At 31.2% G+C, this 57,671-nt stretch carries 64 protein-coding genes and 2 tRNA genes (1 of these 66 running past the window's edge); 58 read left to right on the top strand and 8 right to left on the bottom strand.

The genetic code is table 11. From position 1 onward, the window contains the following. The 29 genes from J2Z44_RS12705 to J2Z44_RS12570 all read left to right on the top strand — a co-directional run. A protein-coding gene (locus J2Z44_RS12705) for an MBL fold metallo-hydrolase (RefSeq protein ID WP_161624470.1) crosses the window boundary here: on the top strand, positions 1 to 11 show its final stretch. It extends 838 nt beyond the left edge of the window; 11 of the gene's 849 nt are visible here — the last part of the coding sequence; the start codon falls outside the window, past its left edge; the stop codon is at positions 9 to 11. Between the two features lie 148 nt (positions 12 to 159). Continuing rightward, positions 160 to 612 (top strand): NUDIX domain-containing protein, encoded by a 453-nt coding sequence (locus J2Z44_RS12700; protein WP_209649626.1) that lies wholly within the window; start codon positions 160 to 162, stop codon positions 610 to 612. 100 nt (positions 613 to 712) lie between these two features. Then, on the top strand, positions 713 to 1,150 hold the full coding sequence (locus J2Z44_RS12695) for a cytidine deaminase (protein WP_021283660.1): 438 nt from the start codon (positions 713 to 715) through the stop codon (positions 1,148 to 1,150). Between the two features lie 159 nt (positions 1,151 to 1,309). Further along, a complete protein-coding gene (locus tag J2Z44_RS12690; protein WP_021283661.1) occupies positions 1,310 to 2,488 on the top strand; it encodes a nuclear transport factor 2 family protein in 1,179 nt (392 codons plus the stop codon). A 154-nt stretch (positions 2,489 to 2,642) separates the two neighbouring features. Next, positions 2,643 to 3,530, top strand: coding sequence for a GNAT family N-acetyltransferase (locus J2Z44_RS12685; protein WP_021283663.1), 888 nt, complete (start codon positions 2,643 to 2,645; stop codon positions 3,528 to 3,530). Between the two features lie 120 nt (positions 3,531 to 3,650). Next, positions 3,651 to 4,115, top strand: coding sequence for a GNAT family N-acetyltransferase (locus J2Z44_RS12680; RefSeq protein ID WP_021283664.1), 465 nt, complete (start codon positions 3,651 to 3,653; stop codon positions 4,113 to 4,115). 89 nt (positions 4,116 to 4,204) lie between these two features. After that, positions 4,205 to 4,474: a GNAT family N-acetyltransferase gene (locus J2Z44_RS21975; protein WP_021283666.1), complete on the top strand. Its 270-nt coding sequence runs from the start codon at positions 4,205 to 4,207 to the stop codon at positions 4,472 to 4,474. A 33-nt stretch (positions 4,475 to 4,507) separates the two neighbouring features. Then, positions 4,508 to 4,636 carry a hypothetical protein gene (locus J2Z44_RS21970; RefSeq protein ID WP_021283667.1) on the top strand — a complete coding sequence of 43 codons (129 nt, stop codon included), beginning with the start codon at positions 4,508 to 4,510 and terminating at the stop codon, positions 4,634 to 4,636. 49 nt (positions 4,637 to 4,685) lie between these two features. Then, positions 4,686 to 5,216 (top strand): GNAT family N-acetyltransferase, encoded by a 531-nt coding sequence (locus J2Z44_RS12670; RefSeq protein WP_021283668.1) that lies wholly within the window; start codon positions 4,686 to 4,688, stop codon positions 5,214 to 5,216. Between the two features lie 22 nt (positions 5,217 to 5,238). After that, positions 5,239 to 6,474 (top strand): nuclear transport factor 2 family protein, encoded by a 1,236-nt coding sequence (locus tag J2Z44_RS12665; protein WP_021283669.1) that lies wholly within the window; start codon positions 5,239 to 5,241, stop codon positions 6,472 to 6,474. A 285-nt stretch (positions 6,475 to 6,759) separates the two neighbouring features. After that, entirely contained in the window at positions 6,760 to 7,302 is a 543-nt protein-coding gene (locus J2Z44_RS12660; RefSeq protein WP_021283670.1) for a GNAT family N-acetyltransferase, read from the top strand. 198 nt (positions 7,303 to 7,500) lie between these two features. After that, positions 7,501 to 7,959, top strand: a complete 459-nt coding sequence (locus J2Z44_RS12655; protein ID WP_021283671.1) for a GNAT family N-acetyltransferase — start codon at positions 7,501 to 7,503, stop codon at positions 7,957 to 7,959. Positions 7,960 to 8,049: 90 nt separating this feature from the next. Then, on the top strand, positions 8,050 to 9,216 hold the full coding sequence (locus J2Z44_RS12650; RefSeq protein ID WP_209649624.1) for an alpha/beta hydrolase family protein: 1,167 nt from the start codon (positions 8,050 to 8,052) through the stop codon (positions 9,214 to 9,216). A gap of 16 nt (positions 9,217 to 9,232) precedes the next feature. Further along, the gene (locus J2Z44_RS12645; protein WP_021283674.1) at positions 9,233 to 10,312 is read left to right on the top strand and encodes a GNAT family N-acetyltransferase; all 1,080 of its coding nucleotides are present in this window, start codon (positions 9,233 to 9,235) and stop codon (positions 10,310 to 10,312) included. Between the two features lie 27 nt (positions 10,313 to 10,339). Beyond that, complete coding sequence (locus tag J2Z44_RS12640; protein WP_021283675.1) at positions 10,340 to 11,263, top strand: GNAT family N-acetyltransferase; 924 nt, start codon at positions 10,340 to 10,342, stop codon at positions 11,261 to 11,263. Positions 11,264 to 11,394: 131 nt separating this feature from the next. After that, positions 11,395 to 11,793 carry a tetratricopeptide repeat protein gene (locus tag J2Z44_RS12635; RefSeq protein ID WP_021283676.1) on the top strand — a complete coding sequence of 133 codons (399 nt, stop codon included), beginning with the start codon at positions 11,395 to 11,397 and terminating at the stop codon, positions 11,791 to 11,793. A gap of 290 nt (positions 11,794 to 12,083) precedes the next feature. Then, positions 12,084 to 12,485, top strand: coding sequence for a GNAT family N-acetyltransferase (locus tag J2Z44_RS12630; protein ID WP_021283677.1), 402 nt, complete (start codon positions 12,084 to 12,086; stop codon positions 12,483 to 12,485). A 41-nt stretch (positions 12,486 to 12,526) separates the two neighbouring features. Further along, a complete protein-coding gene (locus J2Z44_RS12625) occupies positions 12,527 to 12,775 on the top strand; it encodes a hypothetical protein (RefSeq protein WP_021283678.1) in 249 nt (82 codons plus the stop codon). A gap of 62 nt (positions 12,776 to 12,837) precedes the next feature. Next, positions 12,838 to 13,053, top strand: coding sequence for a hypothetical protein (locus J2Z44_RS12620; RefSeq protein ID WP_021283679.1), 216 nt, complete (start codon positions 12,838 to 12,840; stop codon positions 13,051 to 13,053). Between the two features lie 29 nt (positions 13,054 to 13,082). Then, positions 13,083 to 14,036 carry an alpha/beta hydrolase gene (locus tag J2Z44_RS12615; RefSeq protein ID WP_209649622.1) on the top strand — a complete coding sequence of 318 codons (954 nt, stop codon included), beginning with the start codon at positions 13,083 to 13,085 and terminating at the stop codon, positions 14,034 to 14,036. A 63-nt stretch (positions 14,037 to 14,099) separates the two neighbouring features. Continuing rightward, positions 14,100 to 14,537 (top strand): GNAT family N-acetyltransferase, encoded by a 438-nt coding sequence (locus J2Z44_RS12610; protein ID WP_021282663.1) that lies wholly within the window; start codon positions 14,100 to 14,102, stop codon positions 14,535 to 14,537. Positions 14,538 to 14,596: 59 nt separating this feature from the next. Next, on the top strand, positions 14,597 to 15,040 hold the full coding sequence (locus tag J2Z44_RS12605; protein ID WP_021282664.1) for an NUDIX hydrolase: 444 nt from the start codon (positions 14,597 to 14,599) through the stop codon (positions 15,038 to 15,040). 83 nt (positions 15,041 to 15,123) lie between these two features. Further along, positions 15,124 to 15,996, top strand: a complete 873-nt coding sequence (locus tag J2Z44_RS12600; RefSeq protein WP_209649620.1) for a 5'-methylthioadenosine/S-adenosylhomocysteine nucleosidase — start codon at positions 15,124 to 15,126, stop codon at positions 15,994 to 15,996. Between the two features lie 91 nt (positions 15,997 to 16,087). Then, positions 16,088 to 17,059, top strand: a complete 972-nt coding sequence (locus J2Z44_RS12595) for a hypothetical protein (RefSeq protein ID WP_021282667.1) — start codon at positions 16,088 to 16,090, stop codon at positions 17,057 to 17,059. Then, entirely contained in the window at positions 17,056 to 17,886 is an 831-nt protein-coding gene (locus tag J2Z44_RS12590; protein WP_021282668.1) for a class I SAM-dependent methyltransferase, read from the top strand. The genes J2Z44_RS12595 and J2Z44_RS12590 overlap by 4 nt, the downstream gene beginning before the upstream one ends. 42 nt (positions 17,887 to 17,928) lie before the next feature. Continuing rightward, positions 17,929 to 18,630 carry an Ntn hydrolase family protein gene (locus J2Z44_RS12585; protein ID WP_021282669.1) on the top strand — a complete coding sequence of 234 codons (702 nt, stop codon included), beginning with the start codon at positions 17,929 to 17,931 and terminating at the stop codon, positions 18,628 to 18,630. Between the two features lie 133 nt (positions 18,631 to 18,763). After that, a complete protein-coding gene (locus J2Z44_RS12580; RefSeq protein ID WP_021282670.1) occupies positions 18,764 to 19,327 on the top strand; it encodes a YdcF family protein in 564 nt (187 codons plus the stop codon). Positions 19,328 to 19,469: 142 nt separating this feature from the next. Continuing rightward, entirely contained in the window at positions 19,470 to 19,937 is a 468-nt protein-coding gene (locus J2Z44_RS12575) for a low molecular weight protein-tyrosine-phosphatase (RefSeq protein WP_021282671.1), read from the top strand. 226 nt (positions 19,938 to 20,163) lie between these two features. Next, positions 20,164 to 20,925: a CPBP family intramembrane glutamic endopeptidase gene (locus J2Z44_RS12570; RefSeq protein WP_021282672.1), complete on the top strand. Its 762-nt coding sequence runs from the start codon at positions 20,164 to 20,166 to the stop codon at positions 20,923 to 20,925. A gap of 58 nt (positions 20,926 to 20,983) precedes the next feature. Here J2Z44_RS12570 and J2Z44_RS12565 read toward each other — a convergent pair whose 3' ends face one another. Beyond that, positions 20,984 to 22,438, bottom strand: coding sequence for a UDP-N-acetylmuramoyl-L-alanyl-D-glutamate--2,6-diaminopimelate ligase (locus J2Z44_RS12565; protein ID WP_021282673.1), 1,455 nt, complete (start codon positions 22,436 to 22,438; stop codon positions 20,984 to 20,986). Positions 22,439 to 23,092: 654 nt separating this feature from the next. Between J2Z44_RS12565 and J2Z44_RS21840 the strand changes: the two genes are divergently transcribed. The 21 genes from J2Z44_RS21840 to J2Z44_RS12460 all read left to right on the top strand — a co-directional run bounded on the left by J2Z44_RS21840 (position 23,093) and on the right by J2Z44_RS12460 (position 43,492). After that, the gene (locus J2Z44_RS21840; RefSeq protein ID WP_021282674.1) at positions 23,093 to 23,932 is read left to right on the top strand and encodes a M15 family metallopeptidase; all 840 of its coding nucleotides are present in this window, start codon (positions 23,093 to 23,095) and stop codon (positions 23,930 to 23,932) included. Between the two features lie 250 nt (positions 23,933 to 24,182). Then, positions 24,183 to 24,671, top strand: coding sequence for a DUF4342 domain-containing protein (locus J2Z44_RS12555; protein WP_209649618.1), 489 nt, complete (start codon positions 24,183 to 24,185; stop codon positions 24,669 to 24,671). 213 nt (positions 24,672 to 24,884) lie between these two features. Beyond that, a complete protein-coding gene (locus J2Z44_RS12550) occupies positions 24,885 to 25,598 on the top strand; it encodes a GNAT family N-acetyltransferase (RefSeq protein ID WP_021283471.1) in 714 nt (237 codons plus the stop codon). A 283-nt stretch (positions 25,599 to 25,881) separates the two neighbouring features. Further along, entirely contained in the window at positions 25,882 to 27,228 is a 1,347-nt protein-coding gene (locus J2Z44_RS12545) for a M20/M25/M40 family metallo-hydrolase (protein WP_209649616.1), read from the top strand. Positions 27,229 to 27,449: 221 nt separating this feature from the next. Further along, the gene (locus tag J2Z44_RS12540) at positions 27,450 to 27,938 is read left to right on the top strand and encodes a DUF4342 domain-containing protein (protein WP_021283475.1); all 489 of its coding nucleotides are present in this window, start codon (positions 27,450 to 27,452) and stop codon (positions 27,936 to 27,938) included. Positions 27,939 to 28,147: 209 nt separating this feature from the next. Further along, complete coding sequence (locus J2Z44_RS12535) at positions 28,148 to 28,837, top strand: response regulator transcription factor (protein WP_021283476.1); 690 nt, start codon at positions 28,148 to 28,150, stop codon at positions 28,835 to 28,837. Further along, complete coding sequence (locus J2Z44_RS12530; RefSeq protein WP_021283477.1) at positions 28,824 to 30,077, top strand: sensor histidine kinase; 1,254 nt, start codon at positions 28,824 to 28,826, stop codon at positions 30,075 to 30,077. The genes J2Z44_RS12535 and J2Z44_RS12530 overlap by 14 nt, the downstream gene beginning before the upstream one ends. 100 nt (positions 30,078 to 30,177) lie before the next feature. Beyond that, positions 30,178 to 30,381, top strand: a complete 204-nt coding sequence (locus J2Z44_RS12525; RefSeq protein ID WP_021283478.1) for a heavy-metal-associated domain-containing protein — start codon at positions 30,178 to 30,180, stop codon at positions 30,379 to 30,381. A 344-nt stretch (positions 30,382 to 30,725) separates the two neighbouring features. After that, positions 30,726 to 31,337 (top strand): glycerol-3-phosphate acyltransferase, encoded by a 612-nt coding sequence (locus tag J2Z44_RS12520; RefSeq protein ID WP_021283479.1) that lies wholly within the window; start codon positions 30,726 to 30,728, stop codon positions 31,335 to 31,337. A 289-nt stretch (positions 31,338 to 31,626) separates the two neighbouring features. Further along, positions 31,627 to 32,655, top strand: a complete 1,029-nt coding sequence (locus J2Z44_RS12515) for a DUF362 domain-containing protein (RefSeq protein WP_021283480.1) — start codon at positions 31,627 to 31,629, stop codon at positions 32,653 to 32,655. Positions 32,656 to 33,052: 397 nt separating this feature from the next. Then, the gene (locus J2Z44_RS12510; protein WP_021283481.1) at positions 33,053 to 33,496 is read left to right on the top strand and encodes a MarR family winged helix-turn-helix transcriptional regulator; all 444 of its coding nucleotides are present in this window, start codon (positions 33,053 to 33,055) and stop codon (positions 33,494 to 33,496) included. A 17-nt stretch (positions 33,497 to 33,513) separates the two neighbouring features. Beyond that, positions 33,514 to 34,689 carry an efflux RND transporter periplasmic adaptor subunit gene (locus J2Z44_RS12505; protein WP_021283482.1) on the top strand — a complete coding sequence of 392 codons (1,176 nt, stop codon included), beginning with the start codon at positions 33,514 to 33,516 and terminating at the stop codon, positions 34,687 to 34,689. A gap of 2 nt (positions 34,690 to 34,691) precedes the next feature. Then, positions 34,692 to 35,384: an ABC transporter ATP-binding protein gene (locus J2Z44_RS12500; protein ID WP_021283483.1), complete on the top strand. Its 693-nt coding sequence runs from the start codon at positions 34,692 to 34,694 to the stop codon at positions 35,382 to 35,384. A gap of 12 nt (positions 35,385 to 35,396) precedes the next feature. Next, positions 35,397 to 36,605, top strand: coding sequence for an ABC transporter permease (locus J2Z44_RS12495; protein ID WP_021283484.1), 1,209 nt, complete (start codon positions 35,397 to 35,399; stop codon positions 36,603 to 36,605). Between the two features lie 255 nt (positions 36,606 to 36,860). Continuing rightward, a tRNA-Lys gene (locus J2Z44_RS12490) sits at positions 36,861 to 36,936 on the top strand. 7 nt (positions 36,937 to 36,943) lie between these two features. Next, positions 36,944 to 37,019 (top strand) — tRNA-Lys (locus J2Z44_RS12485). A 398-nt stretch (positions 37,020 to 37,417) separates the two neighbouring features. After that, the gene (locus J2Z44_RS12480) at positions 37,418 to 38,059 is read left to right on the top strand and encodes an undecaprenyl diphosphate synthase family protein (RefSeq protein WP_021283485.1); all 642 of its coding nucleotides are present in this window, start codon (positions 37,418 to 37,420) and stop codon (positions 38,057 to 38,059) included. Positions 38,060 to 38,236: 177 nt separating this feature from the next. After that, the gene (gene gdhA, locus J2Z44_RS12475) at positions 38,237 to 39,583 is read left to right on the top strand and encodes an NADP-specific glutamate dehydrogenase (RefSeq protein ID WP_035319500.1); all 1,347 of its coding nucleotides are present in this window, start codon (positions 38,237 to 38,239) and stop codon (positions 39,581 to 39,583) included. A gap of 353 nt (positions 39,584 to 39,936) precedes the next feature. After that, positions 39,937 to 42,045, top strand: a complete 2,109-nt coding sequence (locus J2Z44_RS12470; RefSeq protein ID WP_021283487.1) for a methyl-accepting chemotaxis protein — start codon at positions 39,937 to 39,939, stop codon at positions 42,043 to 42,045. Positions 42,046 to 42,470: 425 nt separating this feature from the next. Next, positions 42,471 to 42,626, top strand: a complete 156-nt coding sequence (locus tag J2Z44_RS12465; protein ID WP_021283488.1) for a hypothetical protein — start codon at positions 42,471 to 42,473, stop codon at positions 42,624 to 42,626. A gap of 50 nt (positions 42,627 to 42,676) precedes the next feature. Next, positions 42,677 to 43,492: a VanW family protein gene (locus J2Z44_RS12460; RefSeq protein ID WP_021283489.1), complete on the top strand. Its 816-nt coding sequence runs from the start codon at positions 42,677 to 42,679 to the stop codon at positions 43,490 to 43,492. Positions 43,493 to 43,700: 208 nt separating this feature from the next. On the opposite strand, the gene J2Z44_RS12455 is transcribed toward J2Z44_RS12460, so the two are convergent. The 3 genes from J2Z44_RS12455 to J2Z44_RS12445 all read right to left on the bottom strand — a co-directional run bounded on the left by J2Z44_RS12455 (position 43,701) and on the right by J2Z44_RS12445 (position 45,745). Further along, positions 43,701 to 44,222: a hypothetical protein gene (locus tag J2Z44_RS12455; protein WP_209649614.1), complete on the bottom strand. Its 522-nt coding sequence runs from the start codon at positions 44,220 to 44,222 to the stop codon at positions 43,701 to 43,703. Between the two features lie 555 nt (positions 44,223 to 44,777). Next, a complete protein-coding gene (locus J2Z44_RS12450) occupies positions 44,778 to 44,981 on the bottom strand; it encodes a cold-shock protein (protein ID WP_021283491.1) in 204 nt (67 codons plus the stop codon). A 194-nt stretch (positions 44,982 to 45,175) separates the two neighbouring features. Then, the gene (locus tag J2Z44_RS12445) at positions 45,176 to 45,745 is read right to left on the bottom strand and encodes a nitroreductase family protein (protein WP_021283492.1); all 570 of its coding nucleotides are present in this window, start codon (positions 45,743 to 45,745) and stop codon (positions 45,176 to 45,178) included. A 397-nt stretch (positions 45,746 to 46,142) separates the two neighbouring features. Here J2Z44_RS12445 and J2Z44_RS12440 point away from each other — a divergent pair, with 397 nt between their 5' ends. The 4 genes from J2Z44_RS12440 (at position 46,143) to J2Z44_RS12425 (ending at position 49,808) form a co-directional block, all read left to right on the top strand. Next, positions 46,143 to 46,685, top strand: coding sequence for a nitroreductase family protein (locus J2Z44_RS12440; protein ID WP_021283493.1), 543 nt, complete (start codon positions 46,143 to 46,145; stop codon positions 46,683 to 46,685). 143 nt (positions 46,686 to 46,828) lie between these two features. Continuing rightward, entirely contained in the window at positions 46,829 to 48,322 is a 1,494-nt protein-coding gene (locus J2Z44_RS12435; RefSeq protein ID WP_021283494.1) for a flotillin family protein, read from the top strand. 119 nt (positions 48,323 to 48,441) lie between these two features. Then, positions 48,442 to 48,807, top strand: a complete 366-nt coding sequence (locus J2Z44_RS12430) for a DUF2500 domain-containing protein (protein ID WP_021283495.1) — start codon at positions 48,442 to 48,444, stop codon at positions 48,805 to 48,807. Between the two features lie 104 nt (positions 48,808 to 48,911). Then, positions 48,912 to 49,808: a class I SAM-dependent methyltransferase gene (locus J2Z44_RS12425; protein WP_021283496.1), complete on the top strand. Its 897-nt coding sequence runs from the start codon at positions 48,912 to 48,914 to the stop codon at positions 49,806 to 49,808. Positions 49,809 to 49,932: 124 nt separating this feature from the next. Here the strand turns inward: J2Z44_RS12425 and J2Z44_RS12420 are convergent, their stop codons facing one another. After that, entirely contained in the window at positions 49,933 to 50,391 is a 459-nt protein-coding gene (locus J2Z44_RS12420; protein WP_342591516.1) for a putative ABC transporter permease, read from the bottom strand. 501 nt (positions 50,392 to 50,892) lie between these two features. On the opposite strand from J2Z44_RS12420, the gene J2Z44_RS12415 reads away from it, so the two are divergent. The 4 genes from J2Z44_RS12415 (at position 50,893) to J2Z44_RS12400 (ending at position 55,030) form a co-directional block, all read left to right on the top strand. Continuing rightward, on the top strand, positions 50,893 to 51,468 hold the full coding sequence (locus J2Z44_RS12415; protein WP_242833416.1) for an RNA polymerase sigma factor: 576 nt from the start codon (positions 50,893 to 50,895) through the stop codon (positions 51,466 to 51,468). Then, positions 51,458 to 52,276: a zf-HC2 domain-containing protein gene (locus J2Z44_RS12410; RefSeq protein WP_021283499.1), complete on the top strand. Its 819-nt coding sequence runs from the start codon at positions 51,458 to 51,460 to the stop codon at positions 52,274 to 52,276. The genes J2Z44_RS12415 and J2Z44_RS12410 overlap by 11 nt, the downstream gene beginning before the upstream one ends. 442 nt (positions 52,277 to 52,718) lie before the next feature. Then, complete coding sequence (locus J2Z44_RS12405; RefSeq protein WP_021283500.1) at positions 52,719 to 53,948, top strand: S8 family serine peptidase; 1,230 nt, start codon at positions 52,719 to 52,721, stop codon at positions 53,946 to 53,948. Positions 53,949 to 54,253: 305 nt separating this feature from the next. Beyond that, a complete protein-coding gene (locus tag J2Z44_RS12400) occupies positions 54,254 to 55,030 on the top strand; it encodes a DUF1287 domain-containing protein (protein ID WP_021283501.1) in 777 nt (258 codons plus the stop codon). Positions 55,031 to 55,260: 230 nt separating this feature from the next. On the opposite strand, the gene J2Z44_RS12395 is transcribed toward J2Z44_RS12400, so the two are convergent. The 3 genes from J2Z44_RS12395 to J2Z44_RS12385 all read right to left on the bottom strand — a co-directional run bounded on the left by J2Z44_RS12395 (position 55,261) and on the right by J2Z44_RS12385 (position 57,229). Then, the gene (locus J2Z44_RS12395) at positions 55,261 to 55,800 is read right to left on the bottom strand and encodes a hypothetical protein (protein ID WP_021282910.1); all 540 of its coding nucleotides are present in this window, start codon (positions 55,798 to 55,800) and stop codon (positions 55,261 to 55,263) included. A gap of 271 nt (positions 55,801 to 56,071) precedes the next feature. Next, positions 56,072 to 56,611 (bottom strand): hypothetical protein, encoded by a 540-nt coding sequence (locus J2Z44_RS12390; protein ID WP_209649612.1) that lies wholly within the window; start codon positions 56,609 to 56,611, stop codon positions 56,072 to 56,074. Positions 56,612 to 56,764: 153 nt separating this feature from the next. Then, positions 56,765 to 57,229, bottom strand: coding sequence for a hypothetical protein (locus tag J2Z44_RS12385; protein WP_021282913.1), 465 nt, complete (start codon positions 57,227 to 57,229; stop codon positions 56,765 to 56,767). Positions 57,230 to 57,671 lie beyond the last annotated feature (442 nt).

Below are 57,671 nucleotides of genomic sequence, written 5' to 3'. Positions count from 1 at the left end.
TAAATTTATAAATTTTCTTTTATGTTAATTAAAAGTAATTGCATACACAAACCTAATAACTAGGGAAGTTAGAGGGTATAGGTACATGGAAATTTAAAAAATTATTAGGGATCATTAAATAGGTTATTATACCATAAGTAAAATTATGTGGAGGAAACTATGATTATTAAATTTAAAAATAAAATAATCTTTGGTGAAAAGATTGATGGTATAAATTATATTCGGAGGGAAGGAGTATATGGGGTAGCATTTAATGATGCTGGGCAGGTAGCAGTACTTAAAAATGAATATGGTTATTTTTTGCCCGGGGGAGGATTGGAAGATGGAGAAAAACTAGAAGAATGCCTAGTAAGAGAGTTCAATGAAGAATTAGGATGTAGTATATTTATTGATAAATTTATTGGAGAAGCATCCAAATATTATTTTTCTGAAGCATTCAATCAATATAGACATCCTGTTGGATTTTTCTTCAAAGTAATTATTAAGAATGATGATTTAGAATCAATGGAAAAAGATCAAGTCTTAATTTGGATGTACCCACATGAGTGTATAGAACTTTTACATGAACACCAAGGTTGGGCAGTATCAGAAGTAACAAAGCAAATAAATTAATTTTGAATCTTATTAATTAGAGATTAAACTGTGAAAGGCTTTTGGAAAAGAATAATAAAAAAAGCAGAAACAAAATAAGCAAATATTTTAGGGGGATAACATGGAACAGGAAAAAATAATACAACAGGAAATGTATAAAAGAGCCACTGAACTTATTTTAAAAAGATATCCAAAGGGCTGGGGTGGAGCAGCAGTAATTCATTCAGAGGATGGACAATATTTTACTAGTGTTTCAATTGAAACAGCAAATAGCAGCGTAGATTTATGCATTGAAGTAGGATCAATGTGTGAAGCTCATAAATATAACGTCCGTGTGACTCATTGCTTATGTGTTGTGAGAGATGATGAAAACAGTCAATTTAAGGTACTTTCTCCTTGTGGAGTTTGCCAAGAGCGGTTACGTTTTTGGGGAACAGATGTTAAGGTCGGAGTTACTACTCCAGACAATACTCTGAAGTTTGTATCATTAAATGAATTGCAGCCATACCATTGGACAAATGCATATCAACCAGAAGAATTAGAGCATTTTCAAGATTAGATATAAAGAAACAGTCAAGTTAATATCTGATTTTGAATGGGAAATAATCCAGCATTGAAAATTTATGAACACATAGGATTTATTAAAAATAAAACAATCAACGATATGTATTTAATTAATGACTAAAGTGCAAAAATAAATTATATGGGGGAATTAATCATGGAAAGATATAAAAATATAAATTCAATTGAAGAAGTAAAGAAAGTTCTTGGAGATTTTCAAGAGCTATACAAATGTAAAGATATTAAAAAGGTTGATAATTATGTAGACGAAGAATTTTCTTCAAGGGAGGATCTTGCAGTACTTGGTAGTAGCATGGGGCAGTGGTGTTTTAATACTGAGGATATAAAAACGCTTATAAAATCTCATCTGGCTAATGAAAATAACTATTGGAAGGATGTAAATTTCAAATTTCAAGAGGCTAAAATTTTTGCAGATGAAAATGTAGCATGGGTAGTTTCTCTTGGGGTTATTAGAAACACAATAACTGAGGATGAATATATTGAAAATACAATTAAGAAAGTAAAAGAACTATTAGACAGGGAAGATAGAAGCAAGGTAGATGCCCTTAAAGCAGCAAGTCAAATGGCTAATACATTAAGACAGATAGAAAAAGGTGAAAATTATATATGGCCTGTTAGGTTTACTTGTGTGCTTATAAAGGAAAATCAAGCTTGGAAGTTCCATCAGATGCAGTTTTCCTTTGATTCTGAGACATGGCCAGATAGATTAGATGATGAAACTTATATTAAAAGTATATTTGAAATGCCTGAAGTAAATTCAAAGGCTAAGTATGAAGAAGTAAGAAATACCATTCAAATACTTCAAGATGGATATATAAAAAGAGATGTAAATTATGTTGATGAATATATGAAGGAAGTTTTCCTGCTCAATGAAGACTTAATAGTAATAGGTACAGATGCAGATGAGCTTTGCCTTGGGGTTGAGGCAGCTAGAGGAATTGTTGAATCTGATTGGAAGTACTGGGGAGACTTTAAGTTTAATGTAGAAAATGCCTTGATTTCAGTTAATGGGGATGTTGCTTATTTTACTACAAAAGCATTTTTAGAAAGAAATATAACCGCTAAAACAATGCTTGGCTGGGTCAATTCCTCAAATAAATATACATTTAGCTCTGAGGAGGCACCTAAACATAAATTGTTGGAAGCTCTTAATGATACTATCGGGTATATGTACGAGATGCAGAAAGGTGAGACCTTTATTGTACCAATGAGGTTTTCGGGAGTATTGGTGAGAAAAGATGGTAAATGGCTTGTTCAACATCTTCAGTATTCGGACTACAATGAGGGCATGCCAGAAGTAAGAAAGTTTGAATAATGGAGTCATCCCTCATTGTAAATCTTAAGTCTTTTGTAATTTATGGTGAACTAGAGGGATTTTAAATATATTATATGGTAAAAGTAATGAAAGAGATTTCTATTAATAAAGATGATATTAAGGGTAGAATCCATGAGTGGGGAGAGATGATTATATGGATATAAAATTTAAAAATTATTGTAAAGATGATTATTTTAAGGTTAGTGAGCTTCTTATAAAAATATCAAAGCAGAGTGAACAGCACATTAATTGGAATTGGGCTAGATGGGGATGGATGATTCATCATGCTGAATTTGATAATAGTATATCAGATAAAATAGGAATGTGGTTTGATGAGAATGAATTAATTGGAATAGCTACCTATGACCATCTTTTAGGTGAATCAATTTTTCTTGCAGATGAAAGGTATAAATTTCTAGAAGAATACATGCTGAAATATTGTATTGAGAATTATATGGATGAAAATGGCCTTGGAATAGCAATTAATGATGCAGATAAAGAATCAATTGAATTATTAAAAAGAAATAGTTTCGAAGTAAATGAAAATGAAGAGAATATATTACAAGTAAATCTAGAAACAGTTGATCTTAAATATGCTATTCCTGAAAATATAAAGATTAGTAATGTTAAGAGCTTAGATGATGTTTTTAACTATAATAAAGTACTATGGCATGGTTTTGATCATGAAGGTGATGCACCTGAAGATGAAGAAACCATAGCAAAGTTTAGAAAAATGCTTTCAGCACCTCAAAACAACTTTTATTTAAATGTGGTTGCTAAGGACGGAGATAATTGGGTTGCCTTCTGTGCTTGCTGGTATGATAAAAGTACGGATTATGCATATGTGGAACCTGTATGTACTGTAAATGAATATAGAAGAAAAGGAATTGGACAAGCAGTTGTATTAGAAAGTTTAAAAAGATGTAAAGAATTAGGGGCTAAAAAAGCTTATGTAATATCAACGGATGAGTTTTATAAAAACTTAGGATTTCAGCAACATTCACATTACACTTTTTATTGGTATAAAGAATGTAAGAATTAGAGCATTACCAAAGGTAGTTGAGAGAACATGCAACTTAGCAATATGGTTTTTATCAAGGTGAATTGTATGAAAATTATATTATAAAAAGATTAGTAACATTCTAAAGGGGGCTGGGAGAAAATGAGTGAAGTTATAGTTCATGAAATGAAATATTATGGTGGGGAAGTAAGTTCTGATGTCAGCTTAGTTAATTATTGTGATGATTACTATGAGGATTATCGCAAAATTTGTTGTGATTGTTTTCGTAGTTTAAGTTTAGCTACAAATTTAGACCCTGATGAATTTTACACAAGAGAAGACATGATAAAAAAGAAGGATACAGTTTATCTTATGTTCATTAAGGAAGAAATGGTAGGCTCTGTGGAGATACATGATAATATAATAGATCATCTCTTTGTAAATGAAAAGTATCAAAAAAGAGGATATGGGAAGACGCTTTTACTCTTTGGGATTAACTATTTACAACAACTTGGAGTTAAGGACATTATCTTGTATGTGGCAGATATAAATAAAGAGGCTGTTCAACTTTATTTGAATAATGGGTTTAAAATTACAAAAACAACAAAAGAACATTGGGGGAATTGATTTTTGTACAACCCTACTTTTGAAATTATGCCTCCTGAAAGAGATAGATTTGAGAAGCTTAGAGAAGAATTTGGAATTAGTTTGGAGATGTGAAAAATGAAAACTTTGTTATTGAAGAAGGTACGAGAGAAGAGATAATTTTAGTTAATAATAGTTTGGTTGATTATAACTTATCCAAGGTTCCGCCAATAAGAGAACCTTACTTTACACCAATAAATAGAGTCATAAAGGGTGAAAGTGGAGAAGTATTAGCAGGACTTATAAGTATGATATACGGATGGGATTATCTCCATATAGATATTTTATGGGTTAAAGAGGACTGTAGAACTAGTGGTTATGGTTCTGAACTTTTAAAATAAGCAGAAAAGGCAGCAAAGGAAATGGGGTGCAAAATGATAACCTTAGAAACTTTTGAATTTCAAGCAAAGGATTTTTATCTTAAAAATGGATATGAGATTTTCGGAGTATTAGAGAATTGTCCCTTTGAATATAACACTTATTATATGAAGAAGAATATTTAGCGGTATGGGTGTAAGAAAATCAATATTATATTTTTAGAAGGAATTTGTTATGTTAATTAAAGAAAATGATTTAATTATTAGAAATGCAACCTTAAAGGATGCAGCAATTCTAGGAAAATGGTGGCGTGATGGTAAGGTTATGGCCCATGCAGGATTTCCAAAGGGGATTTCTATATCTGATGAAGAAATAGCTAAAAAACTTTCAAAAGATACAGATGAAGGTAGTCGCACATTAATTTGTGAGTATGAAAATGTGCCAATTGGTGGAATGAATTATCGAAATAAAGGTAATGGCATAGTAGAAATAGGAATTAAAATTTGTGATGTGAATAAGCAAGAGAAAGGCCTTGGAACACGGCTATTAAAAATGCTTATTACTTCATTATTTGAAGACTTTGGCTACTCAAAGGTAATATTAGATACAAACCTAAATAATAAAAGGGCACAGCATGTTTATGAAAAACTAGGTTTTCGTAAGGTTAGAGTTAATTATAATTCTTGGAAAAATCAACTTGATGAATTACAATCGTCAGTTGATTATGAGCTGACAAAGAATGTTTTTAGCAAGTCTATAAGGTGATTCATAAAAGGGGGAATTAATCATGAAAAAAGTTGGAATCAATTTATTAGATAGAGATATAAATGAGGAATTAGAGAAAATGGAAAAGTGTAATAATGGCAATGATGCACATATAGAAATAAGACAAGTCCTTGAAAAGTTTCAACAGGGATATACTGAGAGAAATTTAGAAAAGGTGGAAACCTTTGTAGAAGAGCTTTTTATTAAGGGAGAAGATACTTGTGTTTTAGGCACTGCAACTGGGGAATTATTTTTAGGTAGTGAAGAAGTTAAGGAGTTGATTAAAGGTGATTGGGAGTATTGGGGAAATGTGAACATTAACTGGGAAGATGCCCATATTTCTATGAAAAATCAAGCTGCTTGGTTTTCAACTACTGGTACTGTAAGTTATTCCTTTGAGCACACTCCAGAAAGATATGATGGCTATGTTGATTTTATTAAAAATATTGCTGAAGATAGCAAGATTACACCAAAGCAAAGGGTGGCTTTTATTAACCAAGTTTTAACCTTAACTTACCATCAACGTGAAGGAAAGAAGAGAGAATATCTATGGCCAATGGGATTAAGTGGAGTACTTTTAAAAGATGGGGGTAAGTGGAAAATCTCTCACCTACAGTTTTCACTTTCAAAATCTAATTTCCCAGATGAACGTTTTGAAAGTTCAGAGGAGTTTATAGAGAATTACAATAATCAAAATAACAAGGTTAAGGAATATAAAAATAATCAGATTACAGGAGAGTTAAAAGCTTTTTTGAGAACCTTAGAAACTGAACTTATAGGACAAAGTGAAGTTTCACAGGAAGTAGTGAAAAAATATTTTGCAAAATATAATGTACCTTCAATTATAGGCACTGAAAACAACCAACACTTTGGAGTTAATAGTATAAGTGAATTTTTCTCTCAGCAAGGTGACTTAACTCTTTCATTAGACTTAGACCATGCAATTGCTCAAAACAATAAGGAACTTATTTGGGTTGAAGCTACTGGATTATTAAAGAAAAATATAAGTGAAGATAATCTGGCAGAACTTACTTTAAAGGATCTAGGCAATTTATTTAGTAGTGATGTTGAATCTAAGGAAAAAATATTTGCTGCACACAAAGCTGTAGCCTGCTCTTTAAGGGAAGGGGCTTCAGGTGAAGCTTACACTTCTCCATTAAGACTTACAGCAGTAGTATCAAAGGAAGATAAAAATTTAGTATTTGAAAATATACATTTTTCATTCCCATCTTATTGGATATTTGAAGGGAAACTATAATATAGAGTCATCTTTAGATTCTAATGATTAGCTAGAGTTTGCAAAGATAAAAGCTAATGATCAATAGTATAATATTATAAATTTGGCAGTCTAATGAAAAATATGGTAAAATTAAGGAAGATAATTTACTAAGCAATTAAGTAATCAAGGCAGAATTCTAAATCCTAGTACTGTTTTTACTATAAGTTAGTGAAAGTAGAATACTAACAAAGGATTTAATTCTGCCTTGAGTTTTATTCAAATGAATGCTTTTAACTTGTATTCAATAAATTATAGAGGTGTAAAATGGAAATAGTTACAGAAAGATTATTTTTAAGGGAACTTAAAGAAAGTGATTATGAGTTTTTTTCAACATTAGAAACTAATGAACTCTGTCTTAAGTATGAATCAGATATAATGCCTTCAAAGGAGTATATAGATAAAAAATTCAGAGATAATCTTCAAGATAAATATAAAACATCAAGGGATAGGTACAGATTTATGGTGGTAAAGCTATCTTCTGGTGAACTTATAGGAAGGATTATCCTTTGGAAAATAGATGAATCTATCAATGAGTGGGAAATTGGATGGGATGTACATCCAGACTATTGGGGTAAGGGATATGCTCCAGAAGCAACAAGAGAAGTATTAAAATTTGCATTTACTGAATTAGGGGTTCATAGGGTACAAGCTCTTTGTAATGATGCAAATAGTAGTTCAGAGAAAGTTATGATAAAAGTAGGAATGAAAAAAGAAGGTACTATAAGAGGTGTGAGAAAACTTAACAACAGTTGGTATGGGAGTCATATATATGCTTTGCTAGAAAGTGATTTTATGAATAATAATTAAGAGTTTAAAAGGTTTATAAAAATTTGAAACTACATTGTCGAACATTAACTCAATGATTTGTGTTCACCTTTACTAAAGAAAGTTAGATTAACTTTTGCAGTGAAAATTTTAATTTTTAAGAGACAAGTAAGCAGTAGGTAGTAAATAGTGATTATTTATAAATTTTAAATGGAAAAAAGCATTTAAGGGGGAATAGTTATGTACCAATATTATAAAGGCATGATTATTAGAGAGGGTGCCAATGGATTAAAAGGCGACGATATAAAGAAAATGTATGTGGAAGCTGGTTGGGCAAGCAATAGTCAACCTCAATGGCAAGATGAAAAGTATGAAATTTGCTTTAAAAACTCAATGTGGGTTTTCACTGTGTGGCATAAGGAAGATATCATAGGCATGGTAAGAGTAGTGTCAGATGGAGTTATGACTGCTACAATACAAGACTTAGTAGTTAAAAAAGAATATCGTGGGAAAGGTATAGGAAAAAAACTTGTAGAGTTATGCCTACAAAAATTGCCTCATGGAAATTGGTGGGCGCATACAACTCCCAATAACTATGATTTCTATAAAAACTGTGGCTTTGAAATTCCACAGATATCTGCAGGAGCAACAATGACCTATATGGGGTTTGCTAAGGCTAAGCTAGATGGTCATAGGTAAGCAGGCTAACTTTTAAACTTTTCTAGTTTGTATGATTAAATAAAATTTAAAATGAGCTTTAAGATTAGAGGATAACGGGGAGAGACGTTTATGAGAATTGGAAGAATGGTAAAGGTACTATCAGATTCAAATAGAAAAGAAGTTGTTAGTAATAGTGAGGAAAAACGAAAAATAATTATAAGTGTATTTTATCCAGTAGATGATAATTGGAATATAGATAGACAGGCTTTTTATATAGATTTATACAATCCACAGGAGCAAAGGTTTATTGATGAATGGAAAAACTCAGGGGTAGATGAAGGTTACATAAGAAGCATAGAAACTAATATTTATACAGATGCTCCGATGAAAAAGGGAAATTACTCATATCCTGTAGTAATTTATTCACCTGGATTTACTTGTGATAGAGATTCATCAATATTTACTATAAAAAAACTGGTTGAGGAAGGATATATAGTAATTACTTTAGGGCATATCTACGAAACTGAATTTACAGTTATGCCAAGTGGAGAAATTGTAGAGATGTCAAATGAATTAAGGGATTTTAATTCACCTAATATGTGGAGGAACCTAATAAGCATAAGGAAACAAGATATAATTTTTTTAATGGATGAACTTAACTATATTAATAAAGAAGATGAAGTTTTTAAGAGTAAGTTGGATATTTCTAGTATTGGAGTTATTGGATTTTCTTTAGGCTCACAGGCATGTTTTGAAGCTGCTGCTGATGACTCAAGAATAAAAGCCGTAGCTTTATTTGAAGGATGTTTGCATAATACCAGGGTGTCTGAAAGAGTGGCTGCTGGTGAAAATTCTTATACTCCACATTTACTAATAAAAAGACATGCATCTTCTCAAAAATTAAGAATTGATGAATGTCATAGCTGGTATGAGGATATGGAAGACAGAGAAGAGGCCGAAAAAAGAATTAAGGAATCAATTGAACAAGCATCTATAATAACGAAAACACAGAAAGATTTATATGAATATGTAAAAGGTTATAAGTCCTTCGTAAAGCTAAGTCATTCTGAGCATATGACTTTTTCAGATATGCCAGTCTTAGAAAATAGAGAGTATGAAGAATGCTTAGGAGGACGATTGTCTATAGACAGGGCACACAATATTATTAGTGAAGTTACTGTGAGATTTTTTAATGAGTTTCTGCATGGAAACACAAAGGAATATGAAAACTTTATAAATATGGAAACCGGTTATTCAGAGCTAAGTGTTATTAATGCAGATGGAGAAGTAATATAAGAATTGGGGGCATGGAATGATTAAATTAAATAATAATGAGTTCAAGAAAATTACACAGCTTGTTAAATTACAAGATGAATTATCAGTATTTTCTGTCATAAGTGGCGAAAATCCAGGGGATATATATGTAAATAATGCTGATAATCCAACGGTAGCGTTAATAAAGACTAGTGAGTGCAATTTAATTGCTGGTAGTGTAGATGATGAAGTTTTTAATTCAGAGATAGCCTCTGAATTGGATTTTTGGGAACCCTTAACTCCAGATTCTAATGAATGGTTGGACAAGATACCAACTGTTCATAAGAATTCTTTTGTTAAGAAATATAAGAGAAGGCATTATGTTTTAACTAAAAATGAGTTTATAGAGTGTAAATACACCTTAGGACAGGGATATATTTTAGAAAAAGTGAATTTATCTTTATTAAGGAAAAGTACCTTTGAAAATCTAGAACATGTATTAGAATGGGCAGAGAATTTTGGGGATGATGAAAACTTTGAAAAGTATGGCTCAGGATATATGATACACAATGATAAGACAATTGTAAGCTGGTCAATGAGTGATTGTAGATTTAAGAAGGAAATTGCAATTGGAATACACACCGATGATAGATATAGAAAGAATGGTTTTGCAAAGATAGTAGTGGCTGCAACAGTTAAAGAATGCTTTAACAAAGGCTATGATAAAATTCATTGGCTTTGTGTGGACTCAAATAAAGGATCAAGAGCAATAGCGGAAAAATTGGGCTTTAAATTTGTTAATCATTACTATTCCTTTACTTCATTTCCTCCAATTGAAAATTTAAAAGATTTATCAGAGTCTGAATGGCATCAGTGGGGAGAGTATTTAGAAGCTGCATCAAAGACAGAAGAGAGTTTAATATGGCAGTGTCTTTTTTGCTATATAAAGGGTAATGATGTTGAGAAGACCATTGAAACTATGACCATTATGACACATAAGGAAATTGAAATAGATTATTTAAGAATGAGAAACTGGGTTGATGAGCTTCAAAGCTACGGTATGTGTTCTAATTTTAATAAAGAAAGTTGGATTGATTTTTGTAGTGAAAATTTTAGGTCTAAGGAAGCAGCTATTTAGTAGTTGTTAAAATAGGAGGGGCACACCATGGAGAGAGTTTGGTCAAGGAATTTGAAAGAATATGATTTGAAGGATGGGTACAGTATTGAAAAGGCTCAGTGGGAGGAGTTTTCAGTATATTTTGCTGTATATGAAATATTTAAAGTAAATGTTTGGTTTAGGCAGAGCTTTGATGCTTATTGTTCAGTTTTAAAAGACTGTGATATATGTTTTTGGATTAAGAAAGATAATTTTAGAATTGGTGGGGTACTACTAGATCTTAATTATATGAACTGTTTATTTCTTCAACCACCACATAATGAATATGACATTATAATAGGCAAGTTAAAAAAATTATTATTAACTTACTCAGATAATAGCAAACTAATTTATGTTGGGGCAGTGAAACCAGATAAAGTTAAATACTATCAAAGGGCAGGTTTTAAGATTGGAGAGTCTAGAAGATGCATGATTAGACCTACTGAGGAGTTTCATGTAACTTGGGATTGTGATTATGAAATTGTTTCAGTAACAGAGGATAAGAAAAGTGATATAGCAAAGCTATTTGCTGAAGCCTTTAGTAATGAAAGTAAAGATGGAACAAGTTTTGAAAAAGAGAATGAATCTGTTGAGTTTTATTTTACTAAAAACCTGAAAAATACCTTGGTAAACAAAGCGTCTACACTGATTTATGAAAAGAAAACTAATGAACTAGTAGGCGCATGTTTAATTTCCATTTGGGAAGATTGGCCAAATGTGTATGATATAGCTGTAAAGCCATCCTTTGAAAAAAGAGGACTAGCTAGAAACATGCTAAAAAGGGCATTAACTGTATTAAAAGAAGGCTACCCTACACTAAGACTATTTGTAACATTAGGTAATGATGCAGAAATGTTTTATCATCAAATGGGATTTTTAGCTGGTACTGAAACAACAGAAATGATTTTACCTGTAAGAGAAAGCCATAAATAATCAATAAAAATAAGAAGTTTGGTTGGTTTTATATTATAAGTAAGGACGAATTAAGTTGCAGTGGTAAATAATTGCGACGTACAAATTGCTATTTAAAAAATCAGTAAATCGTAATTGAGGGGAGAAATAATATGTCACAAAATTATTACAAACCATGTAAAGAATTTGATGAGTGCAATGAACTGATTCAGAAATATTTTTTGACAAAACAGTATGAAAAATGCTTTGAAGGTCATCTGAAACTTGCTAAAAATGGTTATCCACTGGCTGAATGTCAAGTTGGATATTTCTATTATGACGGACTTGGTGTTGAGAGGGACTTAGAAAAATCTTTCTATTGGACAGAACGTGCTGCAAAACATGGCGATAGAGATGCTCAGAATAATCTCGCAGAGTTATTTTATGCTGAAGGCGTTGTTGTTGAAAAGGATACTGAAAAAGTCAAAGAATGGTACAAAAAGGCTGCAATTAACGGACACGCAGAAGCTTTGGAGAAGTGCCGAACATTAGGGATTGAAGTAGACCTATAAATTTCAATTTATAAATCATATGAGCCTAAGTATAGCTACGTCTTTTTCATATATAATCAGTTACCAACTAATATGTTATATAGAGAAAATAGTATAAAGGGAAAAGAGGTGAGTCTTAGTGAGAGTTTAGTATTCGTTATACACTCTCTCGCTAAAGATAATTTATGTTTTTTACAAATTTAGAGACAGAGAGATTAATATTAAAAAATATAGATGCTAGTGATCGAGAATTTATATTGGATATGTTTTCAGATGAAGTAGTAAATAAATACTAATTCGATGCAGAGCCATTGACAGATATTAGTGGTGCTGATGAAATTATTGAATTTTATCTTGAACCTGAACCACGATTACAACATAGATGGATTATTATACGAAAGTCAGATGGTGTAAAAATGGGCACTAGTGGATTTCATTGTTGGAATACTTCAAATTCCACTGTTGATGTGGGCTATGATCTAAAGGAACAGTTTTGGGGAAATGGATATATGCAAGAGGCAATTAAAGAAATTGTTGGATTTGCTAAAGATAAGATGAAGATTGAAGTTATAGGTGCTTCTATTTATATAGAAAATAAAAGATCTGTGAAACTTGCAGAGAGTCTTGGGTTTACTAGGTCGGGTTATTCTACAGAATTATTTAGAGGAAAAGAATATCAGCATTATAGATATTGTCTTAGCTTTAATAAATAAAAGACACTGCTAATAATCAATTATAAGAAAGGGTGGAATATGTGAAAGAGAGTGAAGTGGACAAGCGAAATATTCTTGATGGGGAACCATTTTCATATAAGGTGACTAAAGATAAGAAGGTTTTTATTTACTGGCATGGTAAACAAGTAACCATATTAAAAGGGAAAAAAAGTGAAGAATTTTTGGCGAAAATACAAAACGCAGATACAAAAGAAGCTCAACTAGTTATGGCAAAGGTAACTGGCAACTTTAAACATGGTAATGAAAAGGATAATAAGACTAAATGTTAATTACTTATAAGTGAACATATATACAATACTTAATATGAGGGGTTATAGAAAAGAGGAATTAAATGAAAAGATATACAGAACTAGAATTAAAAAAGGCACTAGATACAATAGAAGAAGGCAGCACTTTTTCAGAAGTATCAAGGGAAACGGGACTTAATAAAAGCATACTGGCAAGAGAAATGAGAAAGAGAAAAAATGAAAAGGCTAATATTAATTTAGCTAGAGATAGGGCAAGAATAACTGAAGAAATTATAGATGCATATGAAAAAAATATTTAAGTGGTGCACTTTAATTTGGAGGAAATGTTATGAGATATGAAAAGTACTGGATTATGGAGAGTGAAGTGAATACTCTTTATAATCAAAGTAGATATAAAGAGGCATTAACTATACTAGAAAAGTCATCAGAATATCTTATACAGGATGAATACGAAAAATATGAATTTAATATAAGGACTTCCAAAGCTATTTTTTATTGTTTGGAGAAAAGGTTTGAAGAAGCATTAAACATTATGGAATCACTGGTTAGTGAAGGATTAGCTTGTGATAATGATATTTTTGAAATGCTTCCAATGAAAGAAAATATAAGGTATGTAAAATTAAAAGAAAAAAACAACATAAATTTAGAAAAGGCTGGGAAAGAGGCAAAGTCTAAGTTTATTGTTCATACTCCAAAGGATTATACTTCAGAAAAGAAGTACCCATTGGTTATAGCTTTACACGGAGATCCAGGAAGCATAGATGAATTTAGTCAGTACTGGAAGCCAGAAGAATTTTTAAACAATGATTTTATTTTTGCTTATATTCAATCTTCGCAACTACTAATACAACTTGGGTATGGTTGGACTGGTAACCTTTTAATTTCGAGAAATGAAATTAAAGAGTGTTATAAAGTAATATCAGAGCAGTATTCAATAGACCATGGTTGTGTGGTAATTGGAGGATTTTCTGGTGGGGCTATTGCTGCTATGGAGGTTACTATGAATAATGATATACCTATAAAGGGGTTTATTGCTCTTGGTCCAGGCTTAACAGAGTCATTCAATAAAGAAAGTGTTAGATTAGCTTCTAAAAGAGGGGTAAAAGCTGTCCTTATGGAAGGGGAAGTAATAGTGAACTCATCAGAACTAGAGGATATGATGAATACTTTTGAGGAAAGTGATCTCTTATATAAATTCATAGTAAATGAAGGTATAGGACATGCAGTTCCTAGGGATTTGTCTTGTAAATTAAGTGAAGCAATTAAATTTATATGTAATTGACGATTCTAAGGTAATGGTGAATTATAGATATTTTATTTTCAATAGTTAAAAGGGGTGGTTTTTATGGGGATTTTACTAAAACAAGTAACAAAAGAAAATTGGTATGAATGTAACAGTTTAGAAGTTTATAAAGAACAAGAAGGAATTGTAGCACCGAACTATAATTCAATCATTATAAGCTTATTATATGATAACTGGCATTCGAAATGTATTTATGAAGATAATGTACTGATAGGATTTCTTTTATATGGGATTGAAGAAGATACGGGTAAACCAATGTTACTTAGATACATGGTTGATAAAAAGTTTCAAGAAAAGGGTTTAGGAAAAAAGGCACTTTTGAAATTACTTGACTTGATAAAAATTGAATATGGAAATATAAAGTTTTATACAACAGTTTCACCCAAAAATGTATCTGCAGAGAAGCTATATGAAAGTGTGGGCTTTGAAAAAAATGGGGAAATAATGTGGGATGAAAATGTAATGGTAATACAACTATAAGATACATTAATATTAAAAGTTTACCAGGTTAAGCTTTGATGAAATAAAAGGAGAGATTTATGGATAATACATCGTACATTGTAAATGTAGAGGCAGCCATATATGAAGATGATAAATGGCTGATTATAAAAAGAAGTGAAGAAGAAGAACATTCTCCAGGGCTTTTATCTATGGTTGGTGGGAAAGTTGAAATAAAAACTTCTGAAGCTAATGTTTTAGAAGAGACTTTGAAGAGAGAAATTATGGAGGAAGTTGGAATTCAAGTTACAAATGAAATGCATTATTTAGAGAGCAAATCATTTATATCAGACAAAGGACAAGTGATAATTGATATAGTTTTTTTATGCAAGTATGAAACTGGAGAAGCGAAATGCAAGTCAATTCATGAGGTTAGTGAAATATATTGGATGCCTAGCAGGGATATATTAGAAAATAAAAGCGCTCCTATATGGTTAAAGGAAAGTATTAAAAAGGCAGAGAAGCTTAGATTAAAGATGAAATAACAGTTTATAAGTTTATGCAATTAATTAGTATGAGGGGTTATAGAAAAGGGGAATTAAATGTAATTTAATTTAAAGGAAATGTTATGAGATATGAAAAGCACTGGGTCATGGAGAGTGAAATACATACTCTTTATAATCAAAGTAAATATAAAGAGGCAAAGTCTAAATTCATTATTCATGCTCAAAAGGATTATATCTCAGAAAAGAATTATGGTTGGGAGGATTATGTGGTGGGTTTATTTTCAAGAATAGCTATTATTTGTCCTTGTAGAATTGAATATGATAAGTGTAAAGACATTTTAAACTTAGGCAATGAAATAATTTTGAATGGAAGAACTATTTGCTCTAGAAAATATAATGAAAGTGAAGTGTTTTCTATATTTGCGGGACCAGGAAAAATACAGTGTACATCTGCAACACAACTTCTTATTGATAAGTTAGGTTGCGACCTAGCAATTGATGTTGGTGGTGCAGGGTCATTGTGTGATGAATTTAATTACAATGATATTATTATTGCAAGAGAAATATATGAATTTGACATTTGTGAAATTGAGGATTTTGAAAATCTAAAAGATGATTTAACCAGCAATACTATCTTTAATAATGTGTTAAGTGAGCAAATTGAGTATCATAATAAATTTATAAATTGTTTGAAAGATATTGATAATCAAAGAATTAAGTTTGGAAATATTGCGAGTGGCGAAAAAACAATAAAGGATATAAAAACTAGAACCATGTTAAATAGTAAGTTAGGAGCACATGCATGTAATTGGGAAACAGCTTCTGTAATTAAAACTGCGAACCTAAACAGTATTCCAGGAATTTCAATTAGAGTTATTACTGATAATGCTGATGAAAACATGGAGAGAGAATTTCATACTAATTGGAGTGATTCACTAGTAAATTTGTATTCGGTATTAAATGACATATTGAAAAAAATTTTACTTGGGTTGTAACTTTTACTAGTGGAATATGTATTTATTTACTTTATAGGCAAAGTAAAAAAGAGAGCATAGCAGCATAAGTAAGCAAAAGGGGGACTTAAGGGTGCTAAAAGTGGATGAGGTTTTAAAATATGATTTAGATCCAATACCTAAATATCTTTTAATGCGTGATGTAATGAAATTTAATAGCAAAAGTAAAGATTTAATAAAGGCTAAGGAAGCAGTACTACAATCAAAGTGGGTTAAGGATATCGTAAAGCTTCAATGGGAAGATGGGTCCTGGGGAGAGTTTCATAGCCTGAGTCAGTCTGCTAAATCACTAATTACCACTGAACAAGCATTAAGAAGATTGTTAGTGCTTGGACTAGATAAGAATGATGAAGTTATTCAAAAAGCACTTGTTTATATGGAGAAATACTTACGTGGAGAACTAGATTTGAGAGATAGGAAGGAAAAAAAGCATGATTGGAATGTGGTGACAAAACTATTTGTGGCAACCTGGATATTAATATTTGATCCTTCCAATAATTTAGCAAAGGGATTAGCTGAGGATTGGGCAAAAGTTATTACTCATGGTTTTTCAGGAGGGGAATATAACCACAATGCATATAAGGAAGCCTATTATGAAGTTCATAAAGCATCAAAAGAAAAGCATATGCTGGGATTTCAAAGTTTTTACCTTGTTTCTATACTTAGAGGCATGTTATCCTCACAAATTGAATCAAAGTTTTTAGATTACATAATAAACTCTGAAAAAGGAATATATTACATCTACGAAAAAAGCCTCATAATACCTCCTAGTGAGTTTCATTCAAAAATTACAAGTAGGTATGTGGATGCCCATGAACTGCTAAGCAGTTATACCAGTGCTAAAACTAAGCTTCAGTATTTTAAAACTTGGATAAATAATAATGTATCAGAGGATGGATTTTGGGATATGGGAAATTTAGTTAAAGATAAAATTTATTTTCCACTATCTGATTCATGGAGAAAACCTATTAACAGAAAAATTGATTGCACTATTAAGATACAAAGGATATTAGAAAATCTAAAGGTTGAAGGTGAGAAAAAATGAGTGAAGAAAACAAAAGTGGCACTAATCTATGGGATAAAGTCGCATTAGACTTTGGAAAAGTAGGACCAAAGTATTGGGATAGCTTTGGATTAAGGTTAGTGGAACTATCAACCATTGGAAGTGGAGCAAAAGTGTTAGATATTGGAATGGGGAGAGGTGCTTCATTATTTCCAGCAATAGATAAAGTGGGTAAAACTGGACAAGTTGTTGGTATTGATAATTCAGAGGCAATGGTTAGAGAAACTTATAAAGATATTATAAGCAAGAATATCAGTAATGCAGATGTTAAGGTAGTGAATGCTGAACATTTAGAGTTTCAAGAAGATTACTTTGATAATGTTTTCTGTGGTTTTGGGTTTGGATACCTTATGTTAAGTGAAGATAAACTACAAGGTGTAAAAAGGGTTTTAAAAACTGGTGGGCAGGCTGGCTTTAGTATATGGGGAGTGCAAGAAGAACAAAAATGGTTGACTAAAATCATTGGTAACTATATTAATAATGATAACAAAAACATTAGTAGCAATACAAAAAAATCTGTACCCAAATTTAGTACGGTGGAGACAGTATTAAAGATATTAAGAGATGAAGGCTTTAAAAACATCAATATTTATGAAGAGAATAATGTTGTTATTTATGAAAGTAAAGAACAGTGGTGGATGGAGATGTGGGCTAATGCTGTAAGAGGGATTTTTGAACAAATAAAAGCTTTAGGCTTAGATAAGCTTGCTGAGTTTAAAAATGATGTATTTAATGAACTTGAGAACTTTCAGAAAGAGGATGGGATATGCTTTAATATGCCAGTTATGTATGCTTACGGAGAAAAGTAAATTTATTATTATAAACAGTTAACATACGAGGAGATGATATTTATGTGTACAAGCTTTATTTATAGAGGAGAAGACACAATTATAGGAATGAATTTTGATAACAATGGAATGAATTATGCAATAGATACTAAGAATCCTAAGTGGTTCACAGTACTTGTTGATGGTGGACGTGGAAAATATCCTTCCTTTGGGGTAGATAGCAGTGGCAGGTTTTTCAATAGCCTTGTTGTAGATTCAAACGGTAAAGGTTTATATAGAAGACCAAGCAAAAAAGTTACTCATACAACTAAGCTCATTACAGATATTATAAATGAAGTTATTAGTCCTGAGAACTTAGGTGAATATTTAGCTAATATTGAAGTTGTTAACACACCAGACTGGAGCTGTCATAATATGATTTGTGATGCAAATGCAAATGTTTGGGTAGTGGAACCTGGACGTGGAAATATAAATAATACAGTAAATGATTCACCATTTTTTGTTATGACAAACTTTTCTTTATGGGACCATTTACATGAAAATGTTGAAAGTAATTGCCCTCGTTACCAAGAAGTTTCTAATGAATTATCAAATGTAGAGGAATTAGATATTAACAAAGCATTTAATATACTAAATTCTGTGAGTCAAAGAAATGAGGAATGGGTTACAACATTTTCGCTAGTATACTCAAAAAAAGCACATACTGTATATTACTGTTTTCATGGCAATTTCAGCGAAATATCTGAGTATAAGTTTCCTATTTAGCAGTAATGGCTTAGGATAAAGCTATTCATTTAGACAAGCTTTAATTATGATGTTAAGCTAAGTTTTACTAAGCATTTAATCAGTAAAAATTTAAAATGTTATATGAAATAGCTAAGGAAATGGAGGTTTTAAAATGAATTATCCCTTTGATTGTATAACGGATTTAGTTTTTGTAAAAACGGAAATCAAACCAGCAGATATAATTTTAGTGCCAGGGGGAAGTCATCCCCAATTGATGGAGAGGGCAGCAGAATTATATAACCAGGGGTTAGCACCATATATATTGCCAAGTGGTCACTATAATCCTAAAATACCAGATTATAACTCAGAGTGGGAATTTTTAAAATCCATAGGGGTAAAATTAGGTGTACCAGAACAGCGAATACTAAAGGAAGATCAAGCATCACATACCTTTGAAAATGCAGAGTTCTCTTGGAAGGTTATAAAGAAAAACAATATAACTGTAAAAAAAGCTATATTAGTTTGTAAGGCATATCATTCAAGACGTGCATTATTAACCTATCAATCAGTATTTCCAAAGGATATAGAATTTTATGTTGCATATGTTCCAGATAAGAAGGATATTCAAGAAAGTAATTGGTTCTTAGAGGAAGAAAAAATCAGCACTGTTATGGGTGAAGTTGTAAAAATAGGAACGTATTTTGAGCCTTATATTAAAAAGCTGCAAGAAAAATAAGGCTGATACTAAGTTATCGCACTTTCATCCTTTTAAAAGTTTAAGAGCTATTGTAGAATTTAACTTAAGTTAGAAAGTTGTTTAGCCACATTAACAAATGTTTCAGTGGTTAATCACTCTAGATAAGGAGTTTTAGAAAAATATGATAAAAGTAATGTTTGTATGTCATGGTAATATTTGTAGAAGTCCTATGTCAGAATTTGTGTTTCGCCATATGGTAAAAGAAAAAAAGTTTTTAGACAAGTTTCATATAGCCTCATCTGCTACTAGTAGAGAAGAAATAGGAAATGATGTTCACTTAGGAACGAGAAAAAAGCTAAGAGAAGTCGGAGTTTCTTGTGAAAGAAGGACGGCAGTTCAACTTACTAAAAAAGATTATGAAGAGTATGATTATATTCTTTGCATGGAGAGCTATAATATAAAGAATGCACTGCGTATTGTGGGTGAGGACAAGGATAAAAAGATTGGAAGGTTGCTTGATTTTTCTAGTAATCCAAGAGACATTGCTGATCCTTGGTATACAGGGAATTTTCATGAAACCTATGAGGATATTGTAGAAGGCTGTGAAGCACTACTAGAATATATTTTGGAGAATGGAATTACTAAGTAAAAAGCTTTTCTAGAATAAATAATGGAATATTGTAGACAAGCAACTTCACAATATAACTTTAATTAAAGGAAGGTGTTCTCATGGACTTTCCTAGAGAAACTTTATTTTATTAATGTTAAAAAGTTTTAAGGAAACTGAGGTACGTACAATAAGTAAGTTATGTCTTAATTTTAGTTTCTTTATAGTTATGGTTTATTAATATATGGGGATTTAAGGGGGAATTTTTATGGCGACTAATGGTATAGCAACTGCTATTGTTAATTTTATGTTGTTTGGTATTATTCTAATCATAAGAAAATCTACAAGAGATGAAGGATTAAGATCTTTTCTAATTCATTTTGATAAGAGAGGCATGAAGCTATTCTTAGAAGGGCTGATTTTAGGGATTGTACTTATTGGAATGTATTCAGTTTTAGTTGTTACATTAGGTTATGGGGAAGTGACTTTTAGTGGGGCTAAATTAGGACACACAATAAAGCTTGCAATACCAGTAGGAATTGGTTTCCTTGCTGTAGCATTATTTGAGGAAGCTTTATTTAGAGGATATATATTTTTAAAGCTAGAAAAGAAATATTCCACAGTTATTGCTTTAATAGTTTCATCAGTGATATTTGGAGGAGTACATTTTGGTACTTATTCAGGAAGTGAAGGTATGTGGGTAGGACTTATTAATGCAGGAATAATTGGAGCCTTACTTTGCTTAATAGTTCATAAAAGCAACTCTTTGATGATGGCTATAGGTTATCACTTAACCTGGAATTTAACTCAGGAGATATTAATGAGCAAGGAAGAAGTGGCAATAAACTTAGTGCTAAATGAAAGCGTTGCTTCACCATATATTGGAAATCTTGAAACTGAATTATTAACCACAGGAATTCTATTTATAATGGCAATATATATTTTTATAAGATTTAGGGGCACTAATAAAATTAAGCTTGAGAGTATGGATAATGAAGTGAGTACAAATATAGATTATATGGACAAGTAAAAAGAAGAAAATAAGCATAATAAGAATTAAAGGAAGCAATTATTGCTTCCTTTAATTCTTATCTACTGAAGTATTCTATAACTACTTTCTTATCATCAAAATGTATAGTAGTGTCTCCAAGGATTTGATAGGTTTCGTGACCTTTTCCTGCAATGATTACTACATCACCTGAATTAGCTTTATCTAAAGCAGTAAATATAGCTTCTTTTCTATCTTCAACTTTTAAGTAAGCACAGTTTGTTTTTAATGTGCCTAGTTCAATTTCATCAATAATTGTTACTGGATCTTCTTTTCTAGGATTATCTGAAGTTATTACAACAAAGTCAGAAAGCTTTCCAGCTATTTCTCCCATTATAGGACGTTTTGTTTTATCTCTATTACCGCCACAACCAAATACTGTGATTATTTTCCCCTTAGAAATTTCCCTCATAGCTTTTATTATATTTTCAAGACTGTCAGGAGAGTGGGCATAATCAACAACAGTTAATATACCTTTATTATTTGGTACTTTTTCTATTCTTCCAGGAACCCCTGTAATACTTTTTAAGCCCTGAATTATTGTATCAAGATCAAGGCCAGATAAATAACATATTCCAATAGTTGCTAGAGCATTGTACACGCTAAACTTACCAGGTATATTAAATCTAACTCTTTTTACTTCATCTTTAAAGCTTAAGGTGAACTCTACAAAATTCAAATCATAAATTATATCTGAAGCTTTGAAGTTTGCGTCCTTTTCTATACCATAGGTATAAACTTCACCAGTTGATATTGATTTTATTTCTTCAGCAACTGATTCATCATTATTAATTAAAGCCCTCTTGCACATCTTAAAGAGTTTAAGCTTTGCATTTTTATAATTTTCCATGGTGCCGTGTTCTTCAAGATGATCTTGGGTAAGATTTGTAAAAGCGCCAATATGAAATTCACATTGATGAACTCTTTCTTTATCAAGGGCTGAAGAGGTAACCTCCATAACCACATGGGAGGCTCCAGCCTCTGCTATTTCTTTAAAGGACTTTTGCAGTTCAATAGAGTCCGGAGTAGTGGGATTCAGTTTTTCAGTTTTAAGAACATTACCACCAACTGTATTTTCAATTGTTCCAATTATTCCAGTTAACCTGCCAGCACTTTCTAAAACCTTTGAAACGAAATAAGTAACTGAGGTTTTTCCGTTAGTACCAGTTACACCAATGAGGCTAAACCTCTTAGATGGTTCACCAAAAAAAATACTTGCAATACTAGCCATTGCCTTCTTAGAATCAGAAACTTTAATAACTGTAATATCTTCAGGAATATTCTCTATATCATGTTCAATAACTAATGCAGTAGACCCTTTTTCAATTGCTAAGGTTGCAAATTCATGCCTATCAACATTTTTATTTTTAACACATATAAATAAGGAATTTGACGCCACATTTCTTGAATCCCAACCTATACTTTCTATTTCTATATTTTCATTACCTTGAATAATCCTATAATTCAAGTTCTTTAATAAATTCTTTAGTATCATACTTTCGCCTCCAAATATCATCATCCTAAGTGTATTTTATATATAGATCTAATGAAATAAAAATATATTTTGTTAAATTACTATATTTATAGTGTATCCCCAATAAAGCTAATTGTTATTGCTAATAGTGGGTAATTCATTGCAAAAAGTGCTATAAAATATGAAACAATTAAAAGGCATAAGGCTATCATAGCTTATGAAGAAAATGTACATATTTTTATTTAAGGGATGCTTTAAAACAAACAGATATAATTCAAATTTACATTAGTGAAAAGAGGATTTAATGAAAAATAATAAGAACTACTTAAATGTTTTTTATAGGATTAATTATTTGTTAATGTATAAAAGTTATAAATTAGAATAATGTGTATATGGAAAAGCAGGTTACATGAGAAGGAAAAAAATACAATTTTTAGGTTTCAATTAGTGGGCTTGAAGTAGTTAAATAGTATAGCATTAAAGTTTTTTTTAATATTGACCATAAATTATTAAATTATCCTTAAAGTGTTATTGCGTATACCCTTCAAAATGTAGTATGATGTGTTACAGATAAACATTGTTTTCAACTGAAAGTAAAGTTTTGTTAACTTTTATTGAGGTATTAAAATTCCAAAATAAGCTACATATAACCCGTAGCTAGAAGGGGGATATGCTGTGAGAGATGAAAGATATACTTGGCAACAGCAAATTTTTTCTAAAGATAAAGGGATAAAAAGACCAACAAATTTTATAATGCTCTTAATGTTGTGTACTGTCATATTGCTTGGTGCAATGGCCACAATCAAAATAAGCAAAGGTCAAAACACTGTATTACCTTATTTAAATCAGTACTTTGATTTAAAAAAATCCAATACAAGTGCAGATATTGAAGCAAGAAAAAACACTTCAGCTCATAGTGATGCCCTGCCAAAGGATTCCACAAATGAAAGTAATGAAGAGTGGAAGTTATTACTTGTAAATAGAAATAATCCAGTTCCAGCAGGATATACAGTTAATTTAGTAAGTTTAAGTAACGGACATGCTATTGATGAAAGGGTATATCCTGACTTGCAGCATATGATGAATGATGCACGAGCAGCAGGATTATCACCTTACATTTGTGCTTCCTATAGAACTCAGGAAGATCAGATAAAGCTTTTCGATATTGATGTTAACAAGTATAAAGCTGAGGGACATTCTGAAGAAGAAGCAAGGGCAAAAGCAGCTAATTGGGTTGCGGTACCAGGTACCAGTGAACATCAGCTAGGATTAGCGGTGGATATTGTATCTTCAAAAAATCAAAACTTAGACAAAAATCAAGAAACTACACCAGAGCAAATTTGGCTTATGGAGAATAGTTATAAGTATGGATTTATACTTAGATATCCTTCTAATAAAAGTGAAATAACTGGAATTGGTTATGAACCTTGGCATTATAGGTATGTAGGAAAAGAAGCAGCTGAGGAAATAACTAAACGTGGTGTTTGTCTTGAAGAATATCTAGGAAGAGATTAGTAGTAAAAGAAATATATCATGTTATGGGTCATATGCTCTAATGACATGTTTTATATCTTTAGTACTAAATCCATAAAGAAGTTAAAACATAATAGGAAATGTTGAAAGTTAAGTTTGCTGGTTTATTTAGCAAACTTTTTTTATTTTCTAATCAAATTCTAATCTTTCATTAATTTTACCTTAATCTTACTCTCCTATAATAGGATTATAAGGTTGAGACAAATCAATAAATTATTTGGAGGAATGAAAAATGACAGTAAGATTAGAAAATATTGATGAGGTAAGAAGAAGAGCTAATGTAAGCTATGAGGATGCAAAAGCAGCACTTGAAATGTGTAATGATGACTTAGTTGAAGCGCTAGTATACTTAGAAAGACAAAAAAAAATTAAAACTAATACTTGTTATGGAGAAGAAACTTCTTTTGGAACAAAGGTTAAAGAACTTATAAAAAAGGGGAATAACACAAAGTTTATGGTAAAAAAGAAAGAAGATGTGGTACTTAGTATGCCAGTAACTGGAGCAACTATTATAACAGTTATTGCTCCTTATGTAACTGTGGGAGGTCTATTAGTGGCTTTCTTTACAGGTCACAGAGTTAAGTTTCAAGGTAAAAATGGAGAGTGTACAGGAGTAAATAGTGTTTTTGACAAAGTAGCAAATACTGTTGATAACGTTAAAAAGGATTTTACAGAGGAAAAAAGTCATAGAGAAGAAACTAATAAGGAAAATATTATTTAAGGATATTTTAGAGGGATAATTTCCACATTTTTTTTATGAGGGGGATTATCCATCAGAATTTTCAAATGAAACATAATTGTTCATTACTTAATTGAAATGGCTCACATGAAAAATGTGAGCCATTTTTATGCCCACAATAAAACTTTTGTTTTATAATTATAATATATAAGAGATTATTAAAAAAATAAGGATTAATATTAGGGGGATAAATTGATGAACAATAAGAAGGAAATATTAGACTATTTAAAAAAGAGTCAATATGATAATTTAAATATTATTAATTTTATAGAAAGTTATTCTATTCACCATTTTGAAAGAGTTGGTGACTCTGTTTTTATTAAAGGGACAAGTGATAGAAAGTGGAGTTATATTAGCAGTAAATCTAAAAATGAACTTCAGCTAATAAAAGGTAAATTGACAAAAGAAGATAAGTGTTTCGCCATAATTGAGGATTGGATGCTTCCGATTTTGACAGAAGAAGCTAAAGTAAAATGGAAATTATCAACTACAAGATTGATATTAACAAGGGATGTAGATTTGCCTAAATCTACATGTAAAACTGAAAATTTAACATTAGAAGATAGCAAGTTTATCTATGATAACTCTGATTACAAGGAGTTATTGTCCATTGATTATATAAAAGAACGCATAACAAACGGAATAAGTTCCTGTGTACGTATAAACGGAAATCCTGTAGCTTGGGGAATGACACAGGATGATGGAGCAATAGGTTTTTTACATACTTTGCCTGAGTATAGGAAAAATGGATATGCAAAAGCAGTAACTTTAGACTTAATAAAAAAAGTTAAAAGTGCACAAAAAATACCTTTTGTTCACATAGAAGAAAGTAATGAAAATTCAATGAAGCTAGCTATGGGGTTAGGGTTTCAGAAAGATAGAATGGTACATTGGTTAGAGATAGAATAGAAATTTCATAGGAAATTCAAATTGTTTACAATATGTAACATTTAGAACATATAAAGGAATATTCTTAAGAAATGTAGAATATATAAAATAAATTAAGGAATTGACTATAAAGGAAAATACAAAGCTTAATAAGGTGGAAAAAGAAGGGGGGATAAATGGGGTAGTTAAAAGGTGGAGAATAGATGAATTAAATACAACTAGAGATATGGATATAAATTGATATACAAAGTATATTATGTAAAGGAAGTTGGATAATAGAGTAATTATTTTGAGGGGGAGTAAAATGAAAAAGAGTAAAAGACTCGTTGCTATGACATGTGCACTATTTTTTACTTTATCATTTACGGCTTGCAAGGGGAAAGTAGAGAAAAGTATTTCAGAGGCCGTAGTTAATTTTGATTCCATTACTTTTACTGATTTTACACAAAAAATATCATCAGATGATATTTATAGTACAATTGAAAAGTTTTCAGCTACTGATAATGCAAGAGTTACAGGCTTTGATGGAGAAAAAAACACAGCACAATATATAAAAAAACAATTTCAGGAATTGGGATTTGAGGTAACAGAACAAAGCTTTCCAATAACCTCATATTTGTGCAACAGTACTGAACTTACTATTGGGGAAGATGGAAATGAAAAAATTGACTCAAAGTCTTTACAGTTTACTAAAGGTACCCCAAAGGAAGGTGTCACTGCCGAACTTGTTAATGTAGGTATGGGAAGCCATACTGATTTTGAAAATAAAGATGTTAAAGGCAAGGTTGTGCTTATGAAACGAGGGGAAGATTATTTTAAAACAAAGGTGGAAAGAGCATTTAAAAAAGGTGCTGTGGGAGCTATTTTTTATGATCCTGCTAATGAGGACTTTATAACAGCTACCTTAGGACAACTTTCCAATATGCCAGCTGTGTCTATAAGAAAACCTGAGGCAGAAAAACTTGTGAAGCAGCTTGGGGAAGGAAAGTCCCTAAAAGCTACTTTAAAGGTTGATAGTGAATTTAAGGAGGCTTCCTCTACAAATATAATTGCAACTATGAAATCTAAAAAAGAAAATAGTGGTAAACATATTGTAGTTGGGGCACATTATGATGGAGTTGACACCCCAGCAGCAAATGATAATGCCTCTGGAATAGCAACAGTACTGGAAGCAGCAAAGGTTTTATCTAAAGAAGACCTTGATTGTGATGTTAAGTTTATTGCTTTTGGGGCAGAAGAAATTGGATTAGTTGGTTCTAAGCATTATGTTGAATCTTTAAGCTTAGAGGAGAAGGATAACATCGCGGCTATGCTTAATCTTGACATGGTTGGAGTAGGGGATACATTAATGGTTCACACAATGGATGAAGGGGTTAAATCCTTACCAGCTGATTTAGCAGTAAGTTGTATAAATAAGTTCAGCTTAAAGACTGAGAGAACTGAACAACCAAACAGTGACCATTCATCTTTTCAATCGGTAGGAATACCAGCAGCATGTTTTGCCTATGGGGTTGATAAGAATTATCATACAGATAAGGATACTATAGATAAAATTAAAAAAGAAAACCTACTAAATGCCTGTAATGTATTATTGAATATGTGTAAGGAAATAAGTAAAAATCCTGGAGGTTTTTCTAATAATAAATCATAGATTTTAATAAGTGAATTAAAAGTTAAGGTAAAATCCAGTAGGATAGCTATTTTCATGCTTACTACTGGATTTAGTTTATGGAAAAAAGCTTTTCCTTTCATAATGGATTTTTAGTTTTCTAATCTAATTCTAATCTTTCATTAATTTTACCTTAATCTTGCCCTCTTATAATAAGAATATAAGGTTGAGAGAAACCAATAAATTATTTGGAGGAATAAAAGATGACAGTAAGATTAGAAAATATTGATGAGGTAAGAAGAAGAGCTAATGTGAGTTATGAGGAGGCAAAAGCTGCACTAGAAATATGTAATGATGATATAGTTGAAGCTTTAGTATATTTAGAAAGAGAAAAGAAATTTAAGAGTAGTACTCAATATGAAGAAAAACCATCTTTGTGGGACAAATTTAAAGCTCTTGTGAAGAAGGGAAACAACACAACTTTTATGATAAGAAAGAGAGAAAATACGATTTTTAGTATTCCAGTAACAGCAGCAGTTATTATCACAGTTATTGCACCATATTTAACTGTTATAGGATTATTAATTGCTTTCTTTACAGGTCACAGAGTTAAGTTTCAAGGTAAGAATGGAGATTGTGCTGGAGTAAACAGTGTTTTTGATAAGGTAGCAAATACTGTTGATAATGTTAAAAAGGATTTTACAGAGAATAAAACTGTTACACCTGAAAATGGAAATGAGAATAATATCTAATTAAATGACCTACATGGAAAATGTAGGTCATTTCCATATATCCACTACAGTAAATTTAAAGTATAATTATAGGTAAAGATTTTAGGATGAGGATTTAAGTATCTGAAGATAAATAACAATTCAAGGGTGTTAAGGATATTTTGAGCTAGATGAGGATACTGTTATTTATTTTCATGATACCTAATTAAACTGTAGGTGGAGGATTTAAAATGGCTGAGCAAAGAATTTTAATTGTAGAGGATGAAGTTAAAATTGCTCGTTTTGTGGAGTTAGAGCTTAAATATGAGGGGTACTTGGTTGAGCAAGCTCATGATGGTAGAGAAGGACTGGAGAAAGCACTTTCAGGGAACTTTGATTTGATAATTTTGGATATAATGTTACCATCTTTAAATGGTATTGAAGTTTTAAGAAGGTTTAGGCAAAGCTCAGAAGTTCCTGTGATAATGCTTACTGCTAAAGATGATATCATGGATAAGGTTATGGGACTTGATAATGGAGCAGATGATTATGTAACAAAGCCTTTTGCTATTGAAGAGCTCCTTGCTAGAATTAGAGTAGCTTTAAAAAGAAAAAAAGTAGATGAAGCTACCTCAGTAGTATTAAAGTTAGAGAATCTTTCTATTGACTTAGAAAAACATACTGCTGATTATAATAAGGAGTTAATAGATTTAACTAAAAGAGAATTTGACCTATTAGTATATCTTTTAAAGAATAAAAATATTGCACTTTCAAGGGATAAGATTCTTGAAGCTGTTTGGGAGTTTGATTACTTTGGGGATACTAATGTGGTAGATGTGTATATTAGATATTTAAGAAGTAAAATCGATGATAAGTATAACAAGAAGTTCATTCACACCATTAGAGGGGTGGGATATATGTTAAAGTATGAAGAAAAATAATGAATTAAAGATCTTAATTAAAGATGCAGTTTTAGGAGTTTTTAAAATATTAATGAATATAATAGCACTTCTACCAAAGTTATTGGTAAAGGGATTTGAATATATAAATGATAGGCTTCGGTTTTCCATAAGCTTTAAAATCACAACTTTTTATGTTTTTATTTTTTCTACTTTGTTAATTCTTTCAAATGCCATGGTGGTAGGTGGATTTTTATATTTTATTCACGAACAAGCAAGTAATATAGCCGCTGATGGGAGCAAGGTTTACATTAGTTTCGTGCAAAATACTGTTGAAGTAAGTCAGTATATTGGTATTATTCTCGCCATTACTATAGTATCAAATATAGTTTTGTTACTAATCTTAATACCAATTGGAGGAAGGGTTAGTAAAAAATTATTGCTTCCAGTTAAGAGCATGAATGATACTATAAAAAGCATTTCGGGAGAAGATCTAAATACTAGACTTAATGTTAAAGGCTCAAAGGATGAATTAAAGGATTTAGCTAAAACCTTTAATGATATGTTAGATAGGCTTCAAAGAACCTATGAAGCTCAAAATCAGTTTGTATCAGATGCATCTCATGAGCTAAGGACTCCAATTGCTGTAATTCAGGGATATGCAAATCTATTAGATAGATGGGGAAAGGAAGATAAAGAAGTTCTAGATGAGGCCATCGGTGCTATAAAATCCGAGGCTGAAGCTATGAAAACCTTGGTTGAGCAATTGCTATTTCTAGCTAGAAGTGATAAGCATACTCAAAAGGTTGAGATGATAGACCTTAACATGAATGAATTAATAGGAGATGTAGTTAAAGAAACAAAGTTAATTGCTCCAAATCACGAAATTTTAAATATGTATAACGAAGAAGTGATTATAAGCGGTGATAGAAACTTATTAAAAGAAGCTTTAAGAGTATTTATAGATAACAGTATAAAATACACAGAAGAGCAGGGAATTATTAAAATAAATTCCTATGTTAAAAATAATAAGTTAGTATTAGAAGTTGAGGATACAGGAGCTGGTATAGCAAAGGAGGATTTACCACATGTCTTTGATAGATTTTATCGTGCGGATAAATCTAGAACTAAAGAAAGTGGAGGAACAGGCCTTGGATTATCCATTGCTAAGTGGATTATCTTAACCCATAAGGGGAATATTGAAGTTCAAAGCAAAGTTGGAAAGGGTACAAAGATAACAATACTACTTCCATTAAAGGAGCAGAGTTCTCATGTAGTATAACTTTCATGGATAAAAACACTTATCAAAATTCATACTATAACTGATGAAAATATCATGTTAAAAAAGCGATAAAAAGTTATTGTATGGAAGGAGAGTTACTATGGAAAATGTGCATTATAATGTTTCAGGTATGGCAAATTCGCAAAGCAAAACACAGCTTCACAATGCTTTAGAAAAAGTACAAGGAGTTCAACAAATTGCTATAGACCTTTCTAGAGGAACTGTTGAGGTTGAATACAATTCACCAGCAAGTCCAGAGCAAATTAAAACTTGTATTGAGAATACAGGATATTCTATTCAGTAATAATTTATGATTACTAAGAACCATACAGCAATATTTAAAGCTGTATGGTTTTTAGTATATAATAAAGCTTTATTTTATATGTTTATTGACTAAACTTATTCAGCACGATTTTTAAATCATAAATAAGCATATAACTTTATTTATTATAGAAAATAATCCATGGTATAATTAGATGCGGAAAACATACTAGGTTCATAGAATATAGTAAGCATTATACTAAAGAAAAATAGGTTATTTTAGTTACTAGAAATAAAATAATAAGTTATAAGATTGTGAAATTAAGATTTGGAACTTTAAAATCTTTGGAATCAAAATCTACTTTTAGATTTAAAAGGAGGGCTGTTATGAGAATTTATCATATTATCATTTCACTCTTAATTGGATATTGTTTTGGGTTAGTTCATCCAGCTTATACCCTTGGGAAAATGGCAAAAGGTATAGACATAAGAAGTGGAGGATCAAATAATTCAGGAGCTTCAAATGCTACTATTATGCTAGGTTGGAAATATGGAGCTATTACAGCCCTTATTGATATTTTAAAAGGGACTTTAGCAATATTATTTGGAAGATACTTTTTACAGTATAATGACATACTGTTATTTATAATTGGAATAGGGGTAATTATTGGCCATGATTTTCCTTTTTATATGAACTTTAAAGGTGGTAAGGGAACGGCTTCTTTTATCGGTATATTTTTAGGACTTAACCCCACATTTGGTCTTATACTAGGAGTAACTATTATTTTAACTACAATAATTACAGATTATATAGCTCTTGGAACCATAGTTACGTATATAGTTGCTACAATTATTACATTCTTTAATTACCCTATGGTTTGCACAACTATGGTTTTTATTCTTACTTTACTAACTATAAGTAAGCACTGGAACAATGTAATTAAAATTAAAAATAAAACTGAGATTGGATTAAGATCAACTTTAAAGAGGAAAAAGTAGAGTAGATTTCAATTATAATTTGAAAGCCAAGTATAATAGAAAAATATTTTTCTATTATACTTGGCTTACTTAGTATCAAGCAATAAATATTTATCCTTTCATATCCCTAGTATATGAAAATAATTCACGAGTTAATTAGGTTTTTCATAGTCATATTGGTATTATTAAGAACAGTGGTATATAATAATAATTAAAGCTTGTAAGTATTACTACTCTAAGCTAGTTATATATATAAATAAGGGAAATATTAAAACATACATAGGAATTCTACATAAAGGGAGTTGTTAATTTGAGTAAAGTATTTTTTATTAAAAATTCAGAGTCTGATTATGAAAAGCTTGGAAAAGAGGCTTTAGAACTATTAAAAACAGTAGTATCAGAAACTGGACATAAGTTTGAAAAAGAAGTACCTATAAAGGTTCACTTTGGTGAAAAAGGAAACAAAACCTTTATTCCAGCTAAATGCTATGATGAAACCATAAATTATCTAAAAGAAAATGGCGTAGATCCATCTTACATCGAAACTAATGTGCTATATAGAGGCTCAAGAACTACTACGGATCTTCATATTGCAACAGCAAAAGCACATGGTTTCACGCAAATTCCTATTATAATTGCAGATGGAGATATTGGAACAGACTATGACGAAGTAGAAATAAATAAAGAGTATGTAAGTAAGTGTAAAATTGGTAAAGGTTATGGAAAGTACAAACAATTTATTGTTATGAGCCATTTCAAAGGACATGCAGAAGCTGGATTTGGAGGGGCATTAAAACAGCTTGCTATGGGATTTGCTGCGAGAGGTGGAAAGTTAGAGCAGCACTCTGGTATATCTCCTCAGGTGGATGCTGAGAGATGTATCACTTGTGGTATTTGTGTGAATAAATGTAACTTTAATGCCATTGAAACTTCGGATGTAGCAGTAATTGATGAGAATAAGTGTATTGGTTGTGCAGGGTGTATTGCTGTATGTCCTCAAGGAGCAATTGAAAACACTTGGGGAGGCTCTCATTTTTTTGAGAAGCTTTCAGAGTATGCTTATGGAGCAGCAAAGGATAAGGACATCATATACATTACCTTTGTTCATAATATTACTAAAGAGTGTGATTGTGCTGGTACAGCTATGAAGCCAATCGCAGCTAATATTGGTATTCTTGCTGGAAAAGACCCTGTAGCTTTAGATACAGCATGCTTAGACTTAATTCAAAAAAATAGCGGACAAAAGCTTTTTGAAAAGGGCAGAAATTCCCTTAGTCACGCAGAAAAAATAGGATTAGGAACAACTAATTACGAACTTATAGAAATTAACAATATATAAATTAAAGCAATATAAATAACGTTTGCAAAATTGCAAGCGTTATTTTTATTGCTTTAAAGTTTTATAACATAATAATCAAAAAAACATAACTAGATTTCCTTTAATTTTAATAGAGGGATAAGTAAATAATAATTATTGACTAATAGATATAAACATTTATAATAGAAAATATATGCATAGAAAATATTCGTATACGAAATATTATTATAGAAAATACTTTATGGGATATTATCTATAGGATATTAGAGTTAAGACATAACTTATACATAAAATTTATTCTGATTACTCTAAGCCTTTTAAGGGCGGATAAAATAAAATCTATCATATAGGCCTATAGTATATGTATATGTATATGACTACTTATAAATTTTTACAATAGGATAGGAGGATTTGTGTAATGAAGGAAAGCAATGGCCAAGCTATTTCCAAGCTTCTAAGGGATATAAATTCATTAGTTCAAGATAACTTTAAAGAATATTTTTGTGAAATAGGATTAACTCCACCTCAGATAATGGTAGCAGGGGTACTTTGTAATAATAAATCTATGAAAATCAGTGAAATAAGTGAAAAGATTAATTTATCAAACAGCACAGTATCAGGTATTGTTGATAGATTAGAGAAAATTGAGGCCGTGAGAAGAATTAGAGATGAAAAGGATAGAAGAGTAGTTAGGGTTGAACTTACAGAGGAATTTGGGAAAATAAATGTAGATTTTCAAGATAAAATAAAGAATTACTTTGAGGAGCTTTTAAAGGATTGTAGTGAGGAAAATTCAAAAAAAATAATTGATGGCTTAGAAACACTGAAGGAAGTATTAGAAGGTAATAGTACAATAAATTAAGTGAGGGGAATTTTAAAATGAAGAAAAAAGGTTTAGTAATAACGGTTGTTATAATTTTGATTGCTATTATATTTGGAGTAGCAGCTTTTAACTCAAAAGGAAATAAAGGAAAACAAGTTAATTTACATAAGGTTCAAAGAGGAGAGTTAAACTCATACTTATCCACATCAGGTACAGTAAAATCTAAAAATGTTAAGGAATACTTCGGAAGTGGACTTAAAATTGATAAAGTAAATGTGAAAGTTGGAGATGCTGTTAAAAAAGGTGATGTTCTTGTAACTTACGACACATCTGATTTAAATGTTCAGCTTAAACAAGCAGAAATTCAATATAGCAATGCTCAGTTGCAAAAACAAGATGCTGTTAATCAAAATAAGAGTTTAGAGGATAAAAAAACAGAACTTGATAAAAAAATAAAGGAACTAGAAGAAAGTACAAATCCTCAGGATAAGGTTCAAGTTCCAACTTTAAAACAACAAAGAGATGCAATGCAAAGTATGTCCTCTGAAAAGGTGAAGCAGTTAGATAATTCAATAGCTCTAGCAAAGACTTCTTTAGATGCAGTACAAAGCAAGTATGATGCAGTTAAAGATGGAATAGTGGCAGAGTTTGATGGTGTAATTACCTCTTTAGCTGGAACAGTAGGCGCTATGTCTACTCCAAATATGGCAGTAGTAACTCTTCAAGATTTAAACAGTCTTAAATTAACTATTTCACTAAATAAATTCGATACTGAAAAAGTTAAGGTAGGACAAAATGCTGAAGTGAAAAATAATAATAAAGTCTACAAAGGTCAGGTTGATTTCATTAGCCCATCTGCTAGCAAGCAAGGTAACGCGGCAATGGTGGCTACTGGAGGAAGTAGTGAAGGGAATTTAAGCGCAGACATTGATGTACTAGAAGCTGCGCCAGAGTTAAAAGTAGACTTTGACACAGATGTAAATATATTAACTGGAACTGTGGCAGATGCACTTAAAATTCCAGTTGAAACATTAGTTACCGAAAAGGATGGAAAAAACTTTGTGTTTGTAATTGAAAATGGGTTAGCAAAGAAAAAAGAAGTAAAGGTTGGACTTCAATCAGATACAGAAATTGAAGTAGTTGAAGGTTTAGAGGAAAATCAAGCTATAATTTTAAATACCACGGATTTAAAAGATGGAGATAAGGTTATAGAAAGCAAGAAGGAGGAATAGTTATGGTTGAAGTTAAGGACCTGGTAAAGATCTATTCCACTGGTGAACTAAAGTTTACAGCTTTAAGAAGTGTTAGCCTTAGAATTGAGCAAGGAGAATTTACATCCATCATGGGACCTTCAGGATCAGGAAAATCTACTCTTATGAATATTCTAGGATGCTTAGACAAATTAGATGGTGGAAAATATTTGTTAAACAATAAGGATATATCCAAAATGAAGGATGATGAACTGGCCCATATAAGAAATAAGGAAATTGGCTTTGTTTTTCAAGCTTTTAATCTTCTCCCAAGAATGACTATTCTTGAAAACGTAGAACTTCCAATGACTTATGCAGGAGTATCACCAAAAGAGAGAAGAGAAAAGGCTCTTCTTGCTTTAAAGAGAGTTGGCCTTGAAGATAGGGTTAAACATAAACCAAATGAAATTTCAGGTGGACAAAAGCAAAGGGTTGCTATTGCTAGAGCTATAGTTAACAATCCTTCTGTTATTATGGCTGATGAACCAACAGGAAACTTAGATTCTAAATCCACTGAAGAAATTTTAAGGATATTTCAAGGGTTAAATAATGAAGGAGCTACTATCATTATGGTTACTCATGAGCCAGATGTAGCTCAATATACTAAGAGAATTGTACGTTTTCGGGATGGGGAAATAGTTTCTGATGAAGATGTAAAAAATAGAATTCTGCTGTAGGAGGAGGATACCATGAATATTATAGAAAACTTTAAGATGGCACTAGACAGTATTATTGCAAATAAAATGAGATCCTTTCTTACAATGCTAGGGATTATTATAGGAATTAGCTCAGTTATAGCTATTGTATCTCTTGGCGAGGGAGGACAAAAAACTATAACTAGTGAGTTTGAGAAAATAGGTTCTTCTAGTGTTACTATTAGTGTGAGAACTGCAAATGCTAGTACTAGTGATTATATTACGGAAGAAGATGTAAGTCAGATTAAAGAAAGACTTCCTATGGTAAAGTATGCTACACCTGTACTTCAAAAGAGAGGTAGCATAGTTTCAGAGAAAGCATCAAAATCTGTTGTATTAATTGGTGGAAGTGAGGATTTAAAACATCTTCAAAATATTGAGATGCTCTATGGAAGGTATTATAATGCCAGTGAAACTTTAGAAGGAAAAGCAGTAGCTATAATTGATCAAGTTTCTGCAAAAGCTTTATTTGGGTATGAGGATGCAGTAGGTAAAGTTGTAACAGTTGGTCCTAAAACTGCTTCGAAAAAGGCTACAATCATTGGAATTAGTAAAAGTCAATTTGATACCTTTGGTATGAGTGATGAAAATATGCCTGTGATGGCTTATGTGCCAACACGGTTTGTAATGCAACTATTTCCAAATGATACTTTAATTAGTAGCGTTATGATAACTTCAGATGATAAAAAAAATATAGAAGCTGCAGGAATTACTACCATAAAGCTATTAGAAAATAGACATGGAAATAGAGAAAGAGAAGTATATAAAGCAGAGAATGTTTTAAAGCAGCTTGATCAAGTTAATAAAGTGCTTGGAATCTTTACAGCTTTTATTGGGGCAGTGGCAGCCATATCTTTAATTGTTGGGGGTATAGGGGTTATGAATATAATGCTGGTTTCTGTTACAGAACGTACAAGAGAAATTGGAATTAGAAAAGCTATTGGAGCTACTACTAAAACCATTCTTCTTCAATTCCTAACAGAGTCAGTAATTATAACTCTTATTGGAGGAATAATTGGGATGATACTAGGCATAATCTTAGCTTATGGCCTTGGAAAATTTGCAAATATTACCCCAGTAGTATCACCTGGAGTAATTATTGGAACCATAATTTTCTCCTCAGCAGTAGGAATATTCTTTGGAATTTATCCAGCTAAGAAAGCAGCAGATCTAGATCCTATAGAAGCCTTAAGATATGAGTAGTAAAACACTATAATGGAATAAACATTAAGATAGAGACTCTGAATTTAATTTTTTAATAAAGTTAATTTAGGGTCTTTTATATAATTTAGAACATTGAATAACTAATGTTAATTGGTGACATAGATATTAATCATAATTGATTAGCTTACATAGAATATAATTTATCAATGAATTCAAAACCATATATTAGATATTAAAATAGTTATTTACATATATGTATCAAAGTAGTACAATATCTTTGTAAGCAAAACTTGTGTGCCATTAGCTCAGTTGGTAGAGCACTTGACTCTTAATCAAGGGGTCCAGGGTTCGAGCCCCTGATGGCGCACCACATATTTGTGTCATTAGCTCAGTTGGCAGAGCACTTGACTCTTAATCAAGGGGTCCAGGGTTCGAACCCCTGATGACGCACCAAAACCTTAAAGTTTTTTATGAGACTTTAAGGTTTTTTGTTATATAAAAAACTAAGAGTTGTGGATTTGAAATCACAGTAAAAACCTAGTTTTATAGGGCTTCAGCCTACGTGTCAATACAGGTAGCTGAAGCTTTATTAAATGGTGGATAACATACTATTTTATTATTTAAAAAGCCACTTTTAACAATTAAGAATAAATATAAATCTCCAAATTACTCAGGAAAGTTTTTGATTAGTTATTTTAAATATGTCAATAATCAATAATGTGTAAACATACATAACTATGTTGCTAAATTGAGCACAGAAATAATTTAATAGGTATTAATTTTAATGAAAATATTAATTTAGCATTAACCTAATATATTAAATAATCTATGAAGAAATTTAGGAGGAACATATGAGAGTACCTAATCACATTGGAATAATCCCAGATGGAAATAGAAGATGGGCAGAAAATAAAGGATTTGGAAGAGAAAAAGGTTATGTTGCAGGAATTGACCCAGGGCTAGTTCTTTTTAAGCTATGTCAAAGTGTTGGGGTAAAAGAAGTAACCTATTATGGCTTTACTGTTGATAATACTAAAAGACCTACTGAGCAAAGAGAAGCCTTCACAGAAGCTTGCATTAATGCGGTTAGGATTCTTGCAAATGAGGATGCAGAATTACTGGTTATAGGGAATACAAAGTCGCCTATGTTCCCAGAAGAACTACTTCCTTATACCACTAGAAGAGTTTTTGGAAAAGGTGGTATTAGGGTAAATTTTCTAGTTAATTATAGCTGGAAATGGGACTTGGATGAACTTAAAAAGTCTACTTCTAAAAGTAATAATATTGCTAATCAAATTCAATCCAATGATATTTCAAGAGTAGACTTAATAATTCGTTGGGGTGGGAGAAGAAGATTAAGTGGGTTCCTTCCTGTTCAATCCATTTACTCAGATTTTTATGTCATAGATGAATATTGGCCAGACTTTAAACCACAGCATTTTTATGATGCTTTAAACTGGTACAATGAACAAGACATAACCCTTGGAGGTTAGACTAAAAAACTAGTGAATTTAGATAAAATCACTGCTTTTAAGTTAGAGTTAAGAGATTAGGAAAAAAGTAAGTACTTTCTAAAACTGCCAAGTAATAAATAATATTTAGATACATATAATAATATTGCGGTAATTTTTAGTCTAAAGGAGATAAAAAGTATGAATACAATTATGGCTATGAGTGGAAGAGAATATGTAAGCAAAGTATTAAGCAACCTAGAGCGTGATAATCCTCTTGAAAAGGAGTTTCATCAAGCGGCAAAAGAGATATTAGAATCTTTAGTATGTATTTTAGATAAGCATCCTGAATACATGAAGTTAGGCATTCTTGAAAGAATAGTTGAACCTGAAAGAGTGTTTATGTTTAGAGTTCCATGGGTTGACGACAATGGTATTGTAAGAGTAAATAGGGGTTATAGAGTCCAATTTAATAGTGCCATAGGACCTTATAAGGGAGGGCTAAGATTCCACCCATCAGTTAACTTAAGCATAATTAAATTCCTGGGCTTTGAGCAAATATTTAAAAATTCTCTAACTGGACTTCCTATAGGTGGAGGAAAAGGTGGAGCAAACTTTGATCCTAAAGGAAAATCAGATTGGGAAATAATGAGATTTTGCCAGGCCTTCATGGCAGAATTATATAAATATATTGGAGTAGACATGGACGTTCCAGCTGGAGATATTGGAGTTGGCGGAAGAGAAATTGGATACATGTATGGACAGTATAAAAAGCTTACAAGACAATATGAACCAGGAGTTTTAACTGGAAAGGGCTTAACCTTTGGAGGAAGCCTTGCAAGAAAAGAAGCTACTGGTTATGGCTTAGTTTATTTTGTAAAAGAAATGTTAAAGAGCAATAAAATGTCCTTTGATGGTCAAAAGGTTATTGTATCTGGATCGGGGAACGTTGCAATTTATGCTATGGAAAAAGCTACAGAGCTAGGTGGTAAGGTCATAGCATGTAGCGATTCTAATGGATATGTTTATGATAAAAATGGAATTAATCTTCAAACTGTTAAGAGGATTAAAGAAGTAGAAAGAAAGAGAATTAGTGAATATGTAAAGGAACATCCAGAAGCAGAGTATCATGAAAATATGAAAGACATATGGAATATCCCTTGTGATATAGCGCTTCCTTGTGCAACTCAAAATGAAATTGATATAAACTCTGCTAAGGCTCTTATAAAAAATGGAGTTAAGGCCGTTGGAGAAGGCGCTAATATGCCATCTACATTAGAAGCAATTGATGCATTCCTTGAAAATAAAGTATTATTTGCACCAGCAAAAGCAAGTAATGCTGGTGGAGTTGGAGTATCAGCCCTTGAAATGTCACAAAATAGTATGAGAATGGCTTGGACATTTGAAGAAGTAGATGAAAAGTTAAAAGGAATAATGAAAAATATCTACGAAAAGAGCATTATATCCGCAGAAGATTGTGGATGCCCAGGAAATCTAGTAGTTGGAGCGAACATTGCAGGTTTTGTGAAAGTTGCTGATGCTATGATAGGGCAAGGTGTAGTATAGGGAAAAATATATAAAAACAAGTAAGAACACTTTAGCAGCTTGTATTAATTACTGACCTCTAATCTTCTTTAGATTAGAGGTCAATTTCTATTATTCTTTAAAATTACTAAAAATAATTCATACTTTTCTTTATACAATCTACATGTATATAAATTCTGAAAGTTAAGGATGTTTTCTAATGGATTATGATAAATAATGTATATTTAACCATAAAATCATATAATACTTTAAAGAGCAAGAAATATTAAAATATTTCATTTTTATGAACTTTTCAAGAATTATTCCAATTATAACAAAATTCTGGTATTATAGTAAAGGTTGATAATTTTTTGACATGGTTGGGAGAGAGCATAATGAGAAGTATTAAAAAGAATAAAAATGAAAGTAGTAAGATTTTTAAAGTAAATGAGATTTTTAAGTTTAATAAAATCTCTAATGTTGCAAAAAATTTAAAAGCAAAATCCATTTTTAGGTCAAGGTATGGTGTAAAGCTGGTATCAATGTTAATATGCTTAACATTAATACCAGTTATAGCTATAGGAACACTTTCTTATAAAAATACTAAAAAATCAATGAGGGATAGGTTCGAAGTATCCTCAAATCAAACATTACAGGAAATTAGCAGGGGGTTGGACAATTATTTTACATCATTCAAAACACAGTTAAATATATTGTCAACTAATACAAATGTAGTTGAAATGAATGGTAAAATAGGTAACCCGAATTATGAAAAGTTTTTAATGGACTTATTTAGAGGCTTTAGAGATAATAATACAGACATAACCTATGTATATTTCACAAGCATTAGTAAAAAGACGTACATATATCCACAAACTGATTTAGGAAATATTGATTTAACTGAAAGACCTTGGTTTACGGAGGCTGTCAAAAATAGAGGAAAAGTAATTATAAATGAGTTTTATAAAAATCCTCAAAATGGTGATGCTACAGTAACTCTTGCAAAGACTGTTGAATATCAGGGAGAGGTAGTAGGGGTTGTTGCCATTGATTTAGATATGAACAAGGTTTCTAAGAGACTATCAAACATAAAATTAGGGGAAAATGGATATGTAATGATAGCTGAATCTAATGGAACAATAATATCTCATGCTGATGGAACTTTAATTGGAACTGATACCGCTTCGAAGTTAAGTGTATGGGATAGTATAAAGAACAATGAAAGTGGTTTTAATGAATACGATTATGAAGGGGCTTCGAAATTTAGTGTACATTTTACAAGTCCAGAAAGTAAATGGAAGATTGTTGGAGTTGTTGAACAAGAAGAATTGATGAAAGATGTTAGAAATATAGGAAAAGCTGTACTGATGTGGGGATTAATTAGCTGTATTATCTCAACTATAATATCAGGATTTTTGGCTAAGAAAATAATTGAATACATTTTTAAATTAGATTATGCATTTGCAAAAGCATCAGAAGGCGATTTGACAGCAAAGGTACATATTAAGTCAAAGGATGAATTTGAAGACTTAGGTAATAGTTTTAATACCATGATAAAAGGTATTAGTGAGCTTATGTTTAAGGCTACAGAGGTGTCGGATGAGGTTATTACAGCTGCTGAGAATATTTCAGTGATGAGTACACAAACGAATGGGGCCATAAGTGAAGTTTCAGCTGCAATTGATGCACTAGCTATAGGTGCTTCAAGTCAAACTCAAGACATAGGACAAGGGGTGCAAAACTTTGAAGAGCTAGGATATGAAATAGAAAATATAGATAACTTAACAAATAATATGATTAAAATTTCTCAAGATACAAATGAGATTAGTAAAAAAGGTCTAGAAATAGTGGACATGTTACTTGTTAAAGCTGATAAGACTAGTGAGACTACTTCTCATGTAGCTAATGTAGTATCAGATATGAACAAAACTACAGGTGAAATAGGATTAATAACTGAAACCATAAATAGCATTTCAGAGCAAACAAATCTCTTAGCACTTAATGCAGCTATTGAAGCAGCAAGAGCTGGAGAGGCGGGTAGAGGGTTTGCTGTAGTAGCTGAAGAAGTTAGAAAGTTAGCAGAACAATCTTCAGAGGCTACAAAGAGAATACAGGGACTTATTAGTGAAATAAGCGGGAAGTCTAGAGCAGCAGTAAATGCAATAGAAGATGCAAAAGAAATTGTAAAAGAGCAAAATGTAGTTGTAGAAGATACTAAAGAGATATTTAATACAGTAATAGACTCTGTAGATAAGTTAATTGATGAAATTAAGGTTATAGGCGATTCAGCAGAACAAACTAGAGACAAGAAAGATAGCATAATTTCTATAATGCAAAGTATATCAGCTGTATCAGAAGAATCAACTGCTAGTACAGAGGAAGTTTCTGCATCAACTGAAGAAATTACAGCTACTATAAATGAGTTTATGAGTAGTTCAAATAATCTAAAAGAAATTTCACTGAAGTTAAAAGAAGAATTAAGTAAATTTACTTTGGGTGAGTAAAACTAAAACCTAGTAAGCAAAGGCTTGCTAGGTTTTCTTATATATTGGCGATTTCAAAGCTTTTTAGAAGAGGAGTTTTATAGATAGAAATAAGCATAAGAAGAATATATAATTCAGTTAAAGATATTATTTAATCCAAAGATATAAAAAACTTTAGCCTTTTAAAAATAAATAATTTTAAGCAGTTTATATTAAACAGAATGCAAAACAGAATTAGGCATATTTATGAAGCATCATTATTGCATTATAAATATTTACAAGTAACGTGATTTTTGATGTGATTTATAGACACTAGACAGCAATTTTAACATATAAAAATAGAAGGATTAAACAACAAACAATTAATTGAAAATTTGTACAATATTTTTCATTTACGTTATATAATTGTATTAATAAGCATTTGTGTAAGTATAAAGGGGGAGAAAATGAATAAGGAATTTTATGTGGGGTGGGGAACTCTAGCATTAATTAACGCAGGGTTAGCTCAGGGTAAAAATAGGTCTGGATTCAATTGGTTTCTTTTATCATTATTTTTGGGGCCTTTAGCCACCTTTTGTCTCGTAATTTCAGATAAAAAGTAACAGTTTTTAGTTATAGGTAATGGTTACATGGAGGGATATGGGGGAGATGTATGTATTTTAGAGAAAAAAAGCCTATAAAAAGGTCAAAAATAAGATTGTTTTTAGGGAAAGAGTATTATACACTGAAAAAATATAAGGAATGGTATTTTAGCGGAAAAGTTTATACTAAACATATATCCAAAGAGTTAAGGACTTATGTGATATTTACTTACGATACACCAACCTTAAGAAAATTAAAGGATGTGGACATGGAGCTTCAACATAATAAGGTTACAAACTTAAAGTTAGCCACAGATAGGATAAGTGGAATTATTATTAAGCCAGGAGAAACCTTTTCTTACTGGAAACTTATTGGTAAACCTACCTATAAAAAGGGATATTTAGATGGGGTAATACTATGTCCTAATGGAACATTTACTTCAGGTGTAGGTGGAGGGCTCTGTCAACTCTCTAACTTAATTTATTGGATGACTCTTCATACACCTCTTAAGGTTACAGAAAGGTATAGACATAGTCATGATGTGTTCCCAGACTCTAATAGAACTCAGCCCTTTGGAACAGGGGCAACCTGCTCTTACAATTATTTAGATCTCGAAATATATAATGGAACAAGCAGTGAGTATCAGCTAATTGTGGAAGTAAAAGGTGAGAAGCTTTTAGGACAGTGGAGGAGTAGTGAACCTTGTAAGTATAAATATGAGGTTTATGAGAAAGAACATGCTATAACAACTGGATTGTTTGGTGGCTATATAAGAAATAATATTATATTTAGGAAGGTTTTAAATATGTATGATGAACTTGTAGATGATGAGTATATTACAGAAAATCATGCTTATATGACTTACAGCCCCTTCTTAAGTAGCTGAAAATTAAATGGATTAATAAAAACACCCTATAAGCAGAATCTGAAAACATCTGTCTTTAGGGTGTTTTCATTTTAGTAAAAATTTAAAGATGGCAAAGTAATTTGTACTTATTAGAATTCAATTAGGTAATCAATAAGGTTTAAAGTATCATTGATTATAGTTAAAAAGAAAGGTTATAAACGAATAAAAAATGAATATTGAAGAAAAGTTAGTTGTTAAATGAGATACGATTTAGTTTAGTAGCAGCACATTTATCTATTTCAGCAATAGTATCCTTGTATTTTTGAGATACATCTGAGCAGTGGTCTAAAAGAGTATCTATTATATAATCAATATTAGCATCAGTAATTTGCTTTCCTTCAATGCCTTCAAAATTAATTATATTTTCATCACTTAAATTATCATAGATCAAGTCTGAAACAGGGGATTTAGTAACGGTAGGTCCTTCCAAGCAATTATTAGAGTAGTATAACATATTATCTATTACTAAAAACTCTCCGAAAGAATATTCTTTTGTACCACAATCTAAGGTATTATCGTCAGTACATGGGTATTGTGTATGCTCAACGTGCTTTATATCTAACACGTTAGTATAATCTTTTCTCGTTAATACTGAACGAACTTCTAAATCTGACAGTCTAGTTTTGATAGCCTCAGTAAAAGTTCCTCCAAATTCAGCAATAAATTTTTTAATTGATATGGTTTTTTTTAAGTTATAATTTCGTTGCATTAAGATATGCCCCTTTATTAATTTATTTTCTTAGTAATAACTTAATTATAAATAGTAAACTTATAGAATAGGTAGTACTGTTATAAAAACTCTAACAGAATTAAACTTCTCTAGGAAAATGATCAAAGATAATATTTACAAACTAGGAAGAGTAATTATGAGAAACTATAAGTAAAGAAACTACTAAGAATATTAGCTTTATATGACAGAAAACCACCCTTTTACAGGTGGTAAAACATTTGAAACATACAATATACAAGTCGTAATACTGTTTCCATATTTAATTGTTACACTAAGGCAACTTATATAAAGAGAATGTAAACAAACCATAAAATAATGGGAATTTACATTCTATATATTAGGCATTTTGAAAAAATAAATAAGTCAGTATGTTTGTCTATTTTGAGTTATACTGCGTCAACAAAACCCTTAGATAGCTCTACTATCTGCGGAATTTGCTTCCTGGCCGCACAAGCTTGCTTGTGAACTCAAAATATCCTTCACATCTTTGACTTGTTATTTATTTTCAAATGCCTTAAATGTTGTTAATTACAATTATAATTTAACTACGTTAGTAGCTTGCATTCCTCTAGCGCCTTTTTCAACTTCAAATTGAACTTGTTGACCTTCTTCTAGATTCTTTCTACCATCATTGCCTTGGATAGCTGTGAAGTGAACGAAAACATCATCTTCTCCTTGAACTTCAATAAATCCAAAACCTTTTTCTGAGTTAAACCATTTTACTGTACCAATTTTCATTAAATATCCTCCTAAGTGAAACACAAAGATTATATATTAATTGTGCTTCATGTCAATTAATCAAGTATATCACATTATAAAATAAAAAGCAAACTGATTTTTTTAATTTTTTGAATTTAACATTAAATTTAAAGTTAAATTTAAAAGCTTAAGTGTTCAACTGTATGTTGAATACTTAAGCCAGGTTGAAGCTGTTATTTTATATAGTTAATTACATTTTCTTTTCTTGGAAGTGCCTTAAGTTCTTTTGTTATTGCAGAGTAACCAAGAGTCACAGCAAACTGAGGCTTGTAGCCTTCTGGAAGGTTTAATTTTTTTACTTCTTCTTCATCTTCAAATATGAAAGTAGTAAGGCCTACCCAGCAAGAAGCAACTCCAAGACTTTCAGCCATAAGTAACATGTTTTGCACTGCTGCACTACAGTCAGCCATTGGACAGTATGGAAGTTCCTTATTGTTAGTTTCTAACCCCGAAACAATAATTACCGTTGGAGCATTGTGAAGGATATGATATTTTTCATTTTCAGCCATTTTTACAATCCAATCAGTAGAGGCTTTTTTCATAAGTTCTTTTGATTTAATATTTATTTCATCTAATACTTCTTTATTTTGAATAACTGTAAAATACCAAGGTTGATCATTATGACCACTTGGCGCAAAAATACCAGCTTCAAGGATAAGATTTAATTCTTCATCTTTTATTTGATCAGGCATATACTTCCTTATACTTCTTCTGTTTTTAATTAGGTCTAAAAGATTATTCATTTGTTTCCTCCTATGATTCTTTAGTTTTAAAATATGGGCATCAAATTACAAAAATAGTTTTTCGAATCCAATAACAATAGTTGTTATAAATTGATGCATTTTTACTAGTAGTATATAAGTTGCAATACTATTTTTAAATTATAAGATAATATTAAGGAACTTATATTAAAGAGAATGCAAAACAGGATTATATATTTATAATGTGTCTTTATTCCATTCTATATATAAAATTATTGTCTAAGGACTTATTAAGTGACGAAAAACATAAATATAGTTTATACTATTTTAATAGAAATTTAAATAGTAAATATAAGTACTAACTTATAAATTGTAAAAGGAAGTTTTGTTATAATATAAGTAACTATAGGCAATTTATAAATATAATTGGAGGTTTATTATGAGTTTTAAAGAGTTGGTGAATTTAAGGGAAAGTACTAGAGCATATATGGATAAAAAAGTTGAAAGAGAAAAATTAGAGCTTTGTATTGAAGCGGCAAGAATGGCACCTTCAGCTTGCAACTCTCAACCTTGGAAGTTTATCCTTGTGGATGAAGAAAAATCAGTTGAAGATGTTGCAAAAATGGTTTATGACCCAATGATTCGCATGAACAAGTTTGCTTTAGAAGTACCAGCTTTTATAGTGGTGGTACTTGAGAAGCCTAATATTACTTCAAAAATAGGAGGTATTATTAAGGGAAAGGACTACAGTATCACTGATATAGGTATCGCCACAGAGCATATTTGTTTATCAGCAGCTGAACAAGGTCTAGGAACTTGTATTATAGGTTGGTTTAAGGAAAAAGAGATTAAAGAATATTTAAAGATACCAAGGGGAAAGGAAGTGCCTCTAGTAATTACTATTGGATATCCTAAAAATGAAGAAGTTAGAAAGAAAGTTAGAAAAGATCTAAAAGATATAATGAGCTATAACCATTATTAAAAGACTTAAGGGTACAAGGATTGGTTAAATAATAAATGAAATGTTATTTTCTAGAAAATTATCTAAATACTCGTTGAAAGAAAATTCAGAACAATATACAATTATATTAGGGGAATAATTTAATATTAAAGGGGGCAATATATTTGGAAATTCTAACTAAAGTGTTACCTTATGCAATTCCAGTGGTGGCGGTATTAATTATAATACTTTTATTCTGGAAGCGTATGCCAGCAGATAAAGCTATGGTAATCACAGGCTTAAAAAAGAGAGTTCTTTCAGGAAGAGGAGGTATATTAATACCTATTTTAGAAACTTCTTGCACAATTTCTTTGGAAAATATTTCTATCAAGACAGATATTAATGAAGCGCCTTCAAAGCAAGGAATTTTTGTTAATATAATAGGTACAGCAGTAGTTAAAATACAAAATGATACAGAGAGTATTTTAAAGGCTGTAGAGCAGTTTTGTAGCGGTGGAGCACAAGACACTACAAAGGTTATAAGCAATATCGTTGAGCAAATTTTAGAAGGTAAGCTCAGAGGAATTGTTTCTACTTTAACTGTAGAGCAAATCAATGAAGATAGAGCTGCTTTTGAAGCAAGAATTGAAAATGATATAAGAAAAGAATTAGAGTCCATGGGACTTTCACTTGTTTCTTACTCAATACTTAAGATATCAACTCAGGGTGGATACCTAGAAAACAGAGCAAAACCACAAATAGCTCAATCTAAAGCAGATGCTGATATTGCTGAAGCTGAAAGAAAAAGAGATACAGAAATCAAAACAGCTAATGCTATAAGGGAAGGGCAAAAGGCTAAATTAAGTGCTGAAACAGAAATAGCTGAAAGCGAAAGAGATAAATCATTAAAGGTTGAAAGCTATCGTGCTGAAAGAGATAAGGCAAAGGCTAATGCCGACGTAGCTTATAAACTTCAAGAAATTGAAAACCAATCACTTTTAGCACTTCAACAAGCAGAACTTGCTAAGAAAAATGCCTTAGTTATTGAAGAAAGACTAGTTGCAGAAGTTAAAAAACCTGCAGATGCTAAGAAATATGAAACTGAGGTTAATGCAGAGGCTAGCAAAATTAGAGCTATAAAAGAAGCAGAAGCAGAGGCTGAAGCTATTAGAATTAAAGCTATAGCAGAGGCAGATGCTAAGAAAATTGAAGCTCAAGCAGAAGCAGAGGCAATTAAAGCTAAAGGGCTTGCAGAGGCAGAAGCAATTAAAGCTAAAGGGCTTGCTGAAGCTATGGCTAAGGATAAACTTGCAGAAGCTATGGCAAAATACGGTGAAGCAGCAGTAGTTGAGCTTATTGTAAGCAGACTTCCAGAAATTATGGCTTCCGTTGCTAAACCTATGGAGCAAGTAGATAAGATTACAATCATTGACAATGGTGGTAGCCAAGGTGGCTCAAAGCTTTCAAAGATTGTAACTGATGTGGCAGCCAATGGCTTTGAGGTATTAAAGGATTTAACTGGAGTAGATGTAAGCAATATATTAAACAACTTTGCTACTAAAAACAACATTGAAACTAAAACTTCAGTTAAGGAAGTAATAGAAAACATCCCTCAAGATAAAAACTTAATTAATGAAGTCGTAGAAAATATGACTAAGAAAGAAGAAATTGAGGATTAGTAATTAATACTATATAAATTTGGAGTAAGGATTTTATTTTCCTTACTCTTTTGTTTTTATTAGGGTACTAAGTACAAGCAGCCTGCGTATAATATAATAAAACTTTTTAGGAGGGTGCTATGGATTTAATGTTCAATTTGTTTCCTATCTTTTTTATCATTATCTTTGTAATTGTAGTGGGATCTTTTATTGTAGCTGCAATAACTGGAGTAAAGGAATGGAGCCATAATAACGGCCAACCCAAATTAACTGTAAATGCAAGGATAGTTGGAAAAAGGGAAAATGTTACACACCATAATCATAATAGTGGAGACCATATGCATCATACAACTTCTACCACATACTACGTAACCTTTGAGGTTGAGAGCGGAGATAGGATGGAGTTTGCTGTGAGCGGAAATCAATATGGAATGTTGATTGAAGGGGATAAGGGTAAACTCCACTTTCAAGGAAGTCGCTATTTAGGCTTTGAAAGGATTTTCTAAAAGTACTTAGGCATCTTCAAAAACAAATAAGTTAGTAGGTTTGTATATTTGACTTATTACCTATTCTCAGATGCCTTAAAGCAGGATAATATGGAGGTACTAAAGTGAACAATTTATGGTCAAATTGTGTGCAAGGACCTTTGACTTTGGATTTAAGTAGAGATATAAGGTTTAAGGATTGCTATAAAGATAAACTTTTAGAGGCACTAGGGTTAAAATCAGAAATTACAGTGATTGATATAGGCTGCGGACCTGGTACCCTTACAAGAAAACTTTCAAAATGGCTTGGAGAAAAAAGCACAGTAATTGGAATTGATATAGATAGTAAATTTATTGAATATGCAAAAAATATAGCAAGGGATTTAGGAATAAATAATATTTCTTATATTGAAGGAAATGCTCTAAAACTTCCACTAGAAGATAACTCTGTGGACGCTTGTACATCTCATACTGTTATAGAGCATGTGCCTAATAAGGAATTCTTATTAGAACAAAAAAGGATTTGCAAAACAGGGGGAACAGTATCTGTAATTAGTGTAATGCATAAGCAAATTATAAAAGCACTTTCCAAACATGGACCACAGATTAGCCAAAGAGAAAAAGAGCTCTGGAAGATTATAGATGAATATTGGGAAGAGGAAGATAAAAATAGAGAGGTAGACAAATATGAAATGAAGCCAATTGAACTTCCTTTACTATTTGAGCAACTAGGCTTTCATGATATTAAAATTGATGCTCTAGCCATTCCAACTTGTATAGATGACTGTAGAAATAGTATGAAAGATAGAATTGCAATTATAGAGTCAGAACGGGCAATGGAATTAGAGGCTTTAGAAATAGGTATAAGGCAGGTACCTTATAAACTTCCCAAGGAAGATATTGAAGAATTAAGAAGTTTAATTGAGAGCAGATTTGCAAGGCGAATTGATATGATAGACAAAGGAAAAGCTATTTGGGACTTTACTGTTGTAACTTTAATCATTGTTAGTGGCAGGAAATGAGGCATCTTCAAAAACAAATAAGTTCATTAGCCCTAGAACACATTAGATTTCTATTAGATTAGAAAAGCTAAAGTTATCTAGGGCTTTTTTAGGAGAAAATAAACTTTGTATTAAAGCTTATTTTTTATGCCTTTGATTCACTTATACTGCGCTGAACCATAAGGAGCATATCGTGAAATTTTTCGAATAACAGGCCTGCTACAAACCACGCTGGACCGTAAGCCAGTGTGATTACTCCGTAAATTTGAAGAGGCTTAGATGAGTAATCCCAAGGACAGACACCTATAGTATATTTAAGCAGCATACCAGTAACAAATTCCGCTGCAAGAATTAATAGCATATACAACCCTCCTCTAAAAATAAGTGGAAGATGTCTTATCCTGTTATGGACAGGTTCGAGAAATACTGCAAGACCATATATGGGGAACATCCATATATAAGTATGACCAGTGAGTTTTACATCACCGCTTAGCATGGAAAATAAACCAGTCCATAAAACCTCTACACAAAAACCAGCAAGTCCGTAAATAATAAATCTTTTTCCCATAGCTATAGTTTTTTCATATATACTAAAACTATGCAATTAATGTAAAATTGTACAAGTATTTGAGAAGATTACATAAACTTTACAAATTTCCGTTACTTTTTTATAATTTCCTTCGTCTAAGAAGTGTAAAGAGCATTAAGAAAAATAATTAATCAAATTTAGCACATAAAGCTATATTAATTATTTCACAGAATGCTATGGGCTTTTAAAAAACACTAATTAGTAAAGTTTGAAGCTCGCAAAGGAAGCTAAGGGCGTAATTCATTATAAGTAAAATTGTAAAGTGCCTCCTATATGTCCCAACAAGCAAATTGGAAAAGGCTTTAAAATAATTAAAATCAATATCAGTTTATACTTGAATTACTGAGCAGCTTAGCTTCCTATTTGATTTGTTTAGTATAATTAAATTTTATTTAGAGCTTATTTATATAGTTTATTGAGGAATAAACTTTTAAAAATGAATCTATGGATTCAAAACTATAAAAGGAAATATGAAAATGTTTTCTTATAACATAACTAATTATATTTAGGACGGTGATGAATTTGGTTACTGATGAAACCTTAATAGAAAAGGTTTTGGCAGGTGAATGCCAGGCCTTTGAGATACTAATTAAAAAGCATCAGGGAGTAATTTATAACTATTTATATAAAATTACTTTAAGTAAGGAAGATGCTGAGGATATAACTCAAGAGGTATTTATAAAAGCTTACAATAAGCTATATACCTTTGAGAGAAAAGCTAACTTTTCTACTTGGTTATTTAAAATAGCTGTTAATACTTTAAATGATAACTTTAAAAAGAAAAAGGTTTTCGAGTTAGAAAAAGAAGAAGCAATGATGAGTATTAAGTGCAGTGAAAGAGACATTCCTGAAGAGGCATTAAGTTTAAAAGAGAAAAAGCTAGAAGTACTAAAGCTTCTAGAGGGATTAACCTTAGAGCAAAAAAATGCCATAATCTTAAAATATGTTAGAGGGTTTTCTTATAAAGAGATAGGTAAAGTTCTCGGAGTTAGTGAAGAATCCGCAAAAATGAAGGTCTATAGAGCAAGGAAAAAGCTCTGCAATACCAGAAGTAGCAATACAATTGAAGGGAGTGTTTTAAGTGAATTGTAATACAGATATATTGTTTAAGTATATAGATAACATCTTGTCAGATGAAGAAGAATTAATATTTGAAGAACATATAAATCATTGTGATAGCTGCAGAGAAACTTACAATACTTTTAAGCTTTTAGAAGGCTTAGAAGAAGAGAATGATATAAGCATAGATGTTTCAAGTAAGGTAATGGAAAGTATTGATAAGCATAAATATTCTAAGAAGAATTATTGGCATTTAAATAGATTTGTCATAAACAAAAAGGAGATTTATAAATTTGCAGCTGTAGCTATGGTTACTATTATGGTTACAACTGGGGTTTTAAGCAATAAATATATAGGTTCATTCATTAAGGGCATTAATACTGCTAATGCAATTAAACAAGGGAATATTTCTCCGGCAGCAAATAATAGCAGTAAAGAGGCTGAATTAGGGGAACGGTTTATACTAAGTAAGGATATGGTTAAGGCAGCAAATATAAATCTAATATTATACGATTATAAATTTACTGAAAGTGATAGGATAAATTCACAAGAGATAAATAGAGAAATTGATAAAATAGAGGAAAGAACTATGTGGATAACTCTGAAGCCATTTACACCTAACCTTGATTTAGATAGTCCTATATTCAAAATTAATATACAATATGAAAAAGTAAAATACGAGTATTATGGCTATGAAGCAAAGGGCTTCAAGGAAAAAACTATTATATTACAAAAGTACACTGGAAATATAAATAAAGATAAGGAATTTTACTTATTAGAAGAAGAACATAACATTATACAAGATTTAATGAACAAATTTGCTACTAATGAGAAAAAGTAAAAAAATATGATTCTTCATAATAGAAATTTATATGTAAAAGAAATTCTCTAGAAGTAATTTTCAAAAGATATCTTAAAACATTAAGAGGGTGGGAAACACAACTAGATTTTACACTAAGAAATATTTCTATGCCCCAAAGTAGCTAATTAGTTCCTTTAATTTATCATTTTACACTTATCAATCAGATTGAGTTTAGTTCACTTTTATGGTTAACCATTACATTCTTTAGGCATCTGAAAATAAATAACAAGTGAAAGATGTGAAGGCTATTTTGTGTTCACAAGCAAGCCTGTGCAGACAAGGAAACAGGTTCCGCAGATAGTGGGGCTATCAAAGGGTTTTGTTGAAGCAGTATAGCACAAAATAGACGAGCAGATTGACTTATTTATTTCTTGAAGATGCCTTATTACAAATATGTAGTGTTGTAAGGGGATAGAGGTTTATGAAAAAGTATATATTGTTATCAATAACTATAATTATTTTACTATGGAGTGGATATTTTTTTAGTAATAAGATTTCAAAGGAGAAAGAAGTTTCAACCTTCTTGAGTAAATCTTATGAGTTGCCTGCCTTTGATGAGAATCTCCCAGATCCGCTACATGTTAGGTTGAACCAAGTTGACTTAAAGGGGAAAGATTTATCAGAGCTAGATATAAATGATAGAAGCAAAGATCTATTTCATGCCTACTTTGATACTACAACTAAATGGCCAACTAAAGATAAAATGCCAAAGGATTATAATCCAAAAGAAATATTAAATATGGGGAAAGACCCAGGACTTGATATTAAAAAGCTTCATAAGCAAGGGATTACTGGGAAAAATATAGGTATAGCAATATTAGATTCACCTTTAAAAAATAAGCATGAAGATTACCAGGATAGAATAAAACATTACGAAGAGTTATATAATCCAAGGACCGATAATCTCATGCATGGACCAGCTGTAACATCAATCGCTGCAGGTAAGACTGTAGGGGTAGCACCTAAAGCTGATATATATTATTTTGCAATTAATAATACTTATCTAGATAAAGCGGGTAATTCACGCATGGATTTTGAAAAAGTGGCAAATGCAATAGATAAAGTAATAAATCTAAATAATGAATTACCAGATAATAAGAAAATAAAAGTTATTTCTATGTCTATGGGATGCTCTCAAGAAGATAAAGGATATAAGGAGTTTTTAGAAGCTGTAGACAAAGCTAGTAAAGAAGGCATATTTGTTATTTCTACATCATTATCTAGAACACATGGATTCAAGTTTTCGGGATTAGGAAGATTCCCAGTAGATAACCCTAATGAAACCTCATCATATGTAGCAGGTAAGTTTTGGGAAGGATCAGTTTTTTCAAAAAATACTCCAGAGCAATTTTTAGAATGGGATACAGGATACGTACATTTCCCAATGGATTCTAGAACTGTTGCAGGACCAAACTACAATGATGAGTATACTTTTCATAGATATGGTGCATTTAGTTGGGTAGTTCCATATATCTCTGGATTATATGTATTAGCTTATGATGCAAATGATAAGATTACACCTGAGGTTTTTTGGAAAACTGTAATAGAAACAAGTAAACCAATTGAAGTTGAGTACAAGTCACAAAAATATGAATTAAAACATGTTATAAGTCCAGTAGATTTGATAGAAAAAATTAAAACACTTAGTTGACAAAAAATCATACTGTGTATATCAGTATCTTTTCAATAAGAATATTTAAAACATATAAGGAAATCAAGGCTTATTCTATAGGCAAACCTATAAAAGGTTTGCTTGTAGAATATTTTATTACATAAAGAATTTAACTTTTAATTTATAAAAACTCTATAATCTTTAATGTATTAAGTTTAGGTTTTACTTAAAAGCTTTAGATTGCTGAACTAGCTTAAAAACTATGGAAATATACGCATTTGTTCCATGAACTTGTCATAATATATAGACAACCATACAAAATCTATAATACAAGGGGGAGTACTGTGGGCAAATACAGAGGCAAATACTATGTTAAAAGAGTAAGTAGGGATAGTGCTATAAAGAGAGTGTTTAAAAGAATTGGAATTTTATTCTTCATTGCAATATTTATTTTTACTACCATTTTTATTTTAGTAAGACCTTTTAGAAATTTTGTTATTGGAAGAACTGGAAATACTATTTGGTGGCTTGAAAATGAACTTCATATTGGAAAAAGAGTTGAAGTTTCTGAGGAATATTCTAAGGTAGATAAAAATAATAATGGAATACCTGACCCATTAGATATTGTTCAAGCTGCAAGAAAAGAAGCAGAAAATAAGACAAAGTATAAGGATGCTTACTATGTAGGTGGATATCCACCAGAGGGTGAAGGTGTGTGCACTGATGTGATCTGGAGAGGCTTTGAAGGCATTAATGTTAATTTAAAGAAGCTTATTGATGAGGATATAAAGAAGAACAAGGATAAATATTGGAGAATTGATGGTAAAGAGGATCCCAATATTGATTTTAGAAGAGTACCTAATCAGCTGGTGTTCTTTCAGCAGCATGCAATTTCTTTAACCACAGAAATGAAACCTAATGATCCAGAAAATCTTAAAGAGTGGCAGCCGGGGGATATCATTGTTATGCTAAAACCCTATGAACATGTTGCTATAGTATCAGATAAGAGAAATAGCAAAGGAGTGCCTTATATAATTCATAATACAACACCTAGTGCTGCAGAATGCCCCTATATTTTTCAAGGTGTAGAACTTGTAGGGCACTTCAGGTGGAAGTACTAAGGTATGAAATACGTTGAGATTTTATTTTTCCATAAAAGATGGCATAACTCAATAAATTAAGTATGCCATCTTAATTTGTGAATCTACATTTGCCAACTACTTAGATGTAGAAAGTTGATTAGTAAATAAATAATTTTTGAGTATTAGTTTTACCATCAGCTTTTTCATTAAAACAATAATTAGTAGTAATGGACAATAAGATAATTGGTCACACACTAATCCAATAGATTTTATAAATACTTCATCAATTCTGTTTCAAATCCACTAGTTAAATTCATAAGACTTTCATAAAATTCATGACTTACTCCAGGAACATTATAATAGTGATTCTGTATATACCCCTTCATAGTACCCATAAACTTTAAATAACCATTTAAATCATTTGGCATATTGCCATTATATTCCTCGTTATGCATTAAAAAAGCACTATACACAGAGCTAAAACTTCTCATAGCCTCTTTAACTTCAGGAGTGGCACTTTCCCATTTTTCTCTCCAGGCTCTGCGTACTGATCCTGGTGCTGTTGGCGGAGGAAAGGATACTATACTGTTTTTAAACTCTTCAAAAGTACAATTTGCATGAGCAGCATGGCTAACGGTATAAAGTTCAAAGAGTTTTGCATCTTCCTCTTCACTTATTTTTTTTTCCTCTAGAGCTGATTTGTAAATTACCTGGACATTAATATTTTTATTAATTGGCTTATTATTTTTCATATTTAATAAATTGGTTGAATAATTGTTTAGACCAACACTATTTGACGTTATATTCACTATGTATTACCTCCCCGTTTTAAATAACACAAACTTAGGTATAATAATCCTAGCCAAAGTTTGTATTATTTAAAGTTTAGTTAATCCTTAGAAAAGATGGCATTACTTAATAAATGAAGTATACCATCCTAATTTGTGAATCTATATTTTTTATATAATTAGAAGTTTAACAATTATTTTGATATTAGTTGTGTCATCAGCTTCTTTATTAAAACCATAATTAATAATAATGGACAATAAGATAATTGGTCACACACTAATCCAATAGATTTTATAAATACTTCATCAATTCTGTTTCAAATCCACTAGTTAAATTCATAAGACTTTCATAAAATTCATGACTTACTCCAGGAACATTATAATAGTGATTCTGTATATACCCCTTCATAGTACCCATAAACTTAAAATAACCATTTAAATCATTTGGCATATTGCCATTATACTCTTCATTATGCATTAAAAAAGCACTATAAACAGAGTCAAAACTTCTCATAGCCTTTTTAACCTCAGGAGTGGCACTTTCCCATTTTTCTCTCCAGGCTCTGCGTACTGACCCTGGTGCTGTTGGCGGAGGAAAGGATACTATAGCTTTCTTACACTCTTCAAAGGTAAAAGCTGTATGAAGAGAATGATCTGATTTATAAAGCTCATAGAGTATTGCATCTTCCTCTTCACTTATTTTTTTTTCCTCTAGAGCTGATTTGTAACTTACCTGGATATTAATATTTTTGTTAATTGACTTATTATTTTTCATATTTAATAAATTGGTTGAATAATTGTTTAGACCAACACTATTTGATGTTATATTCACTATGTATTACCTCCCCGTTTTGAATATTATAAACTTCTGATTAACATTTTAGCTGAAATTTATGATATATTAAATTTTAATTATTTATTAGAAGATATAGCACAACCTAATAAATATATTTGATTGTGCTATATATTTATTGTCTATTTTCAGCTATGGAGTTATAGGAGCAATTTTATTAAAGGTAACATTAGTTCTTATAACTTTACCCATGTTACCAATGCAACCTAATTCAATGTTATGGGTTCCATCAGCTAAGTTATCAACTTTATAAGTAATGTACCAGCCAATAACCACTGTGCCATAAGAGCTATATTCTGTTATAGCTTCTCTGTTAACTTCTTTAAAATCAGTTGATACCTTATCCACATTAATAAATCTACTGCCATATCCTAGTTGTTTAACTTTAATGTATATTGGTCCAGAAGCCTCAATTTTGTTACCAGGGTATTGAATGAACTTACCTTTATTGAATGCTTCTTGAGTTGCCATTCCATCTACACCAAAGTAATATACACCAGGTGCAGCTGGTGCTGCATTTGCATTTGTTACAGGCATAGATAAAAGTATGCCTATTGCTAGTGTTAATACACTAAATAATTTTACTAAATGTTTCATAATTATAACATCCTTTCTATAATTGGTATTTTACTAAAATTATACAAATCATTAAAAAGATGGACAAGTATTAAAATACCTTATTACTATACATTATATAGCAATAAGCTGTTATTACTTACAGATACTCCCATTATCTCAGAAATTTAAGCAACAATTAAATTCTGTTATTTTGTTTAAAAATGAGGAGGTTTATGTGAAATTTTTTAAATAAAATTACTGTTTTATATCTTGAAATAATCTTGAAAGCCTTTGATTTTAAGGGGTTATAATAATTTAACTAAAAATAGATTTTTCAACTTATTAACATAGTTAATAAGCTAAAAATATTGTGTTAATGGTTATTAACACCACTTTACAACAAAATTAACTTACTTCATCTAAGTGAATTAAGGAATTAATTACCTCTAAAGCCCTATCATTAATTTTGCGCTTTTGTAGG

It is taken from the genome of Clostridium punense (assembly GCF_017874425.1).
In the GTDB taxonomy this organism is placed as follows: Bacteria; Bacillota; Clostridia; order Clostridiales; family Clostridiaceae; genus Clostridium_J; species Clostridium_J punense.
The sequence above is the reverse complement of the archived record's forward strand: the minus strand, read 5'-3'. Positions and strand labels throughout refer to the sequence as shown.

Excerpts from the sequence above, each read along its gene's own strand:
- J2Z44_RS12585 (WP_021282669.1), top strand. The coding sequence starts at position 17,929 with ATGTGTACAAGCTTTATTTATAGAGGAGAAGACACAATTATAGGAATG.
- J2Z44_RS12665 (WP_021283669.1), top strand. The coding sequence starts at position 5,239 with ATGAAAAAAGTTGGAATCAATTTATTAGATAGAGATATAAATGAGGAA.
- J2Z44_RS12635 (WP_021283676.1), top strand. The coding sequence starts at position 11,395 with ATGTCACAAAATTATTACAAACCATGTAAAGAATTTGATGAGTGCAAT.
- J2Z44_RS12545 (WP_209649616.1), top strand. The coding sequence starts at position 25,882 with ATGAAAAAGAGTAAAAGACTCGTTGCTATGACATGTGCACTATTTTTT.
- J2Z44_RS12525 (WP_021283478.1), top strand. The coding sequence starts at position 30,178 with ATGGAAAATGTGCATTATAATGTTTCAGGTATGGCAAATTCGCAAAGC.
- J2Z44_RS12575 (WP_021282671.1), top strand. The coding sequence starts at position 19,470 with ATGATAAAAGTAATGTTTGTATGTCATGGTAATATTTGTAGAAGTCCT.
- J2Z44_RS12385 (WP_021282913.1), bottom strand. The coding sequence starts at position 57,229 with ATGAAACATTTAGTAAAATTATTTAGTGTATTAACACTAGCAATAGGC.
- J2Z44_RS12650 (WP_209649624.1), top strand. The coding sequence starts at position 8,050 with ATGAGAATTGGAAGAATGGTAAAGGTACTATCAGATTCAAATAGAAAA.
- J2Z44_RS12690 (WP_021283661.1), top strand. The coding sequence starts at position 1,310 with ATGGAAAGATATAAAAATATAAATTCAATTGAAGAAGTAAAGAAAGTT.
- J2Z44_RS12540 (WP_021283475.1), top strand. The coding sequence starts at position 27,450 with ATGACAGTAAGATTAGAAAATATTGATGAGGTAAGAAGAAGAGCTAAT.
- J2Z44_RS12645 (WP_021283674.1), top strand. The coding sequence starts at position 9,233 with ATGATTAAATTAAATAATAATGAGTTCAAGAAAATTACACAGCTTGTT.
- J2Z44_RS12550 (WP_021283471.1), top strand. The coding sequence starts at position 24,885 with ATGAACAATAAGAAGGAAATATTAGACTATTTAAAAAAGAGTCAATAT.
- J2Z44_RS12465 (WP_021283488.1), top strand. The coding sequence starts at position 42,471 with ATGAATAAGGAATTTTATGTGGGGTGGGGAACTCTAGCATTAATTAAC.
- J2Z44_RS12680 (WP_021283664.1), top strand. The coding sequence starts at position 3,651 with ATGAGTGAAGTTATAGTTCATGAAATGAAATATTATGGTGGGGAAGTA.
- J2Z44_RS12415 (WP_242833416.1), top strand. The coding sequence starts at position 50,893 with ATGAATTTGGTTACTGATGAAACCTTAATAGAAAAGGTTTTGGCAGGT.
- gdhA (WP_035319500.1), top strand. The coding sequence starts at position 38,237 with ATGAGTGGAAGAGAATATGTAAGCAAAGTATTAAGCAACCTAGAGCGT.
- J2Z44_RS21970 (WP_021283667.1), top strand. The coding sequence starts at position 4,508 with ATGATAACCTTAGAAACTTTTGAATTTCAAGCAAAGGATTTTTATCTT.
- J2Z44_RS12700 (WP_209649626.1), top strand. The coding sequence starts at position 160 with ATGATTATTAAATTTAAAAATAAAATAATCTTTGGTGAAAAGATTGAT.
- J2Z44_RS12610 (WP_021282663.1), top strand. The coding sequence starts at position 14,100 with ATGGGGATTTTACTAAAACAAGTAACAAAAGAAAATTGGTATGAATGT.
- J2Z44_RS12600 (WP_209649620.1), top strand. The coding sequence starts at position 15,124 with ATGAGATATGAAAAGCACTGGGTCATGGAGAGTGAAATACATACTCTT.
- J2Z44_RS12555 (WP_209649618.1), top strand. The coding sequence starts at position 24,183 with ATGACAGTAAGATTAGAAAATATTGATGAGGTAAGAAGAAGAGCTAAT.
- J2Z44_RS12655 (WP_021283671.1), top strand. The coding sequence starts at position 7,501 with ATGTACCAATATTATAAAGGCATGATTATTAGAGAGGGTGCCAATGGA.
- J2Z44_RS12445 (WP_021283492.1), bottom strand. The coding sequence starts at position 45,745 with ATGAATAATCTTTTAGACCTAATTAAAAACAGAAGAAGTATAAGGAAG.
- J2Z44_RS12480 (WP_021283485.1), top strand. The coding sequence starts at position 37,418 with ATGAGAGTACCTAATCACATTGGAATAATCCCAGATGGAAATAGAAGA.
- J2Z44_RS12495 (WP_021283484.1), top strand. The coding sequence starts at position 35,397 with ATGAATATTATAGAAAACTTTAAGATGGCACTAGACAGTATTATTGCA.
- J2Z44_RS12530 (WP_021283477.1), top strand. The coding sequence starts at position 28,824 with ATGAAGAAAAATAATGAATTAAAGATCTTAATTAAAGATGCAGTTTTA.
- J2Z44_RS12500 (WP_021283483.1), top strand. The coding sequence starts at position 34,692 with ATGGTTGAAGTTAAGGACCTGGTAAAGATCTATTCCACTGGTGAACTA.
- J2Z44_RS12620 (WP_021283679.1), top strand. The coding sequence starts at position 12,838 with ATGAAAAGATATACAGAACTAGAATTAAAAAAGGCACTAGATACAATA.
- J2Z44_RS12580 (WP_021282670.1), top strand. The coding sequence starts at position 18,764 with ATGAATTATCCCTTTGATTGTATAACGGATTTAGTTTTTGTAAAAACG.
- J2Z44_RS12510 (WP_021283481.1), top strand. The coding sequence starts at position 33,053 with ATGAAGGAAAGCAATGGCCAAGCTATTTCCAAGCTTCTAAGGGATATA.
- J2Z44_RS12670 (WP_021283668.1), top strand. The coding sequence starts at position 4,686 with ATGTTAATTAAAGAAAATGATTTAATTATTAGAAATGCAACCTTAAAG.
- J2Z44_RS12450 (WP_021283491.1), bottom strand. The coding sequence starts at position 44,981 with ATGAAAATTGGTACAGTAAAATGGTTTAACTCAGAAAAAGGTTTTGGA.
- J2Z44_RS12535 (WP_021283476.1), top strand. The coding sequence starts at position 28,148 with ATGGCTGAGCAAAGAATTTTAATTGTAGAGGATGAAGTTAAAATTGCT.
- J2Z44_RS12615 (WP_209649622.1), top strand. The coding sequence starts at position 13,083 with ATGAGATATGAAAAGTACTGGATTATGGAGAGTGAAGTGAATACTCTT.
- J2Z44_RS12660 (WP_021283670.1), top strand. The coding sequence starts at position 6,760 with ATGGAAATAGTTACAGAAAGATTATTTTTAAGGGAACTTAAAGAAAGT.
- J2Z44_RS12440 (WP_021283493.1), top strand. The coding sequence starts at position 46,143 with ATGAGTTTTAAAGAGTTGGTGAATTTAAGGGAAAGTACTAGAGCATAT.
- J2Z44_RS12520 (WP_021283479.1), top strand. The coding sequence starts at position 30,726 with ATGAGAATTTATCATATTATCATTTCACTCTTAATTGGATATTGTTTT.
- J2Z44_RS12505 (WP_021283482.1), top strand. The coding sequence starts at position 33,514 with ATGAAGAAAAAAGGTTTAGTAATAACGGTTGTTATAATTTTGATTGCT.
- J2Z44_RS12565 (WP_021282673.1), bottom strand. The coding sequence starts at position 22,438 with ATGATACTAAAGAATTTATTAAAGAACTTGAATTATAGGATTATTCAA.
- J2Z44_RS12405 (WP_021283500.1), top strand. The coding sequence starts at position 52,719 with ATGAAAAAGTATATATTGTTATCAATAACTATAATTATTTTACTATGG.
- J2Z44_RS12605 (WP_021282664.1), top strand. The coding sequence starts at position 14,597 with ATGGATAATACATCGTACATTGTAAATGTAGAGGCAGCCATATATGAA.
- J2Z44_RS12685 (WP_021283663.1), top strand. The coding sequence starts at position 2,643 with ATGGATATAAAATTTAAAAATTATTGTAAAGATGATTATTTTAAGGTT.
- J2Z44_RS12430 (WP_021283495.1), top strand. The coding sequence starts at position 48,442 with ATGGATTTAATGTTCAATTTGTTTCCTATCTTTTTTATCATTATCTTT.
- J2Z44_RS12640 (WP_021283675.1), top strand. The coding sequence starts at position 10,340 with ATGGAGAGAGTTTGGTCAAGGAATTTGAAAGAATATGATTTGAAGGAT.
- J2Z44_RS12460 (WP_021283489.1), top strand. The coding sequence starts at position 42,677 with ATGTATTTTAGAGAAAAAAAGCCTATAAAAAGGTCAAAAATAAGATTG.
- J2Z44_RS12455 (WP_209649614.1), bottom strand. The coding sequence starts at position 44,222 with ATGCAACGAAATTATAACTTAAAAAAAACCATATCAATTAAAAAATTT.
- J2Z44_RS12590 (WP_021282668.1), top strand. The coding sequence starts at position 17,056 with ATGAGTGAAGAAAACAAAAGTGGCACTAATCTATGGGATAAAGTCGCA.
- J2Z44_RS12695 (WP_021283660.1), top strand. The coding sequence starts at position 713 with ATGGAACAGGAAAAAATAATACAACAGGAAATGTATAAAAGAGCCACT.
- J2Z44_RS12570 (WP_021282672.1), top strand. The coding sequence starts at position 20,164 with ATGGCGACTAATGGTATAGCAACTGCTATTGTTAATTTTATGTTGTTT.
- J2Z44_RS12470 (WP_021283487.1), top strand. The coding sequence starts at position 39,937 with ATGAGAAGTATTAAAAAGAATAAAAATGAAAGTAGTAAGATTTTTAAA.